Raw genomic sequence first — 56871 nt, forward strand, 5'->3', positions numbered from 1 at the left:
GGTTACTTCAGCCTGCGGGGAGCCTCGTTCTATGTAAATCGCCTCGCGATGGGCGTGATAGATTGCAAGCACATCGGCGACATCGATGTCTTCAATGTCGCGAACGCGACGCGGGGGACGGTACTTCGAAGTGATATACCTTACGAGGGCGTCTTCGGCGGCCTTCGGCGGCTTTCGCTCAGCCTCGCTCGCAAAGACTCCTGTGGCAACCTCGCGGTCTCCATCGCGGATGGTCCAGACGGCGTTGGCGATGAGACGTCCGTTTCTTCTCTTGGCCTTGCGTTTGTAGAGTCTCGGGCCTTTGCTGATACGCGGCATAGCTCCCTCATGCGATCGATATGTGCCAGCGTCGTAAAATCCTTACCGGCGATGCGCTCGATGATGAGGCGACCGCGCAAAGCTTCCTTGCGAAGCCCAGAACTCGTCATCGACCCATCGGGAAATGCCAGCGAAGCTGCGGTGGACAGTCGAATTGGATCGTTGGGAGCAATTTCGCTTCGACGGTTTGTTGGTGCGCCCATGGTCGCAGACTCGCTGGATTTCGTCGACGTTGCGCAGCCAGTTGCGCATCCCAGCGATGTTGCCTGTCCTCGCGACCAAAGAAAACGACGCTCTCGGTGCAGATTGAGTAACCCTCGTCGCACGCCAGCGTAGTCTTGCGAGCCCGCTCGCAGAGAAATCTGAGTCAGCAAAGCGTGGCGAAGTAGAATTGCTTGCGTGTTTCGCAGACACTCTCAACATTGGATCTCCCGATCGCCTCGTCATAGCTTGTACGGTGCGCGGACGCCGGGATCGCCATCCGGGAAATCCTTGAGGTTGCGTGTGACGAGCAACATGGCATGCACCTGCGCTGTCGCCCAGATCACCGCATCTGGTAACTTGATCCGATGGCTTCGACGAAGACTAACGGCGCGTTCCGCGACCCGTTCGTCGACTGCGACGACATCGAAGCCGCTCAGGAACTTGCGCGTCGCGGCTTCAAGATCGTGATCGGCGCCAACCATGACCTCCATCCACGTAATGATACTGACTGCTTTTTCGGTGTAGCGCTGAAGTTCTGTGCGGGCTTCGGGAACAGCATTGAGGTAGTCGACCAGAATATTGGTGTCGAACAGTGCCTTCACCATTCGCGACGCACTTTCTCCTGATAGGCCAAGCCGTCCACCTTGCGTTTACCCCAGAGGCCAAACGCATCACCTTCTTGCTTGCTATGCCGCTTCGCGAGGTAGTCGTCGATCGCCTGACGAATAAGCGCCGCGCGCGACCGCTTGTCCTTCTTCGACAGTTCGTCCAGCGCTTGGATTTGGCCATCGGCGAGATCAACCAGCGTTCTCATGGTTAGGGCTCCTGATATATGATATCGATATTACATATCAACCGCCGAAAATGCCAACCCAATCGCGCTATCTGCGAAGGGCGATGACTCATCTGGGCGACGGCTCTACCGACAATGTTCGGCCTCATAACCTGAAGGTCATAGGTTTAAATCCCATCCCCGCAACCAATCAACAAGCCTTTGAAAATGCGTAGTTTTCGAGGGCTTTTGGTTGCGCGGATTCTAGTCCGAAATTTCCGTCGTGGAAGGGTCGTGGAAGCGGCAGGAGGAAAGTTGCGGCGTGAAATCGGCGCGGGCGCAGGGGGCGCGATGACTCAATTGTGATCGCAGTCGATGGCGAGCGTCGCAACGTCAGATCACGGTTGGCGTGGCCGTTCACGATCTTTGCTGCGCCGGCTACGTTGCCTTACCGATAAACTACGTAGCAGAACGGGTAGCTCGAAGACTCTCGTGGAGTAACCAATTCCGCGTCGATGCCTTCGGCGTAATTTGAATGACTGTGAGCTTCGTTGACGTGTCGAGCCGTCGCATTCGTAGCTGCACGCGCAGGCCATTTTCATATTTCACATCGGATTTCTTGTCCCGCGTCATGCAATTGGAAACTGTGAAGTACACGCCGCTTCTCCCCTCGCGCTCGAGCATCGCTATGGATGCCGCATCATTAGCAGCACCAAGGCTGGGCGAGCTTTCAAGATCCATGGGAACGAAGGCGGAACATTGTGCTATCGTCTCAGCACGCGAGTCGCGAACGGGTTTGGGAATCGTCCGAACATTGAGGGTCGCGCTCTATCCGGCCACATCGGAATCCGAAAAGATCTCGTTTAACCAGCTCAACCGGAAGACCGGCCACCGCATCAAATACGCCAAGGTGGACGCCGACACCGGTGAGGAGGTCGCCAACGAGGACATCGTCAAGGGCTACAAGGTCGACACCGACACCTTCATCGAGGTGACCAAGGAGGAGCTCGAGAACGTCGCGCTGGAATCGACCAGGACCATCGAGATCGACGAGTTCGTCGACCGAAGCGAGATCGACCCGAGGTATCTGATCCGTCCCTACTACCTGGTGCCGGACGGAAAGGTCGGCCATGACGCCTTCGCCGTCATCCGCGAGACCATCCGGGAGATGAACAAGGTTGCGATCGGGCGCGTCGTGCTGACCAATCGGGAGCACATCATCGCGCTCGATCCGCTCGACAAGGGGCTGATGGGAACGCTGCTGCGCTATCCGTACGAAGTGCGTTCTGCGGACGAGTATTTTGACGACATCAGGATGTCAAAGTCACCAAGGACATGCTCGATCTCGCCAGGCACATCGTCAATCAGAAGGCGGGCCACTTTGACCCGGACAAGTTCGAAGACCAGTACGAAACCGCCCTTATCGATCTCATCAACCAGAAGCACGCTGGCAAGCCAATCACATCGAAGGAGCGACCGCGCGGCGAGAACGTGGTGGACCTGATGGACGCGCTGCGCAAGAGCATCGGCGGCGCTGCGGCCGAGACCTCGGTCCCGAAGAAGCCGGCGAAGAAGCCACGGAAGGCTTCCGCCGGGCAGAAGGAGATGCTGATGCCGATCGCCGGCAAGAAGCAGGCGAAGGAGACGGCGAAGAAGCCGGCGGCGAGGCCGCAGCGCAAGTCGGCCTGAAACCAAGCCACGGATGTTCGCGCTCACCTTCCTCGGGACATCGGCGAGCGTTCCGTCGGCCGAACGCAACCACCCCGCACTTCTCATCGAGGTAGGGAATCATCGCATCCTGGTGGATTGCGGGGAGGGCACCCAGCGTCAGTTGCTGCGCAGCGGCGCCGGCTTCCGAAGGCTCGACCGGATTCTGCTAACCCACGGCCACTTCGATCACGTGCTCGGTATTCCCGGGCTTTTCTCAACTCTGCGGCTTCGACGAACCAACGACCTGATGACGGTTCAAGGCAGCCCGAGCACCCTCGAGGTTGTCGTACGCATGCTCGCGGGGCTGTGGGGCGAGGGACGAGCGCCTATTCCGCTTGAGCTCGTCCCGCTGGCGACCGGCCGGGTCCTCGACGCCGGCAACTTCACCATCAGTTGCTTTCCGGTCCGACATCGCGACACTGACAGCTTCGGCTTCTCCTTCGAAAGCCGGGCCCGCCGTCATCTTCGGCCGGAACGCCTCGCCGCCCTCGGAGTGCCGGACGGCCCGGTGCGCAGGGAGCTGGCAGAAGGGAGATCGGTAACGGTCGCGGACGGTAGAACGATCGATCCCGAAGACGTCCTTGGGCCGCCGGAGCGACCCAGGAAACTTGTTATCGTGGGCGATGCGGAAACGACAGACGGGTTGGCCGAACACGTCCGCGACGCCGATGTGCTGGTGATCGAGGCCACGTTTCTGGACCACGACGCTGCCATCGCGCGGGACTATGGACATCTCACTGCGGCGGAAGCCGCCGCCCTCGCGGCGACGAGCGGAGTCAAGCTGCTCGTCCTGACCCACATTTCTGGTCGCTATAAGGATGAGGAAATATTAGCCGAGGCAAGGAAGGCGTTTCCGAATAGTCGGATTGCAACGGATCTTGACCGCATCACGACCTAGCCGACCGCGCAGGAGAATACGCACATGGCGAGGAAGCTGAAGACGTACCAAACTTCGCTCGGTTTTTTCGATCTGGCGGTTGCGGCACCATCAATGAAGGCGGCTCTGGAGGCTTGGGGCGCCGATAGCAACCTCTTCCACCAGGGTGCGGCGATACAAAGCGAGGATCCCGACGTTATCGAGGTGACCATGGCGGCGCCGGGCGTCGTTCTGAAGCGACCCGTCGGCTCTAGCGGGCCATTCAAGGAGCACGCCGAGCTGCCTACCGACCTCGCCGGCGACCGTTCGAAGAAGGCAGGCCGCAAGTCTGCAGGCCGCCAACCGCAGAAGCCTTCAAAGCGCAGCCACGACGAGGCGGCCGACCGGAAGGCCGCACTCGCTTTCGAGAAGGAGCAAGAGCGCCGCGAGCGCGAACGCGCCAAGGAAGAGGCCGCCCGACAGAAGGAGCGCCAGCGACGTCAGCACGCCGTCGACAAGGCGCAAGGTGCATTCGATACGGCCCGTCGGAAGCACGAAAACATCGCTGCGGATATTCAACAACAGCTTGAGGCTCTCGAAGAGAAGGCGCGGGCCGAAGAAGCGCGTTGGAGAAAGGAAAAGGTCCGCTTGGAAGCTTCGTTGCAACGTGCGCGAGGTTAGGGGTCTCGAAGAGAACGCTAAGGACTAAACATTTCGACTCTCAGCGCTAAAGCCTGCTTTGCCGCTGAACTAGCTAGGCAGTCAGGCGCTACGCTTGAGCTTGCCGGTCTTCAACAGGCCCTCGAGTTCCTTGAGGGCCTGTTCCTCGGAGATTCCGTCTACCAGCGCGATTTCTCCGCAGAGACGATCGAGCGCCGACACGTACAACTGCCGTTCGCTGAAACTCTGGCCGGAGTCGCCCGGTCGGAAAAGATCGCGAGCGACCTCCGCGACCGCGACGATATCTCCGGATTTGATTTTGCCTTCGTATTCCTGAGCAAGCCGGGACCAGTTGCCGCGGCCTTTCCGGGGAGTTTCGCTCAGAATCTGTTTCACTCCTTGGACCGAGGAAAGATCCGATGGCTTGCGCATTCCGACGTTCGCGGCTTTCCGGACGGGAACGCGGACGGTCATTTTGCTCTTTGTGAAAAAGATCACGAAGAACTCCAGGCTCGCTCCTGCAACGGTCTGCTCTTCAATAGACAGAATCTGTCCAACGCCGTGCGCCGGATAGATGACGAAGTCCGTCGCCTTGAATTCAAACCGAATCTTCCCGTTTTCGCGCGCACTGCGAGGCGCCGAGGCGGCGTCCGGCGCCTCCAGGTAACGACCGGATTCCGCATTCTGATCGTCCAAGCTCATGTCGCGGTTCGACTCCTTCGGGTGTTGTACCGACTCATCGCCAATCACGCGGCAAATTACCTGAGCGTTCTAGTCCCTGCGGCGCGCTTGGCGCCATCTTCGCTGCTACAATATCTTTAAGCGCGAGAAGCCAGCATCGCCACATAATGATAGCACGCATCGGATTCCCATCGAGTCGTGTGGCTTCTCGGCAACTTGTTCCGTACGGAGAGAAGAGGCTTTGGCGGGCTCTCGGGTGCGCCGTGGAAGTTCTTCGAGATCACGGCCGACGTAATGGTGAGCAGCACGGAGAATTACGGGATTCTCCGCGGCGCGATCCTAGTTGCGGCTGAACTTTCTGATTTCTTCCCGAAGGCCCTCGCATCTTCGATCACGACCGTCGCGTTCCGATCGGATGCAAGCGTCCCAACGAAGCCAAGCAGCAATGTCCGAACCGCGTCAAAAAGCACACGTTAGGCAGCGAACGTTCGACGTGTGCTCTTCCCTGTGAAGTCACCGCCATTAAACTTAACCAGCAATCTTAATCAGCGGTTTTTCTTGCCGGGCACTGTAGCCGCGCTACCGTCGTCTCATCGGTCACGGAGGTGATCTATGAGCGATAAGACAAAGGCCGAGCTGCTCGAGATGCTGGCCGAGGCGGTCCGCAATACGCAACCCCAGCCGGTCGGTAACACGCAACCCGAGCCTGTCCACGACCCGCAACCCGAGCGGAAACGTAAGATGCAATCCCGCAAAACGCGGCCAGCGTCGCAGCGCACGGCCAAAATCAAAAACGTTCGGGCATCTGCTAGCCGCAAGCAGCGGCGTCGATAATGCAGCCGAGGATTCCATGATCGATAAAATGAGGAAAGACCCCGCGCAACGACCGGCGGAAAAAGCTTTTCTACAGGCACATAGGCGAAGGGCGGTAACTGAATACGAAAAAGGCGCAGGAGGCCTTCCAAAAGAACTACGAACGATTGCGGGCTGAGCGACTAGCTAGGGAAGCGGCGAAGCCCGAGGAGAAATAGCACCGTTGTTCCGTGGGTTGCATGAAAGCGCTGGACGGCACTCTATATTGACGCGCCCTAGACTGCTCGTGACCGCAGAGCACCCATACCCGCGTAGTTTCTCGCGCAGGCCAACCAATTGCTAGCGCGGCTCGAAAAGACATCGACGCTAGCGCGCAAATGCACGTCGTGGCGGCGTCAATTGCGGTGTCGCTCAAAAGGATCGCCGATCATTTTGAAAACGAGCGCACCGGCGGGGTTCCGTTGAAACGGCGGTGACTCTGGTCGTCACCAGAACTTCCACCACGGTCCCTTCTGCAGCGCGCTCGTATCCACCTGGAAACCGTCGAAGATGCACGAGCTCTCATGCGCTGCGATCATCGCGACGTCGACCAGTTCAAGAAAAGCCTCTTTGCTCAGGTGGACAGGAGGAGAGATGATGTGTACCGAGAGCCGCCCGAGAGGATTGTCACCGTTCGCGATCTCGTGTTCCCAGCGCGGGAAGGCAGCTACAAGAGCGGTCACATGCGCGTCGCTTTTAGCGAAGAAATAGCATTCGATGCGCCCCAGTGTGCCGTCTCTCACGCCTTGTTCTTTCAGCGTTGACCACAAAGCCGCGGTAAGCGCACGTTGGCTCTCTAGTTCGCGCGGATCGACGCTTTCAATTCCTCGTAACTCCGTCATTCAACTACTACCATTAGGGAAGGTTTACCAACCGAGTGCCGGGGTGCGGCGCGATACGAACACGGATTGCCGTTGAATTTTGTTGAGTATCTGCCAGACGTGCAAATATAGTAATCTGGAGTTTTTTGAAGTTATCCGCAGCGGGGCAACCGACATTTATGCCTTCGCCGAGAAGGTGACTAGACGAAGGCGACTCCCAGCGTAGCGTCGGCCGTGGAGTTTAGTGACCTCTAGCCCGTCTGCCGACCTCACCTTTTCGAACCATCATTGTAGGCAAGCGCCATGTGACGGGCGCAGTGTCCGAAGTGGGTCATTTCGCGTTGGTTTGGCCGGAACACGGCGACTTCCGGTCTACCCCGGATAGTGTTGCAAAAGTCGAAAGTTGCACGGCTCAAGATTTTTCGCGAAAGCACTAAGCAGCGAGCAATCGCTGATTCGTATGATCTCAATCGCGTTACCGAAGTCGCCTGTGAATTCTACGTGAGGCCGTGAGGTCCCCTCACATTTTGTATACGAAAGTCGCGCCCACGGCCCGCAGAATTTTGGTCATCGGCGAAAATCGACTTTTGCAACACAATCCCCCGGTGAACGGACATTCTCGGGATAGGCGGGCATGTCTCAACGGTGCTAACAACGGAAGTAGCCCTCTCACTTGATCACCCCGTCGGCGAGCGCGAGATGCGTCGGTGGGATCGTGACGGTGAGCGTCGTTCTCCGGGAGTCCTCACGGGCTCGCTCCGAGGTTGATCCGCGGGTTCCAACGCTTCACGGGCCAAAAAGGCGTGTCTCGCCCCATGGGGTGGGGTAAACTGGCTTTCTCATTCTGGTGCGACGGTCTGATCCGCGAGCGGCTCGACCGACGGCGCACGGCTAACGGAGCGGCCGACGTGGCGGCGGCTATAGCCAGTGGATGAGTGCGGCCAAATGTGCGGTGAATGGCATGGATATCTCTGCCTGGCTGCGCGGCCTCGGCCTGGAACGCTACGAAGAGGCATTCCGGGAAAACGCGATCGATGAGGCAATCCTGCCCAAGCTCACCGCCGAGGACCTCAGAGACCTCGGCGTGGCTGCGGTCGGCCATCGCCGTATTCTCCTCGATGCGATCGCCGCCTTGCGAGCCGAAACTTTTCGCGACACGACCAAACATTCGGTCGAGCCCGATCGCTCCGCCGGCAAGGCTCCCGAAGCCGAACGCCGCCAGCTAACGGTCATGTTCGTCGACCTCATCGGTTCCACGGCATTGTCGGCGCGGCTCGATCCGGAAGAACTGCGCGACATCATCGGCTCCTATCACCGTCGTTGCGCCGAGGTAATCACCAGGTCCGGCGGCTTTGTTGCCAAGTATCTTGGTGACGGCGTGCTGGCTTATTTCGGTTACCCGCAGGCACATGAGGAGGATGCCGAACAAGCGGTGCGCGCGGGCCTTGCCTTGATCGAGGCCGTGACGAGCCTCGATGCGGGCCAGGGGACCTCGTTGCGGGTGCGTGTCGGTATCGCCACTGGTCTCGTAGTCGTCGGTGATCTGCTCGGTGAGGGCGCCGCCCAGGAACAGGCGGTCATTGGTGAAACCCCTAATCTTGCGGCACGGCTACAGGGGCTTGCCGAACCGAACTCGGTTGTCATCGCAGACAACACGCGCCGTCTGCTTGGCGGCCTGTTTGATTATTGCGATCTGGGCACATTGCCGATCGCGGGAATTCACTATCCGGTGCGTGTCTGGCGGGTCGTGGGCGCGAGCCTGGTCGGTAGTCGGTTCGAGGCCCTACGCGCCGCCAGCACGCCGTTGATCGGTCGCGAGGAAGAGATCGCATTGTTGACGCGCCGCTGGGAGCGGGCCAAGGCCGGCGACGGTTCCGTCGTCCTGATCGTGGGTGAGCCGGGCATCGGCAAGTCGCGCATCGCACAAGCCTTACTGGAGCAGTTGAGCGAGGAGCCGCACACGCGGTTGCGTTATTTCTGCTCGCCACATCATCAGAACAGTGCGCTTTATCCCAGCATCACCCAGCTTGAGCAGGCGGCCGGATTTCGACGCGAGGATACGGCCGAGACCCGCTTGAATAAGCTTATTGCGGTGCTGGCTCTGGCCAACCAGGAGCTGAGCGAAGCCGTCCCGCTCTTGGCGGACTTGCTGTCGATACCGACCGGCGACCGCTACCCGCCGCTCAATTTCACGCCGCAGAAGCGCAAAGAGAAAACGCTTCAGGTGCAACTTGCGCAGGTCGAAGGACTCGCGGCGCAGCAGCCGCTGCTGATGCTATGGGAAGACATCCACTGGAGCGACCCCACCACGCTGGAGTCGCTGGATCTGCTGATCGACCCGCGCCGCGACGCTGCGGATCCTGATAATTCTCACGTTTCGACCGGAGTTCACGCCCCCCTGGGTCGGCCGTCCGCATGTGACTTTGCTCAGTCTCAGCCGCTTGCCACCCCGGCACCGCGCCGAAATGATCGCGAACGTAGCCGGGGGCAAGACATTGCCCACGGAGATTGCGGATCAGATCATTGATCGGACAGATGGCGTGCCATTATTCATTGAGGAGCTCGTCGAGAGCGGATGGGTGATCGATGCTGGCGACCATTACTCCGTGACCGGGCCGCTGGTTCCTTTGGCGATCCCAACAACGCTCCAGGCCTCGCTTCTGGCCCGGCTCGACCGATTGGCACCAACTCGAGAAGTGGTGCAGATCGCAGCGACGCTGGGGCGTCAGTTTTCCCATGAGCTGATCAGTGCCGTCGCCGACATGTCGCAATCGCAGTTGGAGGGCGGTTTGGAGCAGCTCATACGGGCCGAGCTGGTGTTCCGGCGCGGGACGCCGCCTGATGCCACCTACACCTTTAAGCACGTTTTGGTGCAGGACGCCGCCTACAGCACGTTGCTGCGCCCGCGCCGGCAGCAATTGCATGCCCGTATTGCCAGCGCGCTGGAGCGCCAGTTTCCGGAGATTGCAGCGGCTCAACCTGAGCTTATGGCGCAGCATTGTGCCATGGCTGGCCTCGTTGAACAGGCAATCGAGTATTGGGACAAGGCTGGGCGCTTGGCCGTCCAACGTTCGACGATGGCCGAGGCCGCTGCGCATTTTGGCAAGGCGCTCGAGTTGCTTGCTGGCCTGCCGAAAAGTTCGCAGCGACGGTCCAGCGAACTTTCTCTTCAGCTCGCGCTTGCCGGGGCCCTAGTGGCGGCCAAGGGATGGGCATCGCCTCAGGCCGGTGAAGCGTATGCCCGTGCCCGCGAGCTGTGCTGTGAGGCCCCGGAGGGAGCCCACCTTGCGATAGCCCTGAGCGGAGCCTGGTCGTTCTTGCACAATCGCGCGGAGATCCGTGCCGCTTATCAGCTGGCGGACGAACTAGCGGTGCTTGCCGAACGCCGAAATGACAGCGACACCAAGCTGATGACGCACCGGAACTTGGGCATCAGTCATCTGTTTCGCGCCGACTTCAGTCGTGCGCTCCACCATCTGAGGCAGGCGCTCACCTTCTATGATCAGGCTGAGCACCGACCTCCGAGGCTGACACCCAGCGACATCTGCGTTACCTGCGAGAGCTTCGTCGCCTGGTCACTTCTGCTGCTAGGACAAGCGGATCAGGCGCTGGCGCAAAGCCGACGCGCGCTGGCTTGGGCGCGCGAGCTGTCGCAGCCTTATACATTGGCGTTCGCTCTGCACGTCAACTGTGTCTTTCACCAACTTCGCGGCGACGGAGCGATCCTTGAGGAACGAGCCGAGGAGCTGGTGGCGCTCGCCACCGACCATGGGTTTCCCCACTTCGTGGGATCGGGGACCTGTTTTGGAGGATGGGCCAGACTCTCGGTGGGAGGATCTATCGAGGAGGCCATTAGCAGGATGCGGTGGGGTCTGGCGACGAAGCGGGCGACGGGTGCCGAGATCAAGGTGCCCTATTATCTTGGTCTTCTGGCGGAAGCGCACAGGCGAGCGAACCGATCCGCTGAAGCGATCAGCGTGTTAAATGAAGCCCTGGAGGTGGTCGAGCGAACCGACGAGCGGTGGTACGAGGCGGAGCTGTATCGGCTGATGGCCGAGGCGCTGATCACCAAGTCGGATCGATGCGATGCCGAGCGCTGGCTGCGCCGCGCACTTCGAACAGCGCAGAAACAGGGGGCGAGGCTTTGGGAAGTGCGCGCCGCCACCAGCCTAGCCCGCCTCTGGCGCGATCAAGGCAAGCGCACCGACGCCCGAGACCTGCTCGCACCGGTCTATAGCTCCTTCACTGAAGGCTTCGATACGCGCGACCTCAAAGAAGCCGCCGCGCTACTTGCCGAGTTGGCCTAGCAAGGCACTGTTAGCCTACGGATCGGACGCTTGCTGGTGGTGAGATGTCCGCAAGGCCCAAACCTGTCACCGTCATCGCAGGATACGTATGCTGCATCTACCAGCTGATGTGACCCGTCCCATGGCCGAACGATGTAGTGGCGTGCCCAAGAGATTCGGACTCTGATCCCCGGATTCGTAGGCTGGTGTCCCGTCGGGGTTCGGACCGTATTGGTCTGCGACTTCTGCTCCCGGTCAAACTGAGAAGTCCTGACGTGCAGCCGGGAGTCGGCTTTGCTTTCGATTGTGTTGAAAAACTCGAAAATAGCGGGGCTCCGAAAATCTCGCAAATGTAGCGCATTGGCGATTTCAGCCGCTGCAAGGCTCTGTAGAATCGATACGAGCGCCAGCGATCGTTTTTGCGATAATTGATGTGGTCCCTCACTTCGCAGCGAGAGAGACGCACCAGCGGTCCTGAGAATTTTCAGTCATCAGCGAAAAAGGACTTTTTCAACACAATCGGCACTTTTCGAACCTGAGAGGCCAGACTGATGATGTCCGTTCTTGAAAGGATTGTGTTGCAAAACTCGGCAGGTCTCGATTGCAGAGCTTAGCGAAGAGTTTTTAGCCGGCCCTTTGTTTGCGCCCTTCCTTGTGTCGGCTGCGGTGCCTATTCGCTGGTATCTATACAAGACAAGCGGCTCCGAGAGGTAGCGGGGCGCGGCAGAGAAGTTTGGCCAGCCGCCTTAGGTTCTGTGCCGTTGCGGTGAGTAGCACTTCGTCTCTGGCACCACCCAAGCCCCGCAGCCGAAGTCGGTCGAGCCTAAGAATCCGTTTCATATGCGCAAATCGCATCTCGACCTTCTTCCGCTCGCGGCGAGACTGCTGAAAGGCTTCTGTATTGGCCAATGCACGGACGCGATCGCGCACATCCTCGTTGAGGTCGCGGGTGATTTTGCGCACGACCGCCGTCGTGCATTTCGGCTTCAGTGAACACTGCGAGCAATCGCTCTTACTGGCCCTGTAGTAAACGATATGGCCTTGATCGATATTGCCTGTGCTGGTCAGTTCCGCACCGCCTGGGCAAACATAGATGTTGCGCTCCGGATCGAAGGCGAAGTCGGCGCGGCTAAAGGTGCCATCGGCGCGTGCCGACTTGTCCCACACAGGTACGTGCGGGGTGATGTTGCGATCCACTAGCCACTTGAGCAGTCGTACTGCGCCATAAGCCGTGTCGCCCGCGAGCCTGCGGGGCCGCAGATCGAAGCGGCGCTCAACACGATCCACCATAGCCTGCGTGACAGCAATCTCCACGGCGCGGTTCGCGCGAGTGCCTGCCGCATCAAGGATAATCCCGACCTTGTTGTCGATCAGGTAGTTCGCGTCATAGGCAAAGAACGGATCCAGGCCGGGTCTCGCAACCCATGCCGCTTGCGGATCGGTAAGCGAGACCTCTTTGGGTGGCTTGCGTCGATCGCCGCCTTCGCTCGCCCCGTCACCGACTCCACCACGATCCTCATCGCCGCCGGCATCGAGGGCTGCAAGGTACTCGCGAACCGCATGGGAAGCTTCCTCTGCCTTCGGCCATGCAAACGGCTGATCGCCGGGGATCCGCTTCTTCCTGTCCACGTCCGCCTTGATCAGGCTCGCATCGATCGAGAATGCTTCGCCCCCAACCAGCCCGGCCGCGATGCTCATCGCCACCACACCCTCGAATACCCGGCGCAAGGTATCGCTTTCTCGGAAGCGTTCGCGCCGCGCACGGCAGAATACAGAGTGATCGGGAATCTTGTCTTCGATGCCGAGCTTGCAGAACCAGCGATAGGCAAGGTTCACCTGAACCTCGGCGCAAATCCGTCGTTCGGAGCGGATTGCAAACACATAGCCGACGAGGAGCATCCGGATCATCAGCACCGGGTCAATCGACGGCCGTCCCGTGTGCGAGTAAAAAGGCGCCAACTCCTTGTGCACCCAACTCAGATCGAGCAAACCGTCGATCTGCCGGACTAGATGATCGGGTGGAACCACCTCGTCGAGATCAAACGAATAGAAAAACTGTCCCTGCCCAGTTTCCCGCCGCCCCATCATGCGCTGCTCCCGCTGATGCCCTCTCCACCAACGGAATCACGGATCGTGAGTCGTCTCAACGAGAGTTTTGCAACACAATCCCCCTAGAAACGGACATCTTCAGGGCCGGTCGCCATGTCTCAAAGGTGCCAACAGGCGACATGGAAAGAAAAAAGCCTCCTATCGAGGAGACCGTAGTTAGGCGGTTGTATTCCGGCTATTTTGGCCCAATCGACCCTAACGGGCTCAATTTGGGCTGACGGATCAGAAGCTAAAACATCCTCGGGACTGCGAGTCTTTCGAGCAGACCAAAACAACCGGACATAGGTGAATCGGGCATGGGAATCTCTCTTCCCCGTCTCAGCCTACGGATGCGCCGGCGTTTGCCCGGCTTATTCCAAGCGCCAGAATGCGATGCAAGAGGCCCGGGTAATCAAGTCCGTCATGCCGGGCCGCTGTAGCGAACTCTTGGCTCTTCGCGACTTCGGGATTGGGATTCGCTTCAATGAAATACAGGGTACCGTCGACAGAGAGGCGAAAGTCGATGCGCGCGTATCCATCGAGCCCCAGCGTTCGGTAGATGCGTTTCGCTGTTCGCTGAATGCGGGCGAGTACCTCCGGCGCAAGGTTCTTGGCCGGCCCATCTACAATTCCCACGCGCTCCTGATAACCGGGATCGTGTTTGACCTTCTCGGTGGCTATGGCCTGGCCGCCCATGGTGCCGAATTTCAATTCCCAAACCGGCAGCACTCGCAACCGATTGTTGCCGAGCACGCCGACATAAAGCTCACGCCCCTCGATATATTGCTCGGCGATCGCGGCGGTTCCGATCCGCTCGTGGACGAAGGCGACGCGCTCTGCGAGCTTCTCGTCCGTATCGACGACGGATGCCTGCGAGATACCCCGGGATCCATCCTCGTTCAGGCTCTTGACGATCAACGGCAGCGCAAGACGCGCTGGGCGTTTGACCTTTCGGCGCATCGGGAATACGGCGAAGGCCGGCACCGCGATCCGGCGATGGTGCACCAATGTCTTGGACAGATCCTTACCGCGCGCCAAGATCAGACCACGCGGGTTACACCCAGTATACGGGATCTGCATCAGTTCGAGATAGCTTGCGACGTGCTGGTCATACGTGGGCTCGTTGTGAAACTGCTCCAGCAACGTGAACACCACGTGCGGCTTGAAACTTTCGATCTCCTCGCGCACCGGCTTGATTTCCTCCTGCGCACCGAGCGGGCGAACATCATGGCCGGCCGCACGCAAGGTGCTCACGACGTCGTATTCTGTTTTCCATTCGTTGATTTGCCGTGCCGTGTATCCGTCGGTGGAGTCCGGGGGCACGAAGTCCGGATGCATGAGCACCAGAACGCGCAGGCGTCTCATAGCGCGATCCACTTTCGCCGCGAAGGACCGAACAGCGCGTGCATGGTCTTGGCGGTCAACAGGACGGTGAAGTCAGTAACAAGCTTTCGATCGGAGCCGACAGCGCGCAGATTGAGCTCTCGGCAGCGGGAGATCATGTCGTCAAGTACAGCATCAAGCGTGAGTTGGTTCTCGCCTGTCCACCGCGCGACGAGCTGCCTGAAGTGGGCGCGGTGCCGCCTGATGAATGCAGAAGCCGGCTGCCCCCGGCGATGCCGTGGATCGGCGGAAAAGAGCCGGGAGAGGTCGCGGTCGTAAGTCTTCGGCGGCCTAAAGGCGTAGAACGCCTGCTTCTTTTTATAGTGGTCGCCGAGTGTCTGGCTGAGTTCATGCAGCGGATCGACACGCTCCCGCGTCGTGACTAGCGGCCGCTTCCCGGCGATTTCCTCCATCAGTTCGTCGACATATTCGAGCTTCTTCAGCGCTGGCCAGCCGGCATAGCGCGTCCGCCAGTTTGAACGCGGCCGCAGCCACACCGCGAAGGTTTCAGCGAAATCCTCGTCCGGATGGCTCTGTGCGTACCAGAGCCGAAGATGCTGGACATATTGCCGGCTGGCCGGATTGGGCCGGTAGTAGCGTGGGTAGTGTTTTGAGGACCGGCCGAACAGCTGCTGCCAGCGCCGGCGGCGCTGCAGCTGATAGCCGTGCTGGATGGCATGGCCTGCCTCATGGCGGAGGATGGCCATGCATTCGGACCACGTGCCACCCTCGACGTCGAGCATCATTTTCTTCTCGAGCTTCATCAGGCGGGGATGGGTGAGATAGAATGGGATGGCAATGCCGGGCACATCTGCCGGACTAAACCATTCGCTCGATATCCATGTATGTGGCCGCAGCCGGATGCCCCGGTCTTCGAGCTCTTCATAAAGAGTGCTGACACAATCCTCGAGCCAAGTGCCTTCGACAGCAACCCTCAGACTACTGAGGCGTTGCTCGAGCAACTGCTCATCCGACAGCTTTTCCCAAGCATATTTCCGGCGGGGCATAGGCATCTAGAAGGCATAACAACTGGGTACTCAGATGGTGTCATAGGATGCTGCTGACAACAACCGCCGAGTCTCCGCGGCGCGCCGTCGTTCAGCGACCCACAACGGCTTTGGGTCATTCGCGTCGGTTTGGCCGGGGCACAGCGACTTCCGGTCTACCTCGGTGAACGGACCTTTTCAGGATAGGCGGGCATGTCTCAAGGTGCCATAAACGGAAGTCGGGCCTAAGTGGTTCAAGTCTGATACAATTCGTTGAGAAATCCCTTAGCCTCTTGGGCTTGAAATGACCGTTGAACAGGCCTGTCAGACAGAACGCTCATGTTCGGTGACGACCTTATATTTTGGCCCGTCGTTGCCCTTCTCGCTGCGTGCAATCTCTATTTGGGGCCACGTATCAGAAACGATCAGATAGCTATGCAGTGGGGATCGACGGCCAGCCAACGTGGCACGCGTCGAAGGCCATCGGGCTTTGGGGCATAGTTGCGTTCGCCCTTGCAGTTCGATTTCTCATTTGGGGCTCTCAACGTACGCTCCCTCTAAAGTGCATGGCGCCGAAGTGGGCTTGCTGCTTGTCTCCATCATAATTGCCGCGTCGCATGTTCTGGTGGTTAGGAAGGCGATGCAAGCAAGTTAGGCCATCGCTCCATGTGTGCCTTGGGTCGTTCGCGTCGGTTTGCCCGGACCACGGCGACTTTCAGTCTACGCCTTCTCAGGATAGGCGCATGTCTCAAAGCCCGCCAGCATGCGACACTGGAATTGGAAGGAGCCGACGTGATAACCAAAGGCGATCTATCGCACGGCGACGGTGATTGCTATGGCGAGGACGATCAGCCAAGAAAGTGCGCCTATCCATCCGGCCGAATCTGCGTCGCACAGCAATGCGCCGTTGGGCAAGCGTTTGAAGCCCAACCAGTTGAAGCCGACTTCGTGTGAAGAAAGAACGTCAACTTTGACTTTCTGAAAGGTCAAGATTGGAAGCAATAATCGCGCTGTCGTGTACCCTACGACGTCAAGAATGAAATCTAAGAAAATCACCTGCGCCTCCAGCCAATCCGCAACCGCATATCGGGTGACCTCTCATCCCCAGCAAGCGGAACTAGCGCCTGGACTAACACATTGATGGAAGCGCCGCGTCAAAAGCCGGGCAAGTTAAAAAGCCCAAACTCCCAGCGTAAACGTCAGCTTAACGCCATCATTTCTGTTATGGCTCAAAAGCGCCGTTTCGACATTCAACCATCCGGCTGTGGGGCATCGACGCGCCGGAGAGCAGTCAGCTCTGCCGTGGCGAGGACAGCTCTCAAATATCGCCGTGGCGCCCAGGCGGCAAACGACCTCGGCGCTTACATTGCGCGGCGCCCCGTCAACTGTGTCCCGCTCAGCCTCGACCCATATGGCCGCACGGTTGCGACTTGTTCTATCGACGGCGCTGATCTGGGCGAATGGCTCGTACGCAATGGCCTTGCTCTGGATTGGCTTCAATACTCGAAAGGCAGATACGAGAGGGTTCAGCGCGATGCCGAGCGTGCCGGTCGAGGTATCTGGAAGGGCAGCTATGTCGAACCGTGGCTCTATCGCGCCTGCATCCGCGCGAGCGGAAAGCCCCCAACTGTTCGGACGACGCAAGTGCCCATCCTTGATGGAACTGCAACGGGAAGCGTTAATCCACAACGTGCGATGGTCGATTCCCACGGTCGCCCAGGTGGCTCTAGCGTGGTTTGGGCGACTCACGCTAACCCATCAATCTCAACCGCCTCACTGCACAAAAGGAAGAAAATGGTTGCAGCCAACCGTAAACTGCCGGCCTCTGGTTACGCGCTCGAAGTGGACGGCCGGCTCAAAGCCGAATTTGCAACCAGAGACGGCGCAAGGGCAGGTGGAGAAGAGCTCAAAGCGTTTTCCCATGCTTCAGGTCAGGATCTATGACGCGCAGACGAATGCGCGTGAGGAAATCTAGATCCTCTGACTCAAGGCTAAGCGAATTCTTCTGCTTGTGCGCATGCGGCTTCCGCCGCAGCCGGCTGTCGTGAACCGAGCCGCTGACGCGTCTCGGCCGTCCGGCGTCGATCCCTTGCGCCATACGGTGTCGCTCGCCGGGGGTACTCGCGTTAGGGGCCGCCGGCATGCCGGCGCCGCTATCACTGCCCCGAACGCGGGTGCCTTTTGAACCGGTCTCGCGACTGCAGTCGCCTCGGTGCCCGCGGGCATGCCCGCGTCGCTATCACTGCCCCTTCGTCGGCTGCCTTCTCTCGTGCCTCCGCTGCGCTTCGGCCGAAGAGTCTCTCTGTGGGCTAGCACGTAATGCGCGGGACGCTGCCTGCGAGCCGTCAAGAGCAAGAAGAGCCGGATTTTCGTGACGGGTTGGAGGCCGAGAGAGAGTCTCACGGCCGCCCGTCATGGAGAATCCGACATGGCAAGCGCCGTCCAGAAGATCAAACTCAGTCCCTCCCGGGATATTCCTTTCAACAAATTGGTGCTGAGCCAGTCCAACGTCCGGCGCGTCAAGGCGGGCGTTTCGATCGAGCAACTCGCCGAGAGCATCGCGCAGCGTACCCTGTTGCAGGGCCTGAATGTCCGGGCCGTCGTCGATGCAAGGCAGCCAAACCGGCATGTTCGAGGTCCCGGCTGACGGAAGGCGCTACCGCGCGCTGGAACTTCTCGTGAAGCAAAAGCGTATGGCCAAGACGCAGCCCGTTCCCTGCGTTGTGCACCGCGCAGGTCACCGAGAATGTGTGACACACCAACGGGACGTTTTCTTCTGATTCCACAGAGCGCACGACTGATCGGCAGCTACGACAGTCAGGTCGCCTTGGGGCAGTCACGCGTACTCTTGGTTTGGACGCGGCTCATCATGCCTAACGGACGCTCGATCGTGCTCGAGCGCCAGCCGGGCGCCGATGCCGCAGGCTACGCCGGGCTTCAGGATGAGGTCGACAACCACTGGCTCGATCTGTTCAAAGCCGCTACGCTCTCGACATTGCTCGGTGTTGGGGCCGAACTCGGCGCCAGTGGAAACGACAGCGACATCATCCGGGCGATGCGGCGCGGTGCAGGGGATACTCTCAATCAGACGGGTCAGCAGGTAGTCCGTCGCAATCTCAACATCCAGCCAACGCTAACCATCCGTCCGGGATTTCCGATCCGGATGATCGTCAACCGTGATCTTGTACTGGAGCCTTACAGAGGATGAGAAATGCCCAAACTCAAACTCGGTGCTATCGAGAACGATAAACCCGTCAAGGTTACCATGAACTGCCAGCAAGTGTTCACCGTGATATCGTTAGCTATGCTGATATCCTGGCGCCCGAGAGGTCTCTCAATAGGAGGCCCCACTTTACTCAGAGGCTTTGTGATTGCAGCCTTCATGCCGCTCGGTGCATCGCAGCTAGATCAGTATCTCACCCATGGTCGCTATGCCGACGCGGCCATGCCGATGCTGCGATAAATCAGGCTCTCGTTTCGGGTTTGAGGTGTCCGCCGGGGCCATTTTGCCCAAAGAGCAGGGTGCCGATCGCCTGGCGGATCGCGAGGGGTTACCTCCAGCGGGTAACGCAACAAAGGCCATGCGGGCGTTACACCGCATGGCCTTTGCCGGACTGTCCCGGTCCGCGCGAGAATTCCGTCCGATGCTAACTTTGACGTTGCCTCCGCTGGCTGCGCTTTTTATCATTCCCCAGACTTAGCCGACGCCGGCGTTCAATTGCATTTGCGGCTTGCGCCAAGCGGCGTCTCGATAGGTCCTACAAGAGTATTCGTTGAGTGCGCCGACCCAAACTCTATCTCACCCTCGTCGTCACGGCCCCGAGTAGGTTTTGGCTCCTTCAAAATCAGCGGGAGTGCGTCGGCAATTCGTGAGTCGGTCAGGGTTGAACGTTGGCGGCGGCGCCGGGCGACGTCGAGCTTTGCCTTCGAGGTGATGAGAATGCGCGACTGGCTGTTGGTGAGGATGTAGGCGAGTTCGCCCGCGGTCAGGTAGGAGTTCACGCAGGCTCGGCCATGGTGCCCCTGGCTGCTCTTCGCTGGGAATCAGCGTTCCTTCAAGCAGAACGCCCGGGACCTGCTCGGCCGTCGCGACGAGGCGAGCAATCTTGCCGGGGTACGTCCCTTCAAGCTTCAGCGTCAGATCGTTGGCACCAAAGATCGTCGGATGTCCTTCGGTGTGCCGTTTGAGCGTCACGATGGCGGTGAACCGATCGCCGTCTACTGCGCAAATGCCGCTGTAACTCATGATGCTTTCGCGACCCCAGATTTTGCCGTCAGCGACATGGGCAATGCCGGTGCCTTGGCCCACCGGGGTCTTGAACCACGCCGCATAAGTACCGCCTTCAGCATGGGCAATCGCTTTGGTACGCGGTAGTTGCGCGTGAAGCGCCATCCATCAGCCGGATCGGGGCCGCAACGGCGCATGCAAGGCGCAACACCGTTTCGCAGCGAGGGCATCTGAAGCATTTAACCTCGTACGGCCCTTCGAGTTCGACTCCGATCAAGAACCGTTCGATCTTGCAGATCGTGCACTCTTCAGCGGCCATGCCCAAGCCCCTCGTTCCGGAGTTGTTGGTCATCAGAAACTTGGCCATCAATCCGAGCCCTGAAGGCTAATTGAGGCTTAACTCGTCTAGGCGTAGGAGTACGGGCCGCACTCAACAATCTAAACGTGACGCTAAGGTAGCGATGTGCCGACGTTGAGAAGATGGCAGCGGCATCATACCGAAGCCACTCTGCAGACGTAGTCCTAGGCTCCAACTGGTTCATTTCTCCTTCGCCTTCGTTGCCGCGAGGCAAAGGCCGGGTCCTAATCGAGCGCTCGATGACCTTCGTTGGTAAGCACGGGCACGTCGTCGCGTGTTTCGACGAGGCCCATTTCAATCAATGTTTTTAGATCATCAGGATTAGCTGGCGTTAATTTTGTCCGCTTGGCTTTGATATCGCGCAGCGCCCAGCGGAAGCGAATGGCCGTGTCTAAATCTATACCGGCTAATGGGGACAGTGGTTGATTTGTTGTCGCGGCTTCGTGTTCGCGCTCAGCCTCAGTAGTAGGTGTAGCCACGGCAGATTCAAGCTTTACCGCGGTATAGTCAGCGGTAGTGTCTTCTGTGGCACTTGGATTGGTTTGTGAAGGTTCGGCCACGGTGGAATCAGCTTGCGAGCGGCTTCTAGACGAGGCCGCGGCTAACATTTCTCCGAATTGGTGAAGTTTGTCCGCTGCGCTCATTTTCCCGTCGCCTTCAACCCAGTCATACTAGCGGGCAGGGGCGTCGCCGCGGCCCGCCGGCTTATCGCTCCGAACCGTCGTTGCTCTGGCTAACGAACTGCAGGTCGTTTGGCGTGTTACTGAGATGAGAGAGCCGGCCGTTGTCTTCATATCTCGCTGCGAGATCAAGAAGCCGCCTTTTGATGAATGGGTCGGCTTTCTCTGCAAGATCGCGTACAGTTTGGGCGCGCTGTTTCTTAAATTCGTCGTCCAACATGATAGGCCCCTGTCGCGAAAAGCCTCGTCTCCCGATAGGACCGAAACCTGCAAGCGTTACCGCGGCTGCAGTCGCAGCTTCTTGGGTTCAAGGGCGCGATCAATTGCCGTCTTCGCCGCTGTGATGGCGTGATCCCGGACGCGCGCCTCGCCGTGCCGGCGCCTCTCCTGAAGCCGGACAGACCATTTCCACTTTCTGTCGATGCCCTGGACCACTAATCTCGAAGCCTCGATACTCCATGCTCTAGCTCCACTCCTCCTGGTGACGCTGGTCCGGCCGCGGCCGGACCTGAGCGCGTAGACAACAAAGCCCGCCGATTCACGCCGGCGGGTTTCTCTTGCGGTGTACTGCCCAGGCGACCTAAGCTGTCGCCCACTGGTTCAAAAGGGAGTGCGGACAGTGGCGACAGGTACGGTAAAGTGGTTCAACGCAACTAAGGGATTTGGGTTTATCCAGCCCGACAGCGGCGGCAAGGATGTTTTCGTGCACATTTCAGCTGTTGAGAAAGCCGGCCTGAGCAGCCTCAATGAGGGTGCCAAGGTGAGCTATGAAGAAATGAGCAACCGGGGCAAAACGTCCGCGGAAAATCTAAGAGTCGGGTGAATTCGAGTCAGCTGGCTCATGGCGATTATCCCCGCGGACCCACGATGTCGGCTAACCATGGGTCACCAGCGGCTGCTACGTGGGTTCTGGATGCAGGGACCACAAACGCAAACCCCTGCCGGTGAAGTCGGCAGGGGTACGCAAACGAGGTGGATGACAAGCGCGCGAGCCCTTAAGGCCCGGTGGCCCATCAAGGACCCTTGCGGCACCATAAAACCGATCACGCCCGACCCTTCAATGATACTGATGTATAGACCGGTCACCGCTTTGCTCGCTTCCAAGCAGCACCCGGGTGCGCCAAAGCCGAAGCTATCTGGTCAGGTGCTCCAACATGGCCTCGCAGGCCTTCTCAGCTTCGGCGAACGTCTTGAAGGGTGATCCGCCCACCCTGATAGTAGGCTGGTTGATATTGATGGGGCGACAAGAAGCTACAAAGCCAGGCTTCCCGTGGAGTCCAGGACCACTGCTACTCTCGTTACTGATGACAAATGAGAAGCCGCGCTCGCTCGCGCTCCATATCTTTAGCTCTCTTGTCGCGGGAACAACGCGGCTGAAGTGCATGGCCATTCAATCCCCAAGCGAGCCAAAACAGCGCCAGAGAATTCCGGCTAGGCCGGCAATCCCGCTGTTATGTCGGAGTAAGCAGACGGCCATTCGGCGGCAATTACCAATCTTTTCCTGAGAGTGCAGGTTCCCAAAGAGACACGCCGCCGGGATCAAAATGGCATGCCCGGCGGCGCTTATTCCTAAACTGGGACACTGAAATCCCCAGCGCTTCATACACTGCAGGTCCCGTGCCACAGGGCTATGACACCGACCACCAGCTGCACGGCCTGTGAAACTGCAATCCTAATAAGTTGTTAATCACGGATTGCTACGCATGGCTTAATCGCGGAAAGCCCCCAAGCCCCCCGCGGGAGTACGGAAATCCGCCGATCTCAACCCGGCGGGTTTCTGCATGGCGCCCAATTTTGCCAAGAATCACACACACGCTGAACAAGCCATTCCGGTGGGTGACCGTGGTGGTCGGCTCGGCGCATGTTGTCCGGAAACCTGTCGTGCGCCGGGCCGCTTTTAAGGCTTACTGTTAGGCTGTGTGTGGGTTCTTGGATGGGGTTGCCGGCATCGTCGCAGAGAGCGTTTCGATGGCCGACTGTTCTTCCGCAAGGCGCTTGGCAATAAACTGTCGTTCGAGATCCGTCAGGCTGGATTCTAGCAGTTGGCGATAGCGCTGAATGTTGCCGTGATGTGTTCGAAGCCGAGCAAGATTCTCGTCAATCATGTTGCCTCCTAACAATAGCTCAAAATTGGTGCTGAAAAGCAGAAATCTCCTGCGCTCGCGCCCCGGGGTCAAGCATGAATCGGGCCACTGGTTTATGTAAGGCACTATAAGAGGGGTGCCTCTTCGCGACAGTCATCGCCATCTCGGTCAGCGGGGCGCGAACTGTACGAGCGCCACCTGCCGGGCAGACGTGCCCAAGCAACGGGTATCTAATCAGGCGGTGGTGCCGGAACATTGCCGTACCGCATCACCTTGCCAGCCCCCGCACCCCGGTTCGCTCAAGCGACCGGGGTGTTGCTGGGCTCTACGTTGTAGGGCTGCCCGTATTGAGCAGAATGGAAACGGCGGTGACGAGCTGAGCGGGCGCGAACGGCTTTTGCAGGAGGATGCTGTTGGGGACTCCTTGCGACGTCCATTCGTCCGCAGCCGCTCCCGTCATGTAGATGACCGGTAAGGCAGGGACTTTTTCCCTGATCTGTCTCGCGACCTCCCAACCGCTCAAGCTGCCCTTCAAGCTAACGTCGGTGACGAGCGCCTTGTAGTTTTTGCGCCCGCTCTTGAACAGGGTCAGGGCTTCTTCCGCTGAGGAGAGAATATCGGTTTCAAAACCGCCTTCGGTGAGCGCATCTTCAACTATGCCCTGCACCGGATATTCGTCCTCAATGACGAGAATTAGAGGCAGCTCGGCCACGATTTTCCCCGGCGCGCTTGAGAACCGTCAATGTATGTATGGGTCGGGGTGCCCTTGGTTCAAAAAAGCGGACATAACTGGGGCGGAGGGCAATCGCGCGCGGTCGGCCTGCGCTCTCAGCGGTGATCTTTTCAGATCAGCCCCAAGACTATGACCGTCCCGATCTCGATCAGAACTACAGTTCCCAGGGCGGCGACGGCAAGAAAAACGTGGGCTGGAGGGTAGTGGGCCAGTTTGACTAAGGCGGGCCGGCAGCCGATTCCATTGACGCTCTCACTATCAAGCAGGATGATTGAGCCCCAAAACCTAGAGAGGGGGTAATTCAATGAAAACATTCAGTGCGGTTGCGGTGAGCGTTTTGATGCTCTGCTCTGTAGCCTACGCGCAACAACAGCCTACTCCCAAGGTAACACCTTTGATGAAGTCTCCTGTTTCTGGGCAGCCGGACAAGGAGTTCGTCTTTCTCAGCATTGAATGGCCAAGTGGAACGGGTACGCCGCCGCACACCCATTTGGGCGATGAATATGGCACGGTGATTGAGGGCTCCTACACTGTAAAGCAAGGCGACAATGAAGCGAAGACGTACAATGCTGGAGAGTCCTGGCATGTACCTGCTGGTGTAGTCCACGAGTCTAAGAATGCAGCACCGATGACAAAGACTATGAACGCCTTCATCGTTGAGAAGGACAAGCCGCTGATCCAGCCATTTAGGAAACCTTAGGCTTCGTTTCGACGCCAGCGGATTTCAGAGGCTGCCTCATTCAACTGGCGCACCACCGGCTGGCGATAAGAACGCATTGTAGCCTCGCAATTTCGCGAAGCCCCGAAACCCAAGAGTAAATTCGCTTGCGTAAGAAATGTTTCGGTCTGAATGCGCGACGCGCGGGGCGGGTCGGCACTGGGCTGCCGTCACCGTATCGGTAACCGACGCTGGCGCGACGTGCCGGGAAGCGCCCTTTGCAAAGGGCGTCCGGCCGTCTCAAACGCCAAACGAGTGCCTGATTTGTCGCAGCATCGACAAGGCCCCGTCGGTATACCGGCCATGGGTGGGATACTGATCCACCTGTGATACACCAAGCTGCACAAGGGCTACAATCACGAAGCCCCTGAGCAACTCGGGTTAATGCATTTCGGAATTCGCCGCCGCTCGTCGCGACCTATCTGCAATGGCAAAAGGCTAACAGCAACCCATAATAAATCCCTTGAATCGCGGCACGAGAAACAGGGCGAGAGGCTGCCAACGAAGGCCGCCCGTACGAGCTAATTGACAGGCCGCCAACTGAAGGCGGCCCTTTACCGACTTTCCAGCTCTTGATCGCCAGGGCCGAAATCTGTGCAGGGTCTTTGATACCGGCCTGCGCGATCTTGATGATCTTCTTCGCGATTATTTCCGTCAGGGGATCGTCGCGATCCTTAACGCAGAGGACCCGTAATGCGCGGTCGTAAGCTTCCATAATACGGCTAACCTCTTTCGGCCCCATCGTGTGGGTTTGTAGATGTAGAAAGATAGCCATTTCTCACCTTCCCAAGCCCGTGCAGGTGACAAAGGACATCAATAGCACGGCGGGGGTCTCGTCCATCCCGCTTTTATGCGCCCCTAGGCCACGCCTGAGGAGTAACAACATCGCCTCTAAGGTGACTCGCCGATAGTCAATTTCAGATGGCACTCAGCGTACATCACATCCGCTGTCGCCGATGTCCGTTCTTGGGAGCGGACGGCGCGGTGGTCAGCGTATGCTGGCCGATGGGCGATGATGCTGCCGGAGCGTCAATGTGGGCGGGTGGCGCCTGCAAAGGCTTGAGCGATAGACATTGATAAGCCGCGTCATTCGTTTGCATTCGATAGTACAGCCGCACGTCACCGCCCATCGGCATACAGCGCGACAGCCGGCAAATGTGACCTGCGTCCGCCATCCAACTCAGCTGATGTTGGACCGTAGAGCGCGCGTACATGTCGAGACGTTTCCAAATTGTGCTTGCCCGCGCTGCATTGGCTTCTCCAACGGGAACGAGGTTCCACAATTTGTTGAAGTCAGCCTCGGTCATTCGCAAAAGACTTTCAAATGGCGACAAGGCAGGCCTTCAGCTGAACGCCAAGGCAAGCAAGCCAGAGCAGAGCAGCAAAAGACCAGCGACAGCCGCGAGAAATGAATTGGAGGCAAAAATTCGTCACGCGTAACATGTTAACGTAGCGAGGGCGCTAGTAACGCCTCAGGCGGTCTTCGCGAAATCGTATCTGCGGAGCTCAGCCACCCTTGCCCGGCAATACTCGCGGTAAAATAAGCTGATTAGCTTCCACGTGATCGCACCCCGTTGTTGATCGAGGCCTTGATATCAGGCCTTCGTTGCGGGACGTCTTCGCCGCCTCCAAAAACGGTTTCGCGTGCATTGCAGCAGTGTTTCGTGGCCGGGCCGGGACGATCCACGCAATTGAGGCCCGACGGTTTGAGGAAATAGGTTGCTCTGCGAGCTTAGCAGGATCCGCAGCTGAATCCGGATAAGCGGCTATCTTAGGTCCGCTTTCGAGACATGAACGGACCAGCGTAAGCGGGCGCTGCCGCCGCTCTTGACTAGCGGACGAGCCTTGGTCGTCCTCTACTACGTGGATTGTGTCGCCAATTTATCTAGTGGAGTAAGAAAACGTTTAGCTGGAGACCTCTTTTTTCCTGACGGATTGGCCGGAAGCATTCAATTGCATCGCGGCAGCGTATCCGGCCTCAGTAAGCCTGCTCAGGGTGGTCTCACCACGATTGGCACATTCAATTATTTTGGCGGCGATGATCCGACGCGCCCGGTGTGCCTCGCCGCCAGTTGGAAGAAGTAAACACCCGCGCTCAAGGGCGACTTCCATATTAGCTAAAGTTCGGGAATCGAAGGTATCAGTAATCATGTGATCCTCCCTTGCGCCCCGTTTTACTTTGGCGATCTAAGGCCGGGAGATTTCAGCCACGGATTTAGGTGCGCAGCCGCGTCTATTTGGTGGACCTTCCGCAACAATTCGTCGCGTTGTTTTCCCGGCCGTAACTTGCTGGCCTGCCCGTTGAACTTGGCTGCTGCTTCCGCAAGCTGATCTTCAAATGAGTGTAGCTTTGAACGATTTCGCTTCATGATGCAGCACATCAGGTACGGTTCGCTAGTATATTGAAATCACCGTCATGAATGCTGTCTGTCTGATATCTTACATAGCGAGACTAAAAAACTCGGCTATGTCAGGTAAATGACGTACCATGCTGACATTATCGGATATCCATTAAGGCACCGATAGCTGAGAGTTCTTCGCGCTCCCGCCTGTCCTCAGGAGCGCGTTATGAAGAATCTTTTACTCAGCCAACTCAGCCAAGACGATTTCAAACGACTTGAGCCCTATCTCAAGATCACACCTTTCAAGCAGCATTCGGTCTTGTTCGAGGCAGAACAGGAGATCAAGCACGTCTACTTCCGGCGGGTGGAGTGGTGTGACGCTCGAGGCAGGGGAGATGGTCGAGGCGGCGATGGTCGGCGCGGAGGGCGTCGTTGGGGCTTCGGCAGCGCTTGACGGACGCATTTCTCTTAGCCGTGGAATTGTCCAGTTGCCCGGCGACATCATCATTTGCAGCATCGAGGGATTGAAGTCGGCTGCATTACAGAGTCCCAAACTGCTGTCCCTGCTTATTCGCCATGAGCAGACCGTGTATTCTCAGGCGCAGCAGTCGGCGGCTTGTTTTGCTACACACACCATATTCAGGCGCGTCTTTGCCGTTGGCTGCTGCGGGCGAGGGATTTGTCGGGCAGCGACACTCTAATTTTCACACACGAATATTTAGCGGAAATGCTCGGCGTTTCAGGCGCACAAGTGTCACGGTCGTCACGCACACCCTACAGTCGGCCGGTCTAATCAAATGCGCCCGGGGGAAAATCCAGATCCTCGACGCGGAAGCACTACAGGACGGCACGTGCGAGTGCTACGGGACGGTGAAGCGCCATTACGACAGGCTATTGGGTCCTGCCAAGTAGAAACTCGGTCTTGTTGGCACGCCGTGAGTTTCGGTTAGCCGACGGCTTCATAGAAACTTTTGGACCGGCAGTCGCAGCTGAGGGTATCTAATGTTTTCGAATGCCGCCTGTTGGCTCATCGCGTCATTTCGCTGTGATGCGGAATTTGGTTGGTATCGGGGCATAACGGACTTTGGCGAGCCGTCCTGGCCGGCAGATTATGGGTTCACGCCTAGTGCTGTCCGGCTCTGGGTCTGGTTTTTGGGCCCTCACCTGGGCGAGGTCGCGCATGTCAATCAGCTCGCCGCAGACAGGACAGTTCCGAGATGCTCGACCTCCGGCCGGTCCGGATCATCCATGTCGACGCCAGTGTAGCGCGGCAACTGCCGAGAGCTTTCGACGTCCGCCTGAAATCCCTCGGGAAGATCCGGCGCGGTGGACTCATCGGATTGATTGCAGACCGGGCAGGGCGCTCCGGCAGCGCCGCAGGTACAGGCGCGCGCGCCTAACCACGGCTGGTCCGGATGCGCCTCGCAGACCCAACGACAGTTGCCGCAGCGCGCACACCACTTCATTGCAGGTCCTCCCGCGGGATGTCATTTATGATTGGCGCTTTTTCGGCTCCAATCCCAGCTCTCGACACGTCTTGATTACCTCATCAACACGGTCTGCTCGGTCGAGAACTTCCGCCGCTTCCTCGACTGAGAGACCATCATTGATTGCCGCTTTGAGGTCCTCGACTTCTGTCTGTGTCCATTCGCCCGGGGCCATCACAAATCCTCCCGCAGCCCCTTGAAGAACGGATGCCTCACCTTGCCCTCGGCTGATTGGGCACGGTACTCGATCTCTGCGAGCAGCTCCGGCTCCACCCAGATGCCCTTGTGAGCGATGCGCTTGGTGTAAGGCTGAGTTTTGCGGATCAGCGGCGCCAGACGTTTGCGGAGATTGGCGGCCGACACCTTGTCGAAGCCGTGGTCGACTTTACCGGCATAGACCAGGTCCTTGCCTTTGCGACGGCCGACATAAATTCCGTCCCACTTGTTGCCTTCGAGCGCGAAGCCGGCGATGGTCAGCGTCTCGCGCTGGGCGCAGGATTTCTTGACCCAGTTATTACCTCGGCCGGAAGTGTAGGCGCTGTCGCGCACTTTCGAGACTACGCCCTCCAGTCCGACCTTGCAGGCGTGGGCGTACATGTCCAGTCCGTCGACCTCGAAGCTCTCGCTGAACTGGATGTCGGTGCTATCGATGATCTTCTTCAGGTGAGCCTTGCGCTCGATTAGCGGCAGCCGCCGCAGATCGTAACGGTTGAGGTAAAGCAGGTCGAACGCGACCAGGATAATCTTGGTCGACTTGCCTCTCAGTTCGTTCTGCAGGACGGAGAAGTCGGTGGTGCCGTTTTCGGAAGGGACCACGACCTCGCCATCGATGATCGCCGTGCCGGCGGCAATGTGCCATGCGTCATCGGCAATCTTGCGAAAGCGTTTGGTCCAATCGTGTCCGCGCCTGGTGAAGACCTTGACCGCGCCATCCCTAAGATGGACCTGCACCCGGTAACCGTCGAACTTGATCTCGTGGACCCAGCGCTCGTCGCCTGGGACCTTCTCAATGGACGCCGCCAGCGCGGGCTCGACGAATCCGAGGAAGGGCGCCTTTACGCCGATCTTGCGCTGAAACGCCACGCCAAATACTCCACACCGCTAAAGTGATTCAAACTGGCCCAGGTCGAATCGTTCCGGCCGGGAAAAACTGGAACCCGGCTCTTCTTGCGGGACGGCGAAGGCAAAGAAGAAGTCGCCCGCGGACGTCGGAAATACGCCAGTGCCTATTCACGCTGCGAGCATATCGCGCTCGTTGCAGGAACGTTTCGTCACTACTGGAGGACGTGACGGCGTTGGTCGGATTGCCCTTCTCCCGTTCAAGCAAACAGCTCTGCGCCGGCGGATGTGAAGGCGACGAAAGTCCCGATTCGTGAAGCGTGAGCCAGCCGCGCTCGACCGCGTAATCGAGACCGGCACGATATTCCGCCGCCGTGCCCTTATCGCCGAACAGGAATGGGCCGTTGATCTTCTCTATGTAGATACGGCCATCCTGGATGGGTTCGAAGGCCTGCGCGTGCTCCATCAGCCGGCGCGCGGCTTTTTCAGGATCGGCAAAAGGTCGGTCGGTAGCTTATTTCATGCGGCGGCTTGTCTTCCTTGTCTGGGCCGCGAGCGACGATCCTGATCGCGTCGTCAGCCTGCGGCCGCTGCAGCGCCTTCGCCTCGTCCCACGGCGCGCGCATCCAGACGTCGCGCTCCTCATCGGTCAACAGGATTACGGGCATGGTCTTGGGATGGATTGGCCCGACGACAGCGTTCGGCGTCGTGGTGAGAAAGCCGTAGACGTTATGCGGACCGGGAATCGGATTTGATTTCGTCCCGCGCTGGCCCTTGAATTCGGTCCAGATCCCAGCGAAGCAGGTCAGCGGCCGATCGTCATTAATGGCGAACCAGACGACGTCCTTTTTCTTGGTCTCGGGTTCGGCTCCGGCGCATATTCAGCGAAGCTGTTGAACGGCACCAGGCACCGGTTTTCGGGCTGCAGCCAGCCGCGCCAGTGCGGCGAGATGGTGTTGCGTATGTTGGTGACCGGCGGGCCGGCGAACTGCGGTGGCGGCGGCATTCCCCAGCGCATCAGGACGAGCTAGCGCTCAGCGCCGGCGTTGCGCACGACTGGCGCCGGATAATCGGGAAAAACGCCTGGCATCGGAGGCAGATTGGCGACATAGCGGTTCATGACGCGGAAGAGCGCGCAGATGGCTTCTTGGTTTGTGGTGATGCTGTAGAGATTGCACATTGTGGAGAGCTGCCGCGATAGATGCTTCCCGCTAGCCTCGATCAGTATGCGAGTCTCTCAGCTTTCGCATGTAATAGCCCTGCCTTTGAAGCGCTGACCTAATCGCATCGCTGACGTTGACAACCCTCTTCTTGCTCTTGCGCCATTTTCCCAGCGTCGCAACAGCCGGAATCGGGCATCCCTTCTTCACAACGAGCAGATCACGTCTGGTGTTCAAATACACATCCATATGCCTATCTCCCAAAAACGACTGAACTTATCGTTTGTGAGCAGAGCGTAGGTTACCGAAACGCAACACCAAGCCATTGTTGTGCGCCTTCCTAATTTACCGCTGGCAGGGAGCGCAGCGAGGAGCGTGACCAAGTTAAAGCGGCAGAGGCTCGGTGCCGGCTAGGTCTTGTGGATTGCTCAGCGGCTTCAGTGACGCTGTAATGGCCTGCCATGAGCACGAAGAAGCGTGAAGTGATCTGGGGCGGCCGGATCATGGGCGCGGATATGCGCGCCCAGACAGCCCGCCTAAACGCTAAGAAGGCCGCCCGTGCCGCTGATCGAGCCGAGGCAGAAGCATGGTCGGTCCGCATGGAAGGCTATGGCGGCCCGGCCCGGCCATCCCCAACGATTCGCCAATGCCTGAACGGCGGATACGGCTGGCTAGAGATCGAATGCTGCTGACACGGGCAAGCCTGCCGCTTGATGCTATCCGCAGGGCGCGTGATACGCCGATCTGGAAGCGAGAACAGTCCTTCCGATGCCGGTCATGCGGCACACGTCGGTACAAGCCGCCGGTTCGGATGATCAGGTTGACCGAGGAGCGGGAGATTGCGCCTTATAAGTGGTACATCCTGATGAAGAACGATAACCCGCGACGCTATCTTAGCGGCACGGGTGCCTAAAGGCGGTCCGCCCCGCATTAGTAATGAGATAGAGATCGCTCACGTTTGCGTTCCATCAATCCAGCCCGCCTCTGCTAGGTTGCCAAGCAATTTGTCTCCAACGGCGATCTCGTTCAGGATCGACACAGCCGCCTTGCATCAGCAGCTGCAGAACTTCTCGCTGGGGTACATAGGATATGGCTTCATCATTCGCGATCTATTGTACGATCGATCTCTCAAGATCAAAACGGGGTCAACTCGTCGACTGACAAAAGGCATCGAGAGCCGGGCAGGGCGTTCGCGTAATGAGCGGTGATGCAACGCTGTTGGCTCTGTCTGCGACCACCCGCAACGGGCAGCTGATCGTCTGTTTGCGCAGTGCGGCGGCGAAGGTGACGCTGGATGGCGTATGATGCGAACTCGGGCGGGCGCGCAACAAGAGTTCATGCGCGCGCTCACTGCGAGGCTACACCCGTAGTCCGCGCGCAGCGTGACCAACAGTAAATCGCTCGACAAATTCGGCCACGCGGTCGCGTCAGGAATCGTGCAGCCGCGTGGCGCGATCTATTTAAAGGATTGTGAAAGTTGCGACAGACCATACCCCAGCCCCGTCGCACTGTTTGTTAAACGCGCCTTGATAGAGACACACCAAGTTTTGCAGCCATGACGCTGGTGGCACCGGGAGTTCGCTTCAACGCCTTTGAGATCTTGGCGACGCCTGACTTTGATTTTGCCATCGTCTTCATTGTCCGAACATCGTCTTTTGTCCACGCGCGGCGAACTACTTTCTTAGCTTTTGCCATTCTTACTCCGATTCATGTTGGGCAGTGCCGGGCTTCTATCATGACTGTCTGCGTTGGCGAGCAAGAACAAACTTCCATTGCGAGAAGTGAATGCGACCTCGCTACGTGAAAAACGGGATATGTGATCTACATTACTGTTATTGGTCGGAGAAAGCGGGCATGTACCTCTCTTTTCGAGGGGACGCCCCAGCGTGGACGAGCGATTTACAGGAATAGAGCGCGCGTCCTCCGGGAACTTGCGACGGAGGCGGACCCATTGATCAAAGGACGCCTGTTGCGTCTTGCGGACAATTGCGACGATATGACCACAACGCAGACAGCGCGCGATTAGGCGTCAAAGAGGCCAGAGCAAAGTGCTCACGTCGATAGTCGCGACGAAAACTAGCAGTTTCTTTCTGCGCTTGGACAACAATCATTGTGTCTTCGCAAGCGCCGCGATAGCCGCGACGGCGGCTTGGTCTTGGTCATCACCCAAAGCGAAGTTTTTCAACACCATCGGGAAAAACAGACATGCCCGGACGACCCGCGATCAGCTTTTCGACCTAAGCACACCATATGCCCGCCGCGGGGATATGCAGACTCCCCAGACGTTGATCGTCCAAGCTCTGCGCAGCACTCGCTTTGTCGAGGAGATTGCGCGTGCACGAACGAAGGCCACCTATCTCGGTTGCGACGTCGAGCTCCGATACGGAGCTTGCGAACATTGTCGTGCCGCCGTCCGGTCAACTCAGCCATCAACCCGTCACCGTCGATTCGACCTTTGTCTATTCCGGCGACCCCGAAAGCGTTCGCGAAGGGTTTTGGCTGGCGCTGAGCTTGATGCAGGCGAGCGGTAACCTGCTCACCCCTGATGCCGCCCAGCCTGTCGGCAATCTCGTCCAGGAGGACAAATAGATGTGCATCCTCAAATGGCTCGCCGCGTCGCTCGTCGCGGTTTCACTCAGTACGGCGGCAAGGTCGCAGGACATCGGCTGGCAGAAGGTCGATGATGTCATGGGCAGAAAAGCGGCGGTGACCAGCGACGTGCACCGCTACGGATTCCCAGCACCGACCTGTCAGTCACGCTCGACTGCGTTGCGATCAAACCGGCGCTGGCGCTGGGCGGCTGGGTTGCGTTCAAGCCGGCGGGTGATGGCAATGGGCGACCTCGTGCTGCTGGAGACCGAGATCAATCCGGTGATGCTCAAACTGATCGAAGGCGGGCTCGAAATCACCGCCGTGCACAATCATGTGCTACGCGCCAGTCCCGCAACCTTCTACATGCATGTCGGCGGTCATGGTGACCCCGTCAAAATTGCGGCGGTCATTCGCGATGCGCTTTCAGCCAGCAAGCCGCCGCTTACCGCGCCTGCGGCCGGCGCGCCGCCGCCGATCGATCTCGATACTGAGCAACTCGACCAGATCATCGGCGTCAAGGGCCAGAACAATGGCGGCGTCTATCAGTTCAACGTACCGCGCGGCGATTCGATCAGCGAAGGCGGCATACAGCTCACGCCGGTCGGTCCGATAGAGTCGCCGAGGCCATCGCCGATCGTGCAGACGCTGCACGAGAATACGAAAACGGATTTGGTCGTCGAAACCGAGCGGGACCGCGGCGTTCGCGTGATGCTAACCTTTGGCCACAAATTGCCGGGTCCGGCACTAGCGCAGATCGCTGGCGTCCCGAAACGCCGGCGAACGGACCCGGCTTGGTCGCTGAACCGAGGCCGCCCTTGCGAACTGTGCAATAGAAAATCGGGCCGTAAGTCACTGTAATTGTTCGATGATTTTTCCGATTTTTCGCTGTGGCGCCCCCGAACCTATGTATTCTGACGCGTCGCACCGACGATGCAGCGTTATTTGGCCGACGGAGCCCGTCCAACAGCACGCGAACCCGGACTTTAGGCGAATCCAACGATCTTGCCGACATTAGAACGAGGTTTCCTGATACGGGATTCCGCGAACTGGTTATGGCTGTCGTTCGAGATCGATTCCGCTAGGAAGAGGTCTGTTCCGCTAGGAACATCTCTTTCTCAGCCTTATTCTATGCTCACAGGAAGAGATGATCATGAGGATCTCTTGCGGTGTCAGCACGCGGACCATTGCAGCGGCCGAAGGAAATCGGTTCACTTCAAGTGTTCGTCCTCGACGTCGATCGCAGGCCAACGCTTGCCTTTGAAGCACTTGACCTTGCAGAGGCGCAGGACATCTGCCGCGACGCCGACCTGCGGACCGATCTTATCGCGCTCACATCGAACGGCGCTCCGATCTGCGCGCCAAATTCAGCCCTGGTCCCCCGACTAGCGGCACAAGAGGAGATCGCGGCGTTCTGGCATGCGGTCGGGCAGGCTCCGGCATCTGATATGCCGACAATGACATTCCTGATCAAGATCGACGGTGTCATGGTCGTAACAGTCAACCCGGAGTAGGCCTGAGATCGTCACCCCCGAAGTTGCCCGAAAGACGCCGATCGAGATCGAGAGTCCTATCTATGCGATAATTACCCCGCGGCCATAAGGAGGAGTTTTATCGAGGCCCCATATAGATGCAGTCCCATTTGTTGCCGTCGAGGGCGAAGCCGGCGAAGGTCAGCGTCTCGCGCTGAGCGCAGGTTTTCTTCACCCAATCCCTGCTACGGCCGGAAGGGTATCGGCTATCACGGACCTTCGAGACGACGCCTTCCAGCCCCACCTTGCACGCAGCTCGAACATCTTTCTGCCGTTGACTTCGAAGCTTTCGCTGAACTGGACGTCGGTCCCGTCGATAGTCTTCTTCAGATGCGCCTTGCGCTCGCAGCAGCAGCTTTCGAAGGTCATAGCCATTGAGACAGAGGAGGTCGAAAGCGACCAAGACGATCTTTGTGGACTTTCCCTTCAGTTCGTTCTGAAGGATTGAAAAATCCGTAGTACCGTTCGCGGCTGGAACGACGATCTCTCCATCAATGATGGCCGAGCCGGCCCTGATGTGCCACGCATCGTCGGCGATGTTCCTGAAACGTTGGAAGAAGTAAACACGCACGCTCAAGGGCCACTTCCATATTAGTTTATAGTTCGGCGATTGAAGGTATCGGTGATCATGATCCTTCCTTCGACGGACCGAGACGCGCCCGAAAACGACGTCGGCTGTGCCCTGGTGAACTGACATCGTTAGCCTGAACGTTCAGGTCCGAAAGTCTTAGTGGTCGCAGGAAGCACGATTGTACTTAGGTGCGCTATCTCTTCGGTTTGGTCTGCTTACCGGCAGAAGCGATTGAGCGGCCCGGGCGAGTGTTCGGATCATCCACCCGAGGTCCCAACACAATAATACATCCTGCGCCAACATGAAGCACTATCGGGGCAGGACGTTGGGTCAGAAAATACCTTCTGAAATTGGGCAAGTTCTTAGTCGCGCATCGATAGGGATATCCCAAGCTTTGCCGCCATAACAGTCGTCGCGCCGGGAGTCCGCTTCAACACCTTTGCGATCTTGGCAACGCCTGACTTTGCTTTTGCCATCGTCTTCATCGTGCGAACATCGTCTTTTGTCCACGCGCGGCGAACTGCTTTCTTAGCTTTTGCCATTCTTTCTCCAAATCGTACGGGGCGGAGCCGGGGTTCTATCATGATCCGACACAGACCGCGCTTCCAAGACACAGTAGGTCAGTTTGACCAAACAACTGCATTTCAAGGTCGAGTATTGATCAGCCCGTCGGGCTTTCAGGGCCGCAAGAGTGAAGAACTCGTACACACGGTTGCATCCGATGCGTGCATGTAGCTGAGGGTCCTCCAACTATCGATGGCGAAGCAATGTACCCGCTAAAGACGGGACAATAGAGATTCTTTCAAATCTGCAAAACGAACTGAAAGGGCGATCCACCAAGATAGTGCTGGTTATCTTTGATTTGCTCTATCGCAAATAGCTCATCGCGGCAATTGGGGTTGAGCCGCAGTTGCTTGCCGAAATTGAACTTCGGGCCAAGTCGGCGGAGGGCGGTTGCGGCATCCGTTCTTCAAAGAGAGGATTTGCATGACTAAGCTATCGAGGCGTAACCGCAATGCCACACCGATGCGGATTCCGTTCGGTTGTGATCAGTATCGTACAGACGCAACCGGAATGAAGGTTAGGCTTCGCGTGTGTAGGGCAATGCAGCGGCGGCGGTTGCGGACTCGTCGAGGAACCTCCAAGCCTCGAACGAGTCCGCTGGCGTCGGCGACCGATTGCATGTATCGACTGCGCCACCAAGCGTTCGGTCAAATCAAGCATGATGGGGCGCGCGCAGCCCTATTCGCGCAAAGCCGACATCGGAGCTGATGACGAGGTAACCAAAGGGCCCATCCGACTTCATCGAAGCAGGCGCTATTGGCGGCGCAAACCGTCAACCCAGCAACCCATCCAGCAGCTTGAGGATGAGAAGCTGGCGCATCGGCTGGCAAAGCCGAAACCAAGGTCCGGACAGCAGTAAGGTCAGCAAAGGTAATCGGGAACGACAGAGTGGCAATTGCGCGCTCCGTTGGTGGGCCCGGGCACTAGCAGTCAAGCAACATGCGCCGGCCGCTTGCAATACGAGTCTTTAGGATCAGCGTTTTCCGGCTGCTCCGCCTCTTTGGAGAGCCGGCCGCGCAGTAACGCGAGCACGGCGGCTTCCTCCGGCTTCAAATTTTCGACAGCGCTCCGAGGCTCGCTCTCGGCTTGTAACTTGATCTCGAGGACCAGGTTTCCGTCCAAGTAGGCGTTCAGCACTTCCGGATGGATGTAGCACTTCCTGCAGATCGTCGGCGTGTTGCCGAGCCGTGCGGAGACTTTTTCGATCGCGCTGCAAAGATTGCGCTTGGCCTGAGCAGCACTGTCTAAGCTCTCAAGTTCGCTCAAGGCCATGGCCGCCAGCACCGTCCCCGCCCAGGTTCGGAAATCCTTTGCCGTAATGTCTTTACCGGTAATTGCCTTGAGATACTCATTCACGTCAGTCGATGTGACATCCTGGCAATTGCCCTGTTCATCGATGTACTGAAGGAGCTCCTGCCCGGGGAGCTCCTGACAGGCCCTAATGATCTTGGCGAGCCGCCGGTCTCGTACGTGCAGCGACCACTGTTTGCCGCCTTTACCGGTAAATCGGAAACGGACCTCGTTTCCCTCGATGGCCACGTGCCGGCTCTTCAGCGTGGTCAGGCCATAGCTGTTGTTCTGTCTGGCGTAATCATCATTCCCTACACGTATCAACGTGGTCTCCAGGAGATGCACGACGGTTGCCGTAACTTTTTCCCGCGGCAGACCGCCCAATGCCATGTGCTCGCGTACTGTTTCCCGAATGGAAGGCAGCGCGTCTGCAAATGCGACCACATGCCCGTACTTCGTGCTTTCCCGCACCTCGCGGAAGCGCGCATGGTAGCGATATTGCTTGCGACCCTTTGCGTCACGGCCGATTGCTTGGATATGGCCATCCGGAAACGGACAGATCCACACGTCAGTCCAGGCGGGCGGGATCGCGAGTGCTCTGATCCGCTTCAGCGCGTCAGGTCCGATGGGCTTCGAGCCGTCGGGTCGTGTGTAACTGAATCCCGTCCCCGCCTTCTTGCGCCGAATACCGGGCCGTTCGTCGGAAACATAACTCAGGCCCGCAGATTCGGCGGCATCCCGCGGGTCGACGATCGCCTGTGCGCTATCCGGTGGCTCGACCAGCGACACACCGCCTCTTATCTTGCCCCCAAATGAACCTTTCTGATCAAGGGGTTCCTTGAGGTTTTGTAGTGGCAGAAGGGGCATGAGCTGTCAGACAACGCCACTGTCTAGCGGTGGGCCCGAAGAGCGGGCGCCGCTGAAGCTATGGCCTCGTTGGGTCGCCGGCTCTGCCGTGGCGCCCGCCGCGCCTTCCCGTTGCCGGTTTCGCAGTGCCGTGCCAGCAGGCAGGCTTTGGCGGGACGCTGACTATCTCGATGCTGTGAGAGAACTAGCAACCCTGCGTATCTGCGATCTATCTATTTGAATGGTCGACAGGTTGAGCGCCGCAACCGGCGCACTACCCGTGACACACAATCTCATGAAATAAACTGCCTTCTTGTTTGAATAAATGGAATGACGGTTTCAGCAAAGCTCGAGGGCAGCAACCGTTTCGACATCTCGATACTGGCATTCGGAACGCGCTCGAGAAACTCCTCGGATTCGGAAAACTTCCTCATCGCACCTGCCAGCGCATCAACATTGCCGGTCGGCACGATAAATCCGTTGACGTCTTGCTGCACGAACACGTCTCCGGCTCCGCATTCATCGGTACAGATTACTCCGAGTCCCGCCGAAACGGCCTCCTGGATCACGACACCCCACGGTTCCAGAATGCTGGGCAGGATGAGGCATGCCGCTTCCGCCAGCACCTCGGGCAACTGTTTCGTCTGGACGAAACCGATATCTTGGATTCCAGGCACTCCGGAAAAAAGATGCTTGAGGGGCCCGTCACCGGCAACAATCAAAGGCCAGGGTTCCGGGCTGTGGCGGCCGTACAACCGATACGCTTCCACCAGGATCGAAACGCCCTTCACAGGCGCAAAACGGCCCACAAATAGGAATCTCTTTCTTTCGCGAGCGTTGGCGGGATGCCGTCCGTGCGCCAGCATGTGCCAATCACAAACAGCAAAGCCCTCGCAAATGTCGTCTGGATGAAAGCCCATTTTGAGCGCGAACTTCATCTGTCTCGACTGCCGCACTGTAGGACATCCTTGGCCGTCGAGATACTTGGGACCGGAGAGGAGGGCGCCCTCAAACAACGTGTGGAAGAAGTATCGCCGCAGGGCCCGCCCTCCCCACTGTTTAAGGAGAAGCGGAAACTCGCTCCTGCTCCGCAGAGCTCCCAGATGCCCGCGCCATTGGCTGTCGAGACACACGATGCGCACGGCTCTTCCGGCCCACCGCTTCATCAACTGGCGATACGCGCGCCTGCGCCACGACAGAACGATGATTCCGTCCGGCCCGAACTCACGCAGCGCATGGTCAAGAGCGTCGACGTCGATTTCAGCGCCGTAGGTCAATTCAGCCTCGACAGGCCCGAAGCTCTCCTCGGCAAATCTGTATTGGCCATTCAGACTGCCGACTTGTCCCTGCTGACGAGCACGAAAGACCATCACTTGGTGCTCGGACCGAAGGTACTGCACTGTTGAGTCGATATAGCCGGTCCAGTATGCCCACAGAAATGCGAGTCGGAGGGGCCGATGAGAACCATCATGCGCAAATCGTCCGGCAATATCCTCAGCGGCATTTCTGAGGCGGAGAGGCGTTCTGCCGAGACGACGGCCGCTCATTGCGTTTGATTGCGCTGGAGCGTACATGTACGTTTCCGACATATACTGAGTGGCACGGGACAACTGGAGGCCGAAACTGGTCGCGCGCCGCCGAGGCACGGATCTCTGCCGGGAGTTGTCGCATACAACGGAGGCGACCGGGATCGGTTCCCTCTGACCGAGAACCTCCCCGCGGCGGCTTGCGCATGAATACAGGGATGGAAAACAGAGCGCCCGGCTTCCAAGGAAATACTGGCAAGGGAACTTCCCAGGGGTGGCCTCGTTGTAGCAGGCAGCATCCCCCTGGCCGCGTTGGAGGACAGGATGAAGGCAATGAGCTTGCTCAAGCTCCTGTTTGGGTCGGCTGCACAGCCTCAGCGAGTCCTGATGGTCATGCTGATGGTCACGGCGGTCCTGCTTGCCCCGGTAGCGGCGCGCGGCGAGTACCTGTTGTCACCTGGCGATGTGCTCGAGGTCCAAGCAGTCGGAATTCCGGATTTGCGGCATCGGGTCATGATCGATCTGAATGGCCATGCCTCATTTCCATTGATTGGAGATATCAAGGCCGCAGGCCTCACCGTGGCTGAATTGCGCAAACAAGTGAAGTCGATACTTTCAACCAAGGCTTTTCGCCCTCGGGTGCCAGAACAGCAGGGGCGCTTGACGTCACGCGACGATGTGATCACCGTGTCTCCCGATGAGGTTATTTTGACCGTGGCGGAATATCGGCCGATATACCTCAACGGCGACGTGGCCAACCCAGGGGCTCAGGCGTATCGGCCAGGAATGACCGTGCGCCAAGCCATCGCGCTTGCGGGGGGCTTTGACACAATGCGGTTCAGGGGACGAGACCCTTTTCTGGACTCATCGGATTTTCGCGGAGACTACTACGACCTATGGACGGAATTTGCTAAGGTGCGGGCCCAAGCTGAACGTTTCCAAACCGAACTCGACGGTAAGAGCGAGCTCGGACAGCCGAACCTGGACGATCTGCCGCTCCCTTCGGGGATGGTCTCGAAGATAGTGGACGTCGAGGCGCAACGGCTCAGTGTCGACAATTCCGATCATCAAAAGGAGAAACAATATCTCGAGAACGCTGTCCAGCAGGAGGATGGCCGGATCGTAACGCTTGAGCGTCAACGAGAGACGGAACAGAAGAACGCGGACACTGATGCTGCCGAGCTCAAGGAGCTCCAGACCAGTTTTAGCAAAGGGCTGGTGCCCATGACCCGGCTCTCGGACGTGCGCCGACTGACGCTGTTTTCAGCCACCCGGGTGCTTCAGACGACCGCGCTGATAGACCAGGTGCAGCGTGAGCGGAGCGAATTCGCCAGACGATTGGAACGCATGCAGGACCAGAGACAGGACAATCTGCTGGCAAAACTGCAGGACGCCAACGTTCGACTCGCCACGATTCGGGCTCGACTCCAGGCGGTCGGCGACAAATTGTTGTACGCGGGTGTGGTGCGATCTCAACTCGCCCGCGGAGCCGGTGGTGAGCCAGATATCAAAGTGTACAGAAACACCAACGACGCATCCGGCAACATGACTGCCAACGAAGAGACGAGGCTGATGCCCGGCGACGTTGTTGAGGTGCGACTGCGATTGGAAGGTCTCCCCAAATTCACCGATTCTGGATCACCCGCAGCGCGCGACGAAGGTCAAAAGGACGCCGTCGGTGTACAGAAATAGCACTTGAGCGAAGGTCGGTCTTGTTCAGGATCGCACCGAGTAGCTTGTGATGCACATGGGCTGACGCCAAAGCGCATTGCACAGTCTCGCTCGAGGTCTTGCCCCATTCCACTACAAGGACGTAGGCGTCGATCGTCATGGTTGAAGCCCGGACCTCTATAACTGGGGCAAGGGACGGCAAATCCACGACGATATAATCGTATTGCTGTCGTAACACGTCAAACATCGTGCGGACGCTGTCCAACGCCAGAAATTCCGTCGATTCGAATGGTTCGGGCATTTCCAGGAGAGGGAAGAAATGCATCTTACTCGTGCGACTGATCCGAAGGACTTCCTCGGCGCCGGCGTGCGCAAGGACCAAGTCACACCAGCCCTTCAACGCACGCGGAGCCAGGGAGCGGGACAGGGTCCTCTTGCGAAAGTCTGCATCAATGAGCAGTACTCTGCGTCCCGCACGCGAGACGAGCTGCGCAAAATTCGCGGCAACGGTCGACTTGCCTTCTCTGTCGAGCGCAGATGTGAAGCCGACAATCCTCGACGACTGTTGCGGCAGGAGAAGATCGCAGGAGAGCCTTGTCGAGCGGAGTGTTTCGGCGAAATGCGATGTCGGATTTGTCAGTACATACGAGAAGAGGTTGTCCGACTGTATGAGTTTGGGATCGGCAGATTTGTTCCGAAGCCGCGCGCGCAAGGTCAAACGCGGTTCTCGAATCCATTCGAGCGCGCCGAGACAGTCGATCTTTAGGCGTTCTGCAACGTCCTCGGGCGACCGGAACGTCCGATCCGACAGTTCCCGCCAGGCCGCAACCCCAAGACCCATGCAAAGTCCGCCGAATACGGCAATCGAAAGCACGAGAACAGCATTCGGCTTGCTCTTGAATGCTGGCGGCAGAGCTGGACTGACGACTTGACCCTCGGCGAACTGGAACGACTTTTGCTGACCCGCTTCAGCGTAGCGCTGGACAAAGCTGTCGTGGAGCTTTCGGTACGTCCTTGCGTTTGCCCGAAGCTCGCTCAGCTTTGCCTGCTCGTCGATTTCATTCTTTGCTTGAAATTCTTGGACTTGCTTCTCTGCATCGGCTGCCTTCTTCTCGAGGTCACGCAGCCGAGCTTCCAGCCAATTGGTGGCGGCATCTAGAGCCTGATTTGTGGCATTGATCCGATTTTCGATGTACGCGGCAGTAACGGCATTCGCAATTTGGGCAGCTTGCCGAGGATCAGTATCGGTAAAGTTGATCTTGATCACCGCAGAAAGGCCGACCCGCGACACGGATAGATTTCGTCGCAGGACGCGCATCGCGTCCTGTTCGGCAGTCAAACCTGCGGTCCTCGTACCTATGAAAGCCGCATTCTCCGCCAGTTGAAGCGTTTTGACAACTGACATCGCGATTGCATCTGATCTCAGAATCTCGACTTGGCTGTCGACCGTTTTAGAATCGACAGAATTGTCGCTGCTAGCGGACTCCAGTTGAACAGGGCGGATTTGCGGCTTCTCGATGTATAAAACGGCCTCCGCAGTAAAGCGGGGGGCAGCAAAGAGAAGATAACCTGCGGATGATGCGATGCTCAGGGCAAGAAATGTCAGGATCAGTCGCAGGTTGTGGCGGATGAATGCGACACCAGATGTGAGGCTCTCTGCTGGAACAGCGGGTACTTGTTCCACCTCCCCGAGCAGAGGTGTCGACTTGTCGGGTTGATACATTTGGAGCCAAAACGCCAAAGGACGCAGACTACAGTTTAACATTAACGCACTTCAAGCTCTAATGTTCCGCGTGATATAGTCCCAATGATGGGCGCGCGATCGTCCGATATTGCCGAAGGAAAAGGAGGCGCTGAAACGAAGACGTTGGGTGCATCTGGTGCTAAGTGTGTGGCGGCCCCAGGGGGGCAATCGGATGAGTATGACAGTGCAAGCTTCCTTTGCATTTCTCGTGCATGAGCTGGCGGAAAAGCTCCGCGAACACCCGTCGTGAACGGGTCCCAATTTTGAACGGCGAATGCGATTCAGCGCCCGAGCGCTTCGCGTCCTTTCGTAGGAAAGAGGAGCGTGCCGGGCCTTCGCTGCAGCAAAGTCGGATGGCAGACGATCCCTGCGTCAGTACTGTGCATCGGAAGCAGATGAAAAGCGGTGCAATACAGAGGCCGGTGAGTGGTGGCTGGCAGCCGATCCCTCACAAGGCTGCCGAGGCCGCAAGCGCTGTTTAGATGTTCGCAATCATGAGATTGAAAAGCGCGTTCGTCGGGCCAGCAAACGATTGGTCCGTCGAGATCTCGAAGTGGACGAGATCCCCAGGGACTACACGATAATCCGGATGGTTAGTGTTCTTAATGACGGTCGCAACCTTTACGCTTCTAGAACCGTTCCTGATGGCGAGCTTCATCGCTCCGGAATCGATTAGCAGTCTGTTCTTGAAGACCAACAGCTCGATCTTTCCGGCTGACACGTCCGCGTCCAAGCTGACCTCGATCGCCCATATCCAACCCGCAGCCCCCACGACTTGACCCTTGACGGCGCTCGGTGAGTCATTCGTTACGCGATCCATGCGCGACGTCAGGCCGTTTTTGTAAAAGCGCAGCACTTCCGTGGTCGCGAAGGTGATGTCCGCCGGTTGCTGGTTGTCCAATAGAAAGACATGGGGGGAAACGATGTCGGCAACACTGCGGAACTGGACCCGTGCGTCCTGTGTGGTGGCCACCGTCAGCTCACCTGACTTGCGTGTGGTCGCAACTTCTTGATAGCCGTCAATGATCACTTGCGCGCCGGCGCTGGCGTGAAACACGGAGTGGGGCCGCGTGCTGTCGATCGTCGTGAATCGCATCTCGACGCCTTGGAAACGGTAGGTGCCTTGTTGAGTCGGCCCGTTGCCGCTCAGGTCAAAAATGACGTTCCGCGGCGTGTCGGCTACTGTGCATTGCTCCATTCGCCATGCGCGCACATTGACCTCCGTCGTTCCGCCCCAGCAGACGAGCTGAGATCCGCGGCCGAAGTTGATCTCGACATTGTCGATGTTGACGCTTGAGCAACCCGCCAAATGAATGAGTTCCTCTTCTGCCATTTGCCGAAGCGCGTAGACATGCGAAATCAGGATGTTCGGCATCCCCTCGACCGGGTTGGTCCTCAGGCGAATGGCTGCGCCACTCGCCACGTAACCGCTGAAGAGATGCGACATAATACATCCCCACAGGTTCAGAGGGCGACCGGGTGCCTGCACCTCGCGAGTTGAAACAAGTCGACAGCCGTTGTGATTCTCGCAATTGTCGATCTGAAAATCCGCGTACCCGCCGTCGTCGAACAGGAACATGTTTGACTCTTTGTTCGCGATGGATTGGTTGCGCGTCCACGCCGCTCGCAGGTTTTTCAGACTGAAAGCACGGTTGGTCGTATCTCGATAGTCGTGACCGTGGCTGGAGAATAGGAAGATTGGCTTGTTGTTGGCGGCTTGTGTGATGGTGACTCGCCCAGCCTCTCCCGTGATCGCCCAACCGTGCTTGCCATGTGGAATTGGTAGAGAGTCGGAGATCAAGTATGAATGCGGCGTACCCGGGATCACCAGTTGCATTTTGTTGTTGCAGGCGTAATCGATGGCCTGCCGAAAGGCATTTGTATCGTCGTGCACACCATCGCCGACCGCACCAAACTTCCGAACGTCTAGTCGGGCTTCAATGCTTTTAGGTTTGTTTGACTGCGCACGAGCTGAACCCGAAAAGCCGCCCACAGCGCCCAGGAAGAGCAAGTCCCGGCGGTTCATGTCTCTCTCCCTCGCGTTCCATTCACTGGGCACTTCGGCACGCGCGCGAACCTTGAATTGAGGTCTTTCTTCCGAGTGTCCGAACCCATCCGTTCCCAGATGGCCCAAAGGCACGGCAACAGAACAGGTCTTACGTGCGCCGGCCGGGTTCGCTATCCCAACGAGGAGGGCCGACGTCGAGGCCCTGCGCGTCCCGCAAATGTTTGATGAATGAGTCCAGTCCCTCCGCTGCGATCATCCGACGGGCCTCATAGAGCTTGGCGTCCACGAGAAAGAGGTTCCACAAAGCCTGCAGGAAACAGAAAATGAGACCCTGCTGCCCGTCGAGAAACCCCAGTCGAAGCACGTACCGATACAGGTAGTACGCCAAAGCTCGAAAGTAGGGCGGGAGGGCGGGATATATATTGGCTTTGATCCTGTGGTAGACAACTTGTCGTCGGGAGACATTGCCGCTCAATGCATGCTGCGACAGTCCCAGCTGCAATTCATAGTCGAGCAGGTCAATCATCCTGCGGCTCGAATATTTGTTGTGTTTGTCCGTCCACCAAGTCAGGTCCCGTAAGTTCTCGTCGATCAAGTCGCCCGGGCAGTAGTCAACCAGTCCATGCTTGACGACGCAGTACTCGTCGATCCAACGCTGTTCTACTCTGCCCAATCCTGTCCGCCAGATTTTCAGGACTCTCATCGGGTAGAAGCCCCCGTGGCGAATTGGGCGCCCGAGAAATACGACAAGGCGGTCAACGTAAAAGCCGGAGACGGAGGCGGGTGCGCGCGGAATGAGTGTCGTCATCGATGTGGCGAGCTCTGTCGAAATGTACTCATCTGCATCAATACGCATGACCCAATCGGTATCGGTCGGCAGGTTGTCTAGCGCCCATTGAAATTGATCGGCTTGATTTTTGAAGTTTCGTTGCACCACCTCGGCGCCCTCGCGCCGGGCGATCTCGACTGTCGCATCCGTCGAAAAGGAATCGACGACATAGATGCGCGACGCGACTGATTTGATACTGCGAATACAGCGTTCTATGTGCAGTTCTTCATCGTAAGTCAGGATGATCGCCGTAAGCGACAAGCCGGAGGACCAACTCGCATTTTTTGTAGGCACCTTCGTACCTTCGCGAGCGCCAGTATCGGCCACGTGCTTCTCCTGGTTCGGAACAAGGCGCTTAACGCTGCTGACACCCGCAGGTTCCGCGGGCCTAGCACAATTTTCTCCGGACCTGATTTTAACCTATGTTTGTTCGAGCCAATGCGCCTCCACTCAAACGGGAACGTCAGTACGGATTGCGCGTTCAGCACGCCGGTGGGAGGATCCCCTCACATGTGCGGTATTGCAGGCTTCCGCGGTCCTTGGAGTGACCGGCTGCTCGATGCGATGCTCGATCGAATTAGTCATCGTGGTCCAGACGGTCGCGCCGCCTGGCGGGATTCGGAGTCGAATTTCGCGGTTGGCCACGCGCGCCTGTCAATAATCGATTTGAGTGCTGCCGCCAACCAGCCAATGCATACAGCGGATGGACGTTACGTCATCTCATTCAACGGCGAGATCTACAATTTCAAGGAATTGCGCCGTGAACTCGAAAGCGCCGGTGTCGTACTTCGCACCAAGAGCGATACGGAGGTGCTTCTTCGTCTATTTGAATGTGAGGGCCAATCCTGCCTCGGTCGCCTAAGCGGCATCTTCGCTTTTGCGATCTGGGATCGCGCGTCGCGGCACCTCTTCATTGCTCGTGACCATCTCGGCGTCAAACCCTTGTACTACGCCGCGCTACCTCACGGGTTTCTGTTTGCATCAGAACTGAAGGCGTTGACAGTGTGCCCGGATGTATCCCGCGATATCGACACGGGATGCGTGGCGAACCACCTCGCGTTCGTCTGGTCATCGTCTGCTTCCACCATGCTAAAGTCTGTTCGGAAGCTACGGCCCGGACATTGCGCCTGGGTCGACCCCAACGGCGGGCTGAGGATCGAGCGATACTACGAAATTCCTCAGCCGTCCCCCGTTGCGAGCGAGTTGAGCCAACGGCGTTTCTGAATTTGTTGGATCGGGTTGTCGCGGATCAAATGGTTGCCGACGTGCCGGTCGGCGCTTGCTTATCCGGAGGCGTTGATTCCAGCGCCGTTGTGGCGTCGATGTGCAGAGCGACTGATCCCGCTCGGATCGTCACATTCTGTGCAAGCGTGCCGAAGGACCGCACTCACGCCGATAATTTCGGGGACGATATTGTCCATGCACGCGAGATGGCAAGAAGGCTGGAGGTCCCGCTGGTCGAAGTGCCGACTACGGCGGAGCTTATCGATCAGCTTCCCCGAATGCTCTGGGAATTGGACGAGCCGACCGGCGATTTTGCCGCCCTGCAGACCCGGATGATCGCTGCAGAAGCAAAGCGACATGGCATCAAGGTGTTGCTGACGGGCACCGGAGGGGACGATCTGTTCACGGGGTACGGTAGGCACGTCGCGGCGTTCATTTGGGCGGCGCTGGATCAGATCCCTTACGCACGTGGATTGACCTCGCGCCTAATTAGGGGGTTCCCCAGCCGTTCCGTTCTTGGACGTCGGCTCGGCCGCCTTGGTCAGCTGTTGGCCTTGAGCGAGGACGAGATGCTGACGGAAGCCATGAGCTTCTCGAACTGGCCGGCGGGCGAGCGGACCTCGCTTGTGGCGATGGCCCCAGGCCAATCGCTCGAGAGTCATGGCGCCCCGTTTGGCCGGTTGCTGGGTGACACGCGCGAATTGCATCCAGTGGAACGACTGCTGCAACTAGACCTTCATGGGTTCGTGCCGGACCTCAATCTCAATTACACGGACAAGATGGGCATGCAGGAGGGGGTGGAACTCCGCGTGCCTCTCCTTGACTACCGGCTGGTAGCGTTTGCGATGCAGGTTCCGATCTCACAAAAGATCACATTCTGGCAAACGAAGCGGATTCTGCGGAAGGCTCTGGCGGGCCGATTGAATCGGGCTGTTCTGCACCGCGCGAAGCAAGGCTTTGGCGTCCCTCTCAGGGCCTGGATGGCCGGTCCTGCACGCGGCCTGATTGTGGAAATGACATCGCCGCGCGTCGTTACAGCGCGAGGCCTCTTTGATCCCGCAGCAGTCGCTCGGTTGCGCAATGCGTTCGACCAGAATCGGGGCGACGTGGCCTTCATCCTCTTCACGCTCGTGTGCATTGAGATTTGGTGCCGTCAGCTGAGCTGCCAACCGTCGCTCGCGAGCACAGATGCGAGAATTGCTGCTTAGTCACACGACTGGGCGCCCGGACGTCGGCGTAACGGCCCTTGCTGGAGAGCGCGAGGATGAAACAGATCGTCCAAAGTGCAAGCACTGGCGCCCTGTCGGTTCGGGACGTACCTGTACCGCGCGTCAAACCGGGGCATCTCTTGGTGCGCACTGCAGCCAGCCTGATTTCCGCTGGCACAGAGCGAATGGTCGTCGAATTTGCAAAAAAGAGCCTGATCGGGAAAGCGAAGAGTCGGCCTGATCTGGTCAAGCAAGTAATAGCCAAGATTCATCGCGATGGCCTCTTGGCCACTCTGGATGCTGTACGAGCGCGTCTCGACCAGCCATTGCCGCTCGGTTATTCCGCTTCGGGCGTTGTTCTGGAAGTGGGCCCTGGGCTCGAAGGCAGATTTCAGGTTGGCGATCGGGTCGCCATTGCGGGAGCGGGAGTCGCCAATCACGCTGAGTATAATGTTGCTCCAGGCAACCTGACAGCCTCTGTCCCGGGGGACGTATCCCACGTCGAGGCGTGCTTCGGTACCCTCGCATCCATAGCGCTCAACGGCATCCGCCTATTAGAACCGAAGCTGGGTGACGTGGTTGGGGTCATCGGTGTGGGTCTGGTCGGCCAATTGGCCACTCAGCTCCTTGCGATCCACGGGTGCCGCGTAGTCTGCCTGGATTACAGCACCCAAAGGCTTGCTCTGGCCCGGTCCATCGGTGCCGAATTCACCTGGAATCTTGCTGACGGTAGTCCCTCTGCGTTCATCGGATCTCAGACCAACGGCGTCGGTTGTGATGGCGTTGTGATCGCAGCTGCTACGGATTCAAGCGAGCCGTTTGACACGGCGGCGGACATTGCGCGCGACCGTGCGAAGATCAGCCTAGTCGGCATCACCGGGACGGCGTTTCCATATCGCGATTTTATGAAGAAAGAGCTTTCGGTCGTCGTCTCGCGTTCCTATGGGCCCGGAAGATACGACAACGACTTCGAAAAACGCAACGTTAAGTACCCTGTCGGCTGGATACGCTGGACCGAGGCAGACAATTTGGCTGAGTGTGTTCGTCTGATGAGTCCGAGCCGCACGCCCCGGCTCACTCCGACGGCGCTCACGACACATCGGTTCTCGATACAGGATGCAGAAAACGCCTATGAACTGGTTTCGGAAGGGACGGAACCACATCTGGGGGTCGTAATAGAATATCCGTGCGACGAGGGAGCAAAAGTCGAGCCGATCTCGACTATCGAAATGCGGTCTGGTCCGAATCCGGATCCGGGCCGTGGGCGGTGCTCCTTGGGGGTGATTGGCGCGGGGTCTTTCGCACGATCAAAATTGCTGCCCACACTGGCCCGCCACCCCCAGGTGGTGTTGCAAACAGTCGTGACGCAGCGCGGCGTTTCGGCTGAAGACACCCAGCGCAAATTTGGTTTTCGCCATTGTGGGACAGACGAATCGGTAGTTTTCGACGATCCCGAGATCACTGCAGTTGTCATCACCACGCCGCACAGCACCCACGCGGCTCTCACCGCTCGTGCGCTGTCCGCGGGCAAAGCCGTCCTCGTCGAAAAGCCGTTGGCCCTGACGCGGGACGAAATGAATTCAGTCATACAAGCTCGCAATACGTCTTCCGCATTTTTTCAAGTCGGATTCAACAGACGATTCGCGCCGATGATCGCTTCCTTGCATCGGCACTTGGCGCCGTTGCCTGGGCCAAAAAACGTTCTCATGCGCATCAATGCGGGGCAACTCTCACCTGACAGCTGGCAGCGAGAACCTGACGAGGGAAGCGGTCGCATCCTCGGTGAGCTCTGTCATTTCGTCGATTTGGCCCGCTTCCTGATCGGGGCGCCGATTGTGGCGGTCCGAGCTGATGCGGCCCGCCTTGTTCGCGGGCCGTGCGAGGACGTCACCGTCGCCATTCGGTTCAGCGATGGCAGTCTTTGTACCCTTGTGTATACGGCACTCGGCGATCCAGCCTACAGCAAGGAAAGAATTGAATGCTACGCTGGCGGCACAGTGGCCAGCATCGACAATTTTCGGATGCTAGAGATCGTCGCCAACGGCAGCGTCCGACGCCAGTGGAGCAGATTGAAGCAGGACAAAGGTCATCAGGGTGAGCTCGACGCTTTCGTAGCGGCGGTCGTGGAAAACACCGGCCCGCCTGTTCCGGAACCAGAGATTGTGGAAACGAGCCTGGCAACGATTGCTGTTGTCGAATCGCTTCGAACCGGATCGGTCGTGTTCCTATGAAGCCCGGTCGCATCATCAGAACGGTGCGGCACCTAAGTGCAGAGCAATTGTATTATCGCGTATGGTCGCGCGGTCGGTGGGCGATGGCCGGGAAGTTTCCCACGCTGTTCCATAGATGGGTTAAAAAAACAGCCCGAGAGCTTCCTGATCCAGAATTTCGCGATCCGCTGCTTCACGCGGCAAAGCATGTTCTTCACATGCAGAATTGCCTTTACGGCGCGCACCTCGCGGAGATCGCAGAAGGGAGATTCCACTTTCTCGGCAGGACGATGGATTTCGGTGGGATCGATCGCATCGCGTGGCGCATCGAAATGGGCGAGGGCAACAATCGTCTTTGGCGGATGACGTTGTCGTATTTGGGTTGGACGGTGCCGCTCCTCGCCCGAGGCGCTGCGAGCGACGTAGCCATGATACGTCGGACAATCGATAACCTCGTGGCCCAGAACCAGTGGGATGTGCCGGGTGTATTCCGAGACGTTTGGCATCCGTATTCTGCAAGTCACCGGCTGATAAACCTGCTTGCAGGATATGCACTCTTGCGCGCTGCGGGCGGGCGCCAGTCCGATGACCTCGAGGCTTTGCTCGAACACGCAAAGTTCTGCGCTGCCTTCGTCCTGTGCAATCTGGAGCGCGACCTCCAGTTCAATCATCTATTGAAGAACTACGTAGCGCTGTCGATGTATCGCGCGGCCCTCGGGCATAACACGCCTCGCTTGGAATTCTTGGACCGCGCGGTACGACAGACCCTGGATCAGGTCGTGCTGAGCGATGGCGGCCACGCCGAAAGATCGCCGATGTATCACGCACTATGCCTGGTCGACCTCCGAACATTGAAGACGGCCAGCTCGCCGGCTGATGCCCCTTGGCTGGAAGCAGCCATTTCAGCGATGCAGTCGGCCCTTGGCGTCATGTGCCATCCGGACGGCGACATAGGCCTGTTCAACGATTCATGGATCGGCGAGGCGCCATCGGCGATCGAACTTGCACCGCCGCCGGCGGACGGGCGGCTCGCGTTACCGGAAACGGGATACATTCGACTGTCCGGTCAGAACGACGCCGTCATTTTCGATTGCGGCCCCTGTGGTCCTAAGTCCAATCCGGGGCACGCTCATGCAGATTTTCTCAGTATTGAACTTTCGGTTGCCGGCAAGCGGTTCCTTGTGGACCTCGGTGTGCCAACATACTCCCAGGGGCCTGCGCGGGACGATTGCCGATCTTCTTCCCGTCATAACGGACCGCACGTGATCGACACTGAGCCGATCGAGTTCTGGGGGTCATTCCGTGTCGGACGTCGAGGGTCGGCACGTCCTCTAGAGGATCCGACGCTCGGGGGTGTAGCGCCACTCTGGGCGGCCGGATATCAAAACGGCTTTCGTCCGGCAGGGGCCGATGTGGCGCGCTGGGTTGGACTGTGGCCCGGGTGCGCTTTGCTCATCGTCGACGTCTGGCGCGGTGTTGAATCAGCACGTGCAGGTGTTCGATTCCTGGTGCCGGGGACGTGGTCAGCGTTGCCGTCCAGCGCGTTTGCAGCTGGCGGAGTGCAGGTAAGCCTCGGTGTTCTCTTAGGAAAAGCATCGCATATCGAGAGCGCCAGGTGGTGGCCGAAATTCGGTGAGGCGCAATCTGCACACAGCGTATTCATACATCCATCGCCGGACTGTGAGGGGTCGGTCGCAGCGACTTTGTGGACCTGGGGCGAACGAGCACCGGCAAGGCTTGTTGAAGCTTGCGCCATAGCAAGGACCTTGCTTGCACACTGCCGAGGGCATTTGCCATGAAAATCGTCGTCTGCGGGCTAGGATACGTTGGTGTGACAGTTGCAGCCTGCATGTTACGCAAGGGCGCCACAGTGGTCGGCGTTGACGTAAATTCCCAAAAAGTAGAGATCGCTAATGCGGGTCGTTCTCCCGTGAAAGAAGCCGGGATACACGAAATCTTTGCGAGGGCTAGAGCTGAAAGCCGTCTGACCGCTGCAACGACGCTCGGCAGTGCGCTCGCGGACGCGGACGTCGTGGTCGCGTGCGTCGGAACGCCAAGCTGCGAGGACGGCTCGCTCGAACTGTCCTACGTCTCTTCGGTTTCGGAGGAAATTGGTATGGCGGTCCGACACCGATCATCCCAATGCCGGCCGCTGCTGTGCCTTTTCCGATCGACAATGCTGCCTGGCACCATGGACGCGGTAGTCGTGCCCAAGTTGAGCGAAGCGGCAGGAGAGCCACCCGGTCATCGTTATGAGCCGGTCTACAATCCGGAGTTTATGCGCGAATCGACGGCCATTGCAGACTATTTCAACCCTCCGAAAATTGTCGTCGGCGAGCGATTTCCTGGCGCAGCACAGGAGCTGTACGGCATCTACGATGGGATCGATGCGCCCGTATTCAAAGTGCCGTTTGCCGTGGCGGAGATGGTCAAGTACGTGGACAACTATTTCCACGCACTCAAAGTCTCCTTTGCCAATGAAATTGCGAGATTGGCGCTCGCTTCCGCCGTTGACCCGCAAGACGTAACACGCATCTTCTTGTCGGACACCAAACTTAACGTCTCCTCTTACTACCTGCGACCGGGCAATGCGTTCGGCGGATCCTGCCTTCCCAAGGACGTTCGTGCTCTCGGCGCATTTGGGCTAAAGCACGGAGTGAACGTGCCGCTCCTGCAGAATGTGATCGCCAGCAATACAGCTCACAAGTCGTTTGTAGCGCGCTTGGTTCTAGCGCGCGCGCCGAAGGGGTCACGCATCCTGCAGTTGGGGCTTACGTTCAAGCCCGATACGGATGACCTGCGCGAAAGTCCGCTGGTTGAACTGGCCGCGACTCTGCTCGAGGAAGGATACGATCTGTCTCTCTTCGAACCGGACCTCAAGCCGGAGCAACTCATCGGCGCCAACCTAGCGTTTGTACGCGCGAATTTGGCGCGACTGCCGGTACTTCTGGTTACCGATTTCGCTCGCGCGGCGGCAAGGGCGGACCTCATCGTACTCGGAAAGGCGATGCCTGGCATCAAACTGCCGACCGGCAAGCAGATTCTAATCTCTATCGCTTGTAGGCAATTCATTGGGCGGCTGGGGTTGGCGAGGTTTGTAAATGCTGCGGACGTTGGCTGCAACATAGCCTCCGCCGTGGAGCTCAAATGGTGGAGAACATGGCACCCAACACAACGTTGCCCTTACCCATGAATGTCCTGCCAGCGGCCCATCGGCTGAGAATTGCTCTTGTGTGCAGCCGGTTGCCGTTGCCGATGACCCGTGCAGATCAATTGACCGTCGCGCACCTGATTTCGTACTTGGCCGCGCGCGGTCACTCCTTAGACCTATTCACGCTCGACACGGGAGAGAAGCCGACGCCTGAGCAGAGGGCATGGCTGGATCAGCGCTGCCGGCAACTTCTTGTGTTCCGACAATCCATGGCGCGCAGCATTCTCGGGCTAATCCGGGCTGTCGCAGTCGGCAAACCGATGCAGGTCGGATGGTTTACCAATCGCGCTCATATCCGTGCCGTCCAGCAAGCCATCTTACTCAGGCAATACGATGTCGCCTACGCCTATTACATCCGCAGCGCCGAAGCGCTCCGCGCGGTCTGCCCCGCCGAGGCGGAACCCGATCTAGGCCGCCCTCCCACGATACTTGGCATGCAGCTGTCGCAGTCACTGAACACGCGGCGGCTTGCGAAAGACTCCGGCAGGCTGCGAGACAAGATCATATATGCGGTGGAGCAGGGGCTGGTACGTCGCTACGAGGCCAATATATGGCGCGACTTCTTCAGGACGGTCCTCATTAGCGAGAGAGACGCGGAAGAAATCCGCTTGGCCTGTCGCGAAAGATCGGTGCCAGAGATAAGCAATTACATTCTTTCTCCGCACGGAGTTGATACGAGCCGATTCCGGCCTCGTCCGGACATCGATCCCGATCCAGCCACCCTGGTCTTCTCCGGCGTAATGGGGACCAACACCAATATTCACGCTATCACCTGGTTTGCCAAAAACTGCTGGCCCCGCATAAGAGCGGAGATCCCGGGCACGCATCTCCTCATTGTCGGTCGGCGGCCGGCGCGCGAGGTCGTCCGCCTTGCTGCGCACGACCGCGCAATTACAGTGACCGGCGAAGTTCCTGATCCTGCAGAAGACATTGCGCGCGCGACAGTCTGCATCAATCCTATGCAGATTGGGGCCGGCATGCAGAACAAGTTGATCGAGTACATGGCCTGCGGCAAGGCGGTCGTAACAACGCCGGTGGCCAATGAGGGGATTCATGCAATTTCCGGAACGCATCTCCTCGAAGCCGCCGGTGCCGAGGCATTTGCGGATGCTGTCGTCGCGCTTCTGCGCAATCCTGAGATGCGGGCGGCTCTAGGAAAGAGCGCACGCGAGTATATTCAGCGCTGCTGGACATGGGAGAAGCTGTTTTCCGAACTCGAGTCTGAGATGTTGGCTTTGGCTTCCCGTGGTCTCGCAGCGACCGCGTGATCTTTCAAGGCATTTCGGCTCCGCCACAGTCGGGCCACGCGCTGACGCGGTTAGCCCCGGGGTGTTTCCAAAACCGGGACCGCGTCGCCTCGCGCGACGTACCGCGTCCGCAGCTTAATCCCTCATCGGCAGTCGGTCGAAGCAACCGGCTGTACACAAGCATTCAGATGCGTTAGCGCCCTGTAGCGCTTTCGCTGCACAGGAATGCAACGACGTTGTCGACATAGTCTGGAGTGTCGCCGCACGCAATCGACCAATTGATCTGGGCGACGCAACGCCCTATCCGCGCCGCGTGACGGGATGAAACGAGAAGTACCGAACGCGGATCCGCGGCCAATGCCAGCGTTGCCAAGATGGCCGGGTGGGCCTCGGAATCAAAGAAGTCGTATCCATATCGGCTGGACAGAGCACTTGCCGTTGCGGACCTGGTGGCAATCGCAGTTTGCAACAGCGGGAGACCATAACGCAGCACGCCATGAACCACACGCAATTCCAAGTCATTGGCAGGCAGGACATCACCTGGCGCGTAGCGATGCTGCCAGACATCCCCGTAGCGAATCGAGCGTTCGGCAGGTTCCTGCGTCCCGGTACCCAACAGACGAACCATTCCCGAGGATATAAATCGATCTAACTCTCCGAGCAGTTCAGGCGTCATATCGCCGGTCGTAGGCTCGTGTAACAGCAGGACGTCGACCCATTCGGTCTTCAGCCTTCGCAGGCTGTCCTCGAGGGAGGAGCGGACTTGGTCGGGATGGAACAGCCCGGTCGTTGCAAGAGCCTGTGCCTGGCGTAAGGCGAACTGCTTGACCGCCGGGAGCCGCAGCGCGAGGGGGCGCAAGGTTTTGCGCACCAATGAAAACAGACCGGGAAGCTTGGGCCGGGCAATTCCGACCTTCGTAGCCAGTATGAATTCGTCACGATGCGAGTGAACAAGATCGCCAACGACATTTTCGGCGAGCCCGTAAAGTGGCGCGACATCGACGTATCTAATTCCCGCTTCGTAAGCTGCTTCGAATACGGCGATGCTCTCCCGTAGGCTTGCGCCGCCGATCAATCCTCCGCCGCCCAATCCTATCCGGCAAACTTCATCAGCTGAAGCGGGTATCTTGACCTTATGCATTTCGGTAACTCGTCAGCCGGTCACACAAGCGAAGTGCAAGCGCTAGGGCGGTATAGGTGCAATTTGCATATCCTGACGTGGGAAAGGTGGCCGCGCCCGCTACATGAAGGTTGGCGGTACCGTGAACCCGAAGATCGGGGTCTACGACCCCGCCATCGAAGGTCGGCGCCATCCGCAGCCCCCGCATTGGTGATAACTATCGACGCATTCGTCCAGTATTGAAATGTCGCGCGCGGCGATCTTCGGATGAAGCTGCATGTCCGCGAGCCCCATCCTCGTCAAGGCATCCCGAACAATCTCGCAGAACCGGGCTATCGTATGGATCTCCCGCCCATCAATCCTCCAATCGAGGCGCACCCCGGGCATCCCCAGGCAATCACGTCGCTCACTATCCAACCTGATCGCGCTTTCGCGGAGGGGCACCTGCTCGCAATTTATCAGCAGTCGAATGCCCCTGTCAGAATGATTGAAAATCCTGTGCTCTCGAAAATAGCGGCGGATCAGCGGACCCCAGATCTTGACCAATGCCAAGCTATGACTTGGGATCGTTCTCAGGTTTGGCGGGACGGCTCCGCGTAACACTGACGAGACGAATATCTTTACGTTATCGATGTGGTGCTGCAACGAAGAGTCAAACTGCAAAACACCGCTGATGTTGAGCAGCTTTTCGGTCGTTTGCACGCGCTCTGCCAAGCGCAATTTGGGTTGGTACTTGTGGCCGGCAAGCAGGATGGAGTCAAAGAGGTTGTCGAAGCTCTCGGTTCTCTTGCGAACCAGCCGGGCTGCACTGATTTCCAGATGATCCTGGAAACAACATCCGAGCCACCTGTTGTGGCCCCAAGGAGCTTCTCGATCATTCTGCGCGGAACTCAGCAAGAGTCGGGTGGCCTCGATAGTCCCGCAGGCGATCACGAAATGCTTGGCCGACACTCGAGTTTGCCGCCCAGTGATCGATTTGATCACAACCGTCTTTACGTAATTTGTCGCGTTGTCA

52 protein-coding genes and 5 pseudogenes (2 of these 57 cut by a window edge) are annotated in these 56871 nt (G+C 58.3%); 26 read left to right on the top strand and 31 right to left on the bottom strand.

Annotated elements, in window-relative coordinates:
- The 3 genes from ACFXS9_RS41940 to ACFXS9_RS41950 all read right to left on the bottom strand — a co-directional run.
- Nucleotides 1-318, bottom strand: the start of a protein-coding gene (locus tag ACFXS9_RS41940) for a site-specific integrase (RefSeq protein WP_392699374.1). 930 nt of this gene lie to the left of the window's left edge; the window shows 318 of its 1248 coding nt (coding positions 1-318); the start codon lies at nt 316-318; its stop codon lies off the left edge, out of view.
- Between the two features lie 443 nt (nt 319-761).
- Complete coding sequence (locus ACFXS9_RS41945) at nt 762-1127, bottom strand: type II toxin-antitoxin system VapC family toxin (protein WP_392699376.1); 366 nt, start codon at nt 1125-1127, stop codon at nt 762-764.
- Nucleotides 1121-1336, bottom strand: coding sequence for a ribbon-helix-helix protein, CopG family (locus tag ACFXS9_RS41950; protein WP_392699378.1), 216 nt, complete (start codon nt 1334-1336; stop codon nt 1121-1123). Before ACFXS9_RS41950 ends, ACFXS9_RS41945 begins: the two co-directional genes overlap by 7 nt.
- 724 nt (nt 1337-2060) lie before the next feature.
- Between ACFXS9_RS41950 and ACFXS9_RS41955 the strand changes: the two are divergent.
- The 3 genes and pseudogenes from ACFXS9_RS41955 to ACFXS9_RS41965 all read left to right on the top strand — a co-directional run bounded on the left by ACFXS9_RS41955 (nt 2061) and on the right by ACFXS9_RS41965 (nt 4541).
- Nucleotides 2061-2983: pseudogene (locus tag ACFXS9_RS41955) on the top strand (Ku protein).
- Nucleotides 2984-2996: 13 nt separating this feature from the next.
- The gene (rnz, locus tag ACFXS9_RS41960) at nt 2997-3902 is read left to right on the top strand and encodes a ribonuclease Z (protein ID WP_392699379.1); all 906 of its coding nucleotides are present in this window, start codon (nt 2997-2999) and stop codon (nt 3900-3902) included.
- 189 nt (nt 3903-4091) lie between these two features.
- Nucleotides 4092-4541, top strand: a complete 450-nt coding sequence (locus ACFXS9_RS41965) for a cell envelope biogenesis protein TolA (protein WP_392699381.1) — start codon at nt 4092-4094, stop codon at nt 4539-4541.
- 81 nt (nt 4542-4622) lie between these two features.
- Here the strand turns inward: ACFXS9_RS41965 and ACFXS9_RS41970 are convergent, their stop codons facing one another.
- Together ACFXS9_RS41970 and ACFXS9_RS41975 are read right to left on the bottom strand one after the other, a co-directional pair.
- A complete protein-coding gene (locus tag ACFXS9_RS41970) occupies nt 4623-5222 on the bottom strand; it encodes a CarD family transcriptional regulator (RefSeq protein WP_392699383.1) in 600 nt (199 codons plus the stop codon).
- Nucleotides 5223-6499: 1277 nt separating this feature from the next.
- A complete protein-coding gene (locus ACFXS9_RS41975; RefSeq protein ID WP_392699385.1) occupies nt 6500-6895 on the bottom strand; it encodes a hypothetical protein in 396 nt (131 codons plus the stop codon).
- 940 nt (nt 6896-7835) lie between these two features.
- On the opposite strand from ACFXS9_RS41975, the gene ACFXS9_RS41980 reads away from it, so the two are divergent.
- On the top strand, nt 7836-9401 hold the full coding sequence (locus ACFXS9_RS41980; RefSeq protein WP_392699387.1) for an adenylate/guanylate cyclase domain-containing protein: 1566 nt from the start codon (nt 7836-7838) through the stop codon (nt 9399-9401).
- Complete coding sequence (locus ACFXS9_RS41985; protein WP_392699389.1) at nt 9340-11181, top strand: ATP-binding protein; 1842 nt, start codon at nt 9340-9342, stop codon at nt 11179-11181. Before ACFXS9_RS41980 ends, ACFXS9_RS41985 begins: the two co-directional genes overlap by 62 nt.
- A gap of 663 nt (nt 11182-11844) precedes the next feature.
- On the opposite strand, the gene ACFXS9_RS41990 is transcribed toward ACFXS9_RS41985, so the two are convergent.
- The 4 genes from ACFXS9_RS41990 to ACFXS9_RS42005 form a co-directional block, all read right to left on the bottom strand.
- A complete protein-coding gene (locus tag ACFXS9_RS41990; protein WP_392699391.1) occupies nt 11845-13248 on the bottom strand; it encodes an IS1182 family transposase in 1404 nt (467 codons plus the stop codon).
- Between the two features lie 339 nt (nt 13249-13587).
- On the bottom strand, nt 13588-14613 hold the full coding sequence (locus ACFXS9_RS41995; RefSeq protein WP_392699393.1) for an ATP-grasp domain-containing protein: 1026 nt from the start codon (nt 14611-14613) through the stop codon (nt 13588-13590).
- A complete protein-coding gene (locus ACFXS9_RS42000) occupies nt 14610-15593 on the bottom strand; it encodes a putative zinc-binding metallopeptidase (RefSeq protein WP_392699395.1) in 984 nt (327 codons plus the stop codon). Before ACFXS9_RS42000 ends, ACFXS9_RS41995 begins: the two co-directional genes overlap by 4 nt.
- A gap of 834 nt (nt 15594-16427) precedes the next feature.
- Entirely contained in the window at nt 16428-16673 is a 246-nt protein-coding gene (locus ACFXS9_RS42005) for a hypothetical protein (protein WP_392699397.1), read from the bottom strand.
- A gap of 84 nt (nt 16674-16757) precedes the next feature.
- On the opposite strand from ACFXS9_RS42005, the gene ACFXS9_RS42010 reads away from it, so the two are divergent.
- The 4 genes and pseudogenes from ACFXS9_RS42010 (at nt 16758) to ACFXS9_RS42025 (ending at nt 19080) form a co-directional block, all read left to right on the top strand.
- On the top strand, nt 16758-17561 hold the full coding sequence (locus tag ACFXS9_RS42010; RefSeq protein ID WP_392700304.1) for a thermonuclease family protein: 804 nt from the start codon (nt 16758-16760) through the stop codon (nt 17559-17561).
- A 484-nt stretch (nt 17562-18045) separates the two neighbouring features.
- Nucleotides 18046-18364 (top strand): annotated as a pseudogene (locus ACFXS9_RS42015) (ParB/Srx family N-terminal domain-containing protein); the annotation flags it as partial.
- A pseudogene (locus ACFXS9_RS42020) lies at nt 18339-18825 on the top strand (TrbI/VirB10 family protein); the annotation flags it as partial. The pseudogenes ACFXS9_RS42015 and ACFXS9_RS42020, both read left to right, overlap by 26 nt.
- Before the next feature lie 3 nt (nt 18826-18828).
- Entirely contained in the window at nt 18829-19080 is a 252-nt protein-coding gene (locus ACFXS9_RS42025) for a DUF2274 domain-containing protein (RefSeq protein ID WP_392699399.1), read from the top strand.
- A gap of 348 nt (nt 19081-19428) precedes the next feature.
- Here the strand turns inward: ACFXS9_RS42025 and ACFXS9_RS42030 are convergent, their stop codons facing one another.
- The 3 genes from ACFXS9_RS42030 to ACFXS9_RS42040 all read right to left on the bottom strand — a co-directional run bounded on the left by ACFXS9_RS42030 (nt 19429) and on the right by ACFXS9_RS42040 (nt 21103).
- Nucleotides 19429-20010, bottom strand: a complete 582-nt coding sequence (locus ACFXS9_RS42030; protein WP_392699401.1) for a hypothetical protein — start codon at nt 20008-20010, stop codon at nt 19429-19431.
- 417 nt (nt 20011-20427) lie between these two features.
- On the bottom strand, nt 20428-20847 hold the full coding sequence (locus ACFXS9_RS42035; protein ID WP_392699403.1) for a hypothetical protein: 420 nt from the start codon (nt 20845-20847) through the stop codon (nt 20428-20430).
- Nucleotides 20848-20908: 61 nt separating this feature from the next.
- Entirely contained in the window at nt 20909-21103 is a 195-nt protein-coding gene (locus tag ACFXS9_RS42040) for a hypothetical protein (protein ID WP_392699405.1), read from the bottom strand.
- 399 nt (nt 21104-21502) lie between these two features.
- Between ACFXS9_RS42040 and ACFXS9_RS42045 the strand changes: the two genes are divergently transcribed.
- Nucleotides 21503-21706, top strand: a complete 204-nt coding sequence (locus ACFXS9_RS42045; protein WP_213256470.1) for a cold-shock protein — start codon at nt 21503-21505, stop codon at nt 21704-21706.
- A 1087-nt stretch (nt 21707-22793) separates the two neighbouring features.
- Here the strand turns inward: ACFXS9_RS42045 and ACFXS9_RS42050 are convergent.
- Together ACFXS9_RS42050 and ACFXS9_RS42055 are read right to left on the bottom strand one after the other, a co-directional pair.
- Nucleotides 22794-22988, bottom strand: coding sequence for a hypothetical protein (locus tag ACFXS9_RS42050; protein WP_392699407.1), 195 nt, complete (start codon nt 22986-22988; stop codon nt 22794-22796).
- Nucleotides 22989-23292: 304 nt separating this feature from the next.
- Nucleotides 23293-23679, bottom strand: a complete 387-nt coding sequence (locus ACFXS9_RS42055) for a response regulator (protein ID WP_392699409.1) — start codon at nt 23677-23679, stop codon at nt 23293-23295.
- 325 nt (nt 23680-24004) lie between these two features.
- Between ACFXS9_RS42055 and ACFXS9_RS42060 the strand changes: the two genes are divergently transcribed.
- The gene (locus tag ACFXS9_RS42060) at nt 24005-24400 is read left to right on the top strand and encodes a cupin domain-containing protein (protein WP_392699411.1); all 396 of its coding nucleotides are present in this window, start codon (nt 24005-24007) and stop codon (nt 24398-24400) included.
- A 436-nt stretch (nt 24401-24836) separates the two neighbouring features.
- Here ACFXS9_RS42060 and ACFXS9_RS42065 read toward each other — a convergent pair whose 3' ends face one another.
- The 3 genes from ACFXS9_RS42065 to ACFXS9_RS42075 all read right to left on the bottom strand — a co-directional run bounded on the left by ACFXS9_RS42065 (nt 24837) and on the right by ACFXS9_RS42075 (nt 26569).
- Nucleotides 24837-25193, bottom strand: coding sequence for a hypothetical protein (locus tag ACFXS9_RS42065; RefSeq protein WP_392699413.1), 357 nt, complete (start codon nt 25191-25193; stop codon nt 24837-24839).
- A gap of 163 nt (nt 25194-25356) precedes the next feature.
- A complete protein-coding gene (locus tag ACFXS9_RS42070) occupies nt 25357-25725 on the bottom strand; it encodes a hypothetical protein (RefSeq protein ID WP_392699415.1) in 369 nt (122 codons plus the stop codon).
- 598 nt (nt 25726-26323) lie between these two features.
- Nucleotides 26324-26569 (bottom strand): hypothetical protein, encoded by a 246-nt coding sequence (locus ACFXS9_RS42075; RefSeq protein ID WP_392699417.1) that lies wholly within the window; start codon nt 26567-26569, stop codon nt 26324-26326.
- Between the two features lie 417 nt (nt 26570-26986).
- On the opposite strand from ACFXS9_RS42075, the gene ACFXS9_RS42080 reads away from it, so the two are divergent.
- Genes ACFXS9_RS42080 through ACFXS9_RS42090 form a run of 3 tightly spaced genes read left to right on the top strand, consistent with a single transcriptional unit; the run spans nt 26987 to nt 27553 of the window.
- A complete protein-coding gene (locus ACFXS9_RS42080) occupies nt 26987-27214 on the top strand; it encodes a hypothetical protein (protein ID WP_392699419.1) in 228 nt (75 codons plus the stop codon).
- Nucleotides 27135-27461: a hypothetical protein gene (locus tag ACFXS9_RS42085; protein ID WP_392700372.1), complete on the top strand. Its 327-nt coding sequence runs from the start codon at nt 27135-27137 to the stop codon at nt 27459-27461. The genes ACFXS9_RS42080 and ACFXS9_RS42085 overlap by 80 nt, the downstream gene beginning before the upstream one ends.
- On the top strand, nt 27440-27553 hold the full coding sequence (locus ACFXS9_RS42090; protein WP_392700306.1) for a hypothetical protein: 114 nt from the start codon (nt 27440-27442) through the stop codon (nt 27551-27553). The genes ACFXS9_RS42085 and ACFXS9_RS42090 overlap by 22 nt, the downstream gene beginning before the upstream one ends.
- Nucleotides 27554-27947: 394 nt before the next feature.
- On the opposite strand, the gene ACFXS9_RS42095 is transcribed toward ACFXS9_RS42090, so the two are convergent.
- The 5 genes and pseudogenes from ACFXS9_RS42095 to ACFXS9_RS42115 all read right to left on the bottom strand — a co-directional run bounded on the left by ACFXS9_RS42095 (nt 27948) and on the right by ACFXS9_RS42115 (nt 30486).
- On the bottom strand, nt 27948-28226 hold the full coding sequence (locus ACFXS9_RS42095; RefSeq protein WP_392699421.1) for a hypothetical protein: 279 nt from the start codon (nt 28224-28226) through the stop codon (nt 27948-27950).
- Between the two features lie 25 nt (nt 28227-28251).
- Entirely contained in the window at nt 28252-28422 is a 171-nt protein-coding gene (locus tag ACFXS9_RS42100; RefSeq protein WP_392699423.1) for a hypothetical protein, read from the bottom strand.
- Nucleotides 28422-29330, bottom strand: coding sequence for a non-homologous end-joining DNA ligase (gene ligD / locus ACFXS9_RS42105; RefSeq protein WP_392699425.1), 909 nt, complete (start codon nt 29328-29330; stop codon nt 28422-28424). Before ligD ends, ACFXS9_RS42100 begins: the two co-directional genes overlap by 1 nt.
- Nucleotides 29331-29358: 28 nt before the next feature.
- A complete protein-coding gene (locus tag ACFXS9_RS42110; protein ID WP_392699427.1) occupies nt 29359-29772 on the bottom strand; it encodes a hypothetical protein in 414 nt (137 codons plus the stop codon).
- Nucleotides 29773-29791: 19 nt separating this feature from the next.
- Nucleotides 29792-30486: pseudogene (locus ACFXS9_RS42115) on the bottom strand (SOS response-associated peptidase).
- Between the two features lie 441 nt (nt 30487-30927).
- On the opposite strand from ACFXS9_RS42115, the gene ACFXS9_RS42120 reads away from it, so the two are divergent.
- The 5 genes from ACFXS9_RS42120 (at nt 30928) to ACFXS9_RS42140 (ending at nt 34569) form a co-directional block, all read left to right on the top strand.
- Nucleotides 30928-31158 (top strand): hypothetical protein, encoded by a 231-nt coding sequence (locus ACFXS9_RS42120; protein WP_392699429.1) that lies wholly within the window; start codon nt 30928-30930, stop codon nt 31156-31158.
- Between the two features lie 863 nt (nt 31159-32021).
- Nucleotides 32022-32270 (top strand): hypothetical protein, encoded by a 249-nt coding sequence (locus ACFXS9_RS42125; RefSeq protein ID WP_392699431.1) that lies wholly within the window; start codon nt 32022-32024, stop codon nt 32268-32270.
- Nucleotides 32271-32800: 530 nt separating this feature from the next.
- Nucleotides 32801-33055 carry a hypothetical protein gene (locus tag ACFXS9_RS42130; RefSeq protein WP_392699433.1) on the top strand — a complete coding sequence of 85 codons (255 nt, stop codon included), beginning with the start codon at nt 32801-32803 and terminating at the stop codon, nt 33053-33055.
- Nucleotides 33056-33916 (top strand): DUF1259 domain-containing protein, encoded by an 861-nt coding sequence (locus ACFXS9_RS42135; protein ID WP_392699435.1) that lies wholly within the window; start codon nt 33056-33058, stop codon nt 33914-33916.
- A 326-nt stretch (nt 33917-34242) separates the two neighbouring features.
- A complete protein-coding gene (locus tag ACFXS9_RS42140) occupies nt 34243-34569 on the top strand; it encodes a hypothetical protein (RefSeq protein ID WP_392699437.1) in 327 nt (108 codons plus the stop codon).
- Nucleotides 34570-34666: 97 nt separating this feature from the next.
- Here ACFXS9_RS42140 and ACFXS9_RS42145 read toward each other — a convergent pair whose 3' ends face one another.
- The 4 genes from ACFXS9_RS42145 to ACFXS9_RS42160 form a co-directional block, all read right to left on the bottom strand.
- The gene (locus tag ACFXS9_RS42145; protein ID WP_392700308.1) at nt 34667-35158 is read right to left on the bottom strand and encodes a hypothetical protein; all 492 of its coding nucleotides are present in this window, start codon (nt 35156-35158) and stop codon (nt 34667-34669) included.
- Nucleotides 35159-35520: 362 nt separating this feature from the next.
- Entirely contained in the window at nt 35521-35700 is a 180-nt protein-coding gene (locus tag ACFXS9_RS42150; RefSeq protein WP_065727470.1) for a hypothetical protein, read from the bottom strand.
- A gap of 952 nt (nt 35701-36652) precedes the next feature.
- Nucleotides 36653-37795: a DNA topoisomerase IB gene (locus tag ACFXS9_RS42155; protein WP_392700310.1), complete on the bottom strand. Its 1143-nt coding sequence runs from the start codon at nt 37793-37795 to the stop codon at nt 36653-36655.
- A gap of 356 nt (nt 37796-38151) precedes the next feature.
- On the bottom strand, nt 38152-39228 hold the full coding sequence (locus ACFXS9_RS42160; RefSeq protein WP_392700311.1) for a glycosyltransferase: 1077 nt from the start codon (nt 39226-39228) through the stop codon (nt 38152-38154).
- A 480-nt stretch (nt 39229-39708) separates the two neighbouring features.
- On the opposite strand from ACFXS9_RS42160, the gene ACFXS9_RS42165 reads away from it, so the two are divergent.
- Nucleotides 39709-41076: a polysaccharide biosynthesis/export family protein gene (locus ACFXS9_RS42165; RefSeq protein WP_392699439.1), complete on the top strand. Its 1368-nt coding sequence runs from the start codon at nt 39709-39711 to the stop codon at nt 41074-41076.
- Here ACFXS9_RS42165 and ACFXS9_RS42170 read toward each other — a convergent pair.
- The 3 genes from ACFXS9_RS42170 to ACFXS9_RS42180 form a co-directional block, all read right to left on the bottom strand.
- Nucleotides 41009-42778, bottom strand: coding sequence for a Wzz/FepE/Etk N-terminal domain-containing protein (locus tag ACFXS9_RS42170; protein ID WP_392699441.1), 1770 nt, complete (start codon nt 42776-42778; stop codon nt 41009-41011). The genes ACFXS9_RS42165 and ACFXS9_RS42170 overlap by 68 nt on opposite strands.
- Nucleotides 42779-43277: 499 nt before the next feature.
- Nucleotides 43278-44825 (bottom strand): glycosyl hydrolase family 28-related protein, encoded by a 1548-nt coding sequence (locus tag ACFXS9_RS42175; RefSeq protein WP_392699443.1) that lies wholly within the window; start codon nt 44823-44825, stop codon nt 43278-43280.
- Between the two features lie 130 nt (nt 44826-44955).
- A complete protein-coding gene (locus tag ACFXS9_RS42180) occupies nt 44956-45963 on the bottom strand; it encodes a glycosyltransferase family 2 protein (RefSeq protein ID WP_392699445.1) in 1008 nt (335 codons plus the stop codon).
- 183 nt (nt 45964-46146) lie between these two features.
- On the opposite strand from ACFXS9_RS42180, the gene ACFXS9_RS42185 reads away from it, so the two are divergent.
- The 6 genes from ACFXS9_RS42185 (at nt 46147) to ACFXS9_RS42210 (ending at nt 54757) form a co-directional block, all read left to right on the top strand.
- Entirely contained in the window at nt 46147-46860 is a 714-nt protein-coding gene (locus ACFXS9_RS42185; RefSeq protein WP_392699447.1) for an asparagine synthetase B family protein, read from the top strand.
- 29 nt (nt 46861-46889) lie between these two features.
- Complete coding sequence (locus ACFXS9_RS42190) at nt 46890-48068, top strand: asparagine synthetase B family protein (protein WP_392699449.1); 1179 nt, start codon at nt 46890-46892, stop codon at nt 48066-48068.
- A 56-nt stretch (nt 48069-48124) separates the two neighbouring features.
- Nucleotides 48125-50299, top strand: a complete 2175-nt coding sequence (locus ACFXS9_RS42195) for a Gfo/Idh/MocA family oxidoreductase (protein WP_392699451.1) — start codon at nt 48125-48127, stop codon at nt 50297-50299.
- 83 nt (nt 50300-50382) lie between these two features.
- Nucleotides 50383-52077: a heparinase II/III family protein gene (locus ACFXS9_RS42200; protein WP_392699453.1), complete on the top strand. Its 1695-nt coding sequence runs from the start codon at nt 50383-50385 to the stop codon at nt 52075-52077.
- A complete protein-coding gene (locus ACFXS9_RS42205; RefSeq protein WP_392699455.1) occupies nt 52074-53471 on the top strand; it encodes a nucleotide sugar dehydrogenase in 1398 nt (465 codons plus the stop codon). Before ACFXS9_RS42200 ends, ACFXS9_RS42205 begins: the two co-directional genes overlap by 4 nt.
- Nucleotides 53426-54757: a glycosyltransferase family 4 protein gene (locus ACFXS9_RS42210; RefSeq protein ID WP_392699457.1), complete on the top strand. Its 1332-nt coding sequence runs from the start codon at nt 53426-53428 to the stop codon at nt 54755-54757. The genes ACFXS9_RS42205 and ACFXS9_RS42210 overlap by 46 nt, the downstream gene beginning before the upstream one ends.
- 172 nt (nt 54758-54929) lie before the next feature.
- On the opposite strand, the gene ACFXS9_RS42215 is transcribed toward ACFXS9_RS42210, so the two are convergent.
- Both ACFXS9_RS42215 and ACFXS9_RS42220 read right to left on the bottom strand, forming a co-directional pair.
- A complete protein-coding gene (locus ACFXS9_RS42215; RefSeq protein ID WP_392699459.1) occupies nt 54930-55877 on the bottom strand; it encodes an aldo/keto reductase in 948 nt (315 codons plus the stop codon).
- A pseudogene (locus ACFXS9_RS42220) lies at nt 55870-56871 on the bottom strand (GMC oxidoreductase) (it continues 671 nt past the right edge of the window). The gene ACFXS9_RS42215 and the pseudogene ACFXS9_RS42220 overlap by 8 nt, the downstream one beginning before the upstream one ends.

Origin of the sequence: Bradyrhizobium sp. RDI18, from assembly GCF_043203335.1 — a bacterium.
Classification (GTDB): domain Bacteria; phylum Pseudomonadota; class Alphaproteobacteria; order Rhizobiales; family Xanthobacteraceae; genus Bradyrhizobium; species Bradyrhizobium retamae.

Excerpts from the sequence above, each read along its gene's own strand:
- ACFXS9_RS41945 (WP_392699376.1), bottom strand. The coding sequence starts at position 1,127 with ATGGTGAAGGCACTGTTCGACACCAATATTCTGGTCGACTACCTCAAT.
- ACFXS9_RS41950 (WP_392699378.1), bottom strand. The coding sequence starts at position 1,336 with ATGAGAACGCTGGTTGATCTCGCCGATGGCCAAATCCAAGCGCTGGAC.
- rnz (WP_392699379.1), top strand. The coding sequence starts at position 2,997 with ATGTTCGCGCTCACCTTCCTCGGGACATCGGCGAGCGTTCCGTCGGCC.
- ACFXS9_RS41965 (WP_392699381.1), top strand. The coding sequence starts at position 4,092 with ATGGCGGCGCCGGGCGTCGTTCTGAAGCGACCCGTCGGCTCTAGCGGG.
- ACFXS9_RS41970 (WP_392699383.1), bottom strand. The coding sequence starts at position 5,222 with ATGAGCTTGGACGATCAGAATGCGGAATCCGGTCGTTACCTGGAGGCG.
- ACFXS9_RS41975 (WP_392699385.1), bottom strand. The coding sequence starts at position 6,895 with ATGACGGAGTTACGAGGAATTGAAAGCGTCGATCCGCGCGAACTAGAG.
- ACFXS9_RS41980 (WP_392699387.1), top strand. The coding sequence starts at position 7,836 with ATGGATATCTCTGCCTGGCTGCGCGGCCTCGGCCTGGAACGCTACGAA.
- ACFXS9_RS41985 (WP_392699389.1), top strand. The coding sequence starts at position 9,340 with ATGATCGCGAACGTAGCCGGGGGCAAGACATTGCCCACGGAGATTGCG.
- ACFXS9_RS41990 (WP_392699391.1), bottom strand. The coding sequence starts at position 13,248 with ATGATGGGGCGGCGGGAAACTGGGCAGGGACAGTTTTTCTATTCGTTT.
- ACFXS9_RS41995 (WP_392699393.1), bottom strand. The coding sequence starts at position 14,613 with ATGAGACGCCTGCGCGTTCTGGTGCTCATGCATCCGGACTTCGTGCCC.
- ACFXS9_RS42010 (WP_392700304.1), top strand. The coding sequence starts at position 16,758 with ATGGAAGCGCCGCGTCAAAAGCCGGGCAAGTTAAAAAGCCCAAACTCC.
- ACFXS9_RS42025 (WP_392699399.1), top strand. The coding sequence starts at position 18,829 with ATGCCCAAACTCAAACTCGGTGCTATCGAGAACGATAAACCCGTCAAG.
- ACFXS9_RS42030 (WP_392699401.1), bottom strand. The coding sequence starts at position 20,010 with ATGGCGCTTCACGCGCAACTACCGCGTACCAAAGCGATTGCCCATGCT.
- ACFXS9_RS42035 (WP_392699403.1), bottom strand. The coding sequence starts at position 20,847 with ATGAGCGCAGCGGACAAACTTCACCAATTCGGAGAAATGTTAGCCGCG.
- ACFXS9_RS42040 (WP_392699405.1), bottom strand. The coding sequence starts at position 21,103 with ATGTTGGACGACGAATTTAAGAAACAGCGCGCCCAAACTGTACGCGAT.
- ACFXS9_RS42050 (WP_392699407.1), bottom strand. The coding sequence starts at position 22,988 with ATGATTGACGAGAATCTTGCTCGGCTTCGAACACATCACGGCAACATT.
- ACFXS9_RS42060 (WP_392699411.1), top strand. The coding sequence starts at position 24,005 with ATGAAAACATTCAGTGCGGTTGCGGTGAGCGTTTTGATGCTCTGCTCT.
- ACFXS9_RS42065 (WP_392699413.1), bottom strand. The coding sequence starts at position 25,193 with ATGGCTATCTTTCTACATCTACAAACCCACACGATGGGGCCGAAAGAG.
- ACFXS9_RS42070 (WP_392699415.1), bottom strand. The coding sequence starts at position 25,725 with ATGACCGAGGCTGACTTCAACAAATTGTGGAACCTCGTTCCCGTTGGA.
- ACFXS9_RS42075 (WP_392699417.1), bottom strand. The coding sequence starts at position 26,569 with ATGATTACTGATACCTTCGATTCCCGAACTTTAGCTAATATGGAAGTC.
- ACFXS9_RS42080 (WP_392699419.1), top strand. The coding sequence starts at position 26,987 with ATGAAGAATCTTTTACTCAGCCAACTCAGCCAAGACGATTTCAAACGA.
- ACFXS9_RS42095 (WP_392699421.1), bottom strand. The coding sequence starts at position 28,226 with ATGAAGTGGTGTGCGCGCTGCGGCAACTGTCGTTGGGTCTGCGAGGCG.
- ACFXS9_RS42100 (WP_392699423.1), bottom strand. The coding sequence starts at position 28,422 with ATGGCCCCGGGCGAATGGACACAGACAGAAGTCGAGGACCTCAAAGCG.
- ACFXS9_RS42110 (WP_392699427.1), bottom strand. The coding sequence starts at position 29,772 with ATGGAGCACGCGCAGGCCTTCGAACCCATCCAGGATGGCCGTATCTAC.
- ACFXS9_RS42120 (WP_392699429.1), top strand. The coding sequence starts at position 30,928 with ATGAGCACGAAGAAGCGTGAAGTGATCTGGGGCGGCCGGATCATGGGC.
- ACFXS9_RS42125 (WP_392699431.1), top strand. The coding sequence starts at position 32,022 with ATGACGCTGGTGGCACCGGGAGTTCGCTTCAACGCCTTTGAGATCTTG.
- ACFXS9_RS42135 (WP_392699435.1), top strand. The coding sequence starts at position 33,056 with ATGTGCATCCTCAAATGGCTCGCCGCGTCGCTCGTCGCGGTTTCACTC.
- ACFXS9_RS42150 (WP_065727470.1), bottom strand. The coding sequence starts at position 35,700 with ATGGCAAAAGCTAAGAAAGCAGTTCGCCGCGCGTGGACAAAAGACGAT.
- ACFXS9_RS42160 (WP_392700311.1), bottom strand. The coding sequence starts at position 39,228 with ATGGTCTTTCGTGCTCGTCAGCAGGGACAAGTCGGCAGTCTGAATGGC.
- ACFXS9_RS42165 (WP_392699439.1), top strand. The coding sequence starts at position 39,709 with ATGAAGGCAATGAGCTTGCTCAAGCTCCTGTTTGGGTCGGCTGCACAG.
- ACFXS9_RS42170 (WP_392699441.1), bottom strand. The coding sequence starts at position 42,778 with ATGTATCAACCCGACAAGTCGACACCTCTGCTCGGGGAGGTGGAACAA.
- ACFXS9_RS42175 (WP_392699443.1), bottom strand. The coding sequence starts at position 44,825 with ATGAACCGCCGGGACTTGCTCTTCCTGGGCGCTGTGGGCGGCTTTTCG.
- ACFXS9_RS42185 (WP_392699447.1), top strand. The coding sequence starts at position 46,147 with ATGTGCGGTATTGCAGGCTTCCGCGGTCCTTGGAGTGACCGGCTGCTC.
- ACFXS9_RS42190 (WP_392699449.1), top strand. The coding sequence starts at position 46,890 with ATGGTTGCCGACGTGCCGGTCGGCGCTTGCTTATCCGGAGGCGTTGAT.
- ACFXS9_RS42195 (WP_392699451.1), top strand. The coding sequence starts at position 48,125 with ATGAAACAGATCGTCCAAAGTGCAAGCACTGGCGCCCTGTCGGTTCGG.
- ACFXS9_RS42200 (WP_392699453.1), top strand. The coding sequence starts at position 50,383 with ATGGCCGGGAAGTTTCCCACGCTGTTCCATAGATGGGTTAAAAAAACA.
- ACFXS9_RS42205 (WP_392699455.1), top strand. The coding sequence starts at position 52,074 with ATGAAAATCGTCGTCTGCGGGCTAGGATACGTTGGTGTGACAGTTGCA.
- ACFXS9_RS42210 (WP_392699457.1), top strand. The coding sequence starts at position 53,426 with ATGGTGGAGAACATGGCACCCAACACAACGTTGCCCTTACCCATGAAT.
- ACFXS9_RS42215 (WP_392699459.1), bottom strand. The coding sequence starts at position 55,877 with ATGCATAAGGTCAAGATACCCGCTTCAGCTGATGAAGTTTGCCGGATA.